Raw genomic sequence first — 55,140 nt, 5'->3', positions numbered from 1 at the left:
CATTCATTTCTTCGCGCGAGAACGGCACGCCTTCCGCGGTCCCCTGAATTTCGACGAAGCCGCCCGCGCCCGTCATCACGACGTTCATGTCGGTGTCGCACTGCGAGTCTTCGTCGTAGTCGAGGTCGAGCACCGGCACGCCGTCGTACACGCCGACCGAAATCGCGGCGACGTAGTCGTTGATCGGCGAGCTTTCGATGCGGCCGGCAGCGAGCAATCTGGCGACCGCGTCATGCGCCGCGACGAACGCGCCGGTGATGCTCGCGGTGCGCGTGCCGCCGTCGGCCTGGATCACGTCGCAGTCGAGATTGAGCGTGCGCGCGCCGAGCTTCTCGAGGTCGAACACCGTGCGCAGCGCGCGGCCGATCAGCCGCTGGATTTCCTGCGTGCGGCCGGTCTGCTTGCCGCGCGCGGCTTCGCGGTCGCTGCGGGTATGCGTGGCGCGCGGAAGCATGCCGTATTCCGCAGTGAGCCAACCTTGGCCGCGGTCGCGCAGAAACGGCGGCACGCTCTCGCTGACGCTGGCGGTGCAGATCACCTTGGTGTCGCCGAATTCGACCAGCACCGAGCCCTCCGCATGTTTCGTGTAGTGACGCGTGATGCGCACGTCGCGCAACTGGTGGGGCTGGCGACCGCTGGGGCGTTGGGTGTCGTTGCTCATGTGGGATTGGGTCGGGATGGGCTGGAAGAGGGGCGGAGAGAATCCATAATTTTACCGCCGATCGGATAGGGCGGTTGCCTATACGGATGGCATGCACGGATGGCATGCAGAATTGCGGGCGACGAATGCCGCGCGAGTGCGTGAAGCATATCGTGCCGGCGAGCGGCAATGGATGGCAACGAGGCAACGAGGCAACCGCGTGCCGAGCCGCATCCGTGCTCGCTCGCGAGCGGATGGCGCCGCCAAAAATGGGATAATGCCGATTCCCCGCCCCGCGTCTCGTACACGCCGGGCGATCCGCTTCTCAGGCCATCGTCGAACGCGTGGCCGTAATCGCGAGAACTACGATGATCTACAGCATGACTGGCTATGCGAGCGCGACGCGCGAACTCGTGGCGGCCTCGGGCACGGGCACGGGCGGCGTCAGCGTGTCGGTCGAATTGCGCACGGTGAACTCGCGCTTTCTCGATCTGAATTTCCGCATGCCGGAAGACGTGCGCGTCGTCGAACCGACGCTGCGCGAGATGCTGATGAACAAGCTGTCGCGCGGCAAGGTCGACATTCGCGTGAATCTGCAACGCAGCGAGCAGTCGGCGAACGCGGGCGCGATTAACCGCGACGCGCTCGCGCAACTCGCGCAGCTGGAACGCACAGTGCTCGACACGTTTCCAGAAGCCGGCCGTCTGCGCACCGGCGAAATTCTGCGCTGGCCGGGCGTGCTCGCCGAAAGCGGCATCGCGCCCGAGACGCTGCGCGACGCGGTGCTCGCCTGCGGCAAGCAGGCGATCGCGGACCTGATCGACGTGCGCGCGCGCGAAGGCGCGCAGCTCGCGACCATGCTGCTCGTCAACGTCACCGAAATGGAGGCGATCGTCGCGAAGATCACGCCGCTCGTGCCCGATCTGATTGCGCGGCATCAGCAGAAGATCGTCGAGCGTCTGCAGGAAGCGCTCGGCATCGCCGCGCCGGATGCGGCCGCGACGATCGTGTCGCGTGAAGAGATCAACGAGCGGATTCGCCAGGAGGTGACGATGTACGGCATTCGCATCGATATCGCCGAAGAGCTGTCGCGCCTCACCGCGCACCTGAACGAAACGCGTCACGTGATCGAGAAGGGCGGCAAGGTCGGCAAGCGGCTCGACTTCATGATGCAGGAGCTGAACCGCGAGGCGAACACGCTCGGTTCGAAGGCGGCGGCGAAGGAACTCGCGGATTCGTCGATGACGCTGAAGCTGTTGATCGAACAGATGCGCGAGCAGGTACAGAATCTCGAATAAGGCTGGAGCACTACACATCATGACCGACCACCATCCACGCGAAACCGGCGCGGCGCGCCATCCGTACGCCGGCGCTTATCCCGGCAATCTGTTCATGGTCGTCGCGCCGTCGGGCGCGGGCAAGTCGACGCTCGTGAACGCTCTGCTCGCGGGCGACGACGCGATCCGTCTGTCGATCTCGTACACGACGCGCCCGCCGCGTCCGCAGGAGCAGGACGGCGAGCACTATCACTTCACGACCGTCGAGGACTTCATGCAGCGTCACGACGCGGGCGAGTTTCTCGAAAGCGCGGAAGTGCATGGCAACTACTACGGCACGTCGCGCGTGTGGATCGAGGAGCAGATGAAAATCGGCCATGACGTGCTGCTCGAAATCGATTGGCAGGGCGCGCTGCAGGTGAAGAAGCAATTCCACAACGCGGTGGAGATTTTTATTCTGCCGCCGTCGCTCGAAGCGCTCGAAGAGCGTCTGAAAAAGCGCGGCCAGGACGAGCCGAACGTGATTACGCGACGCCTGCTCGCGGCGGGCGGTGAGATCGCGCACGCGGCCGAAGCGGAGTACGTCGTGATCAACGAAAACTTCGATCGCGCGCTGGCTGAGTTGCAGTGCCTCGTCGGCGCGACGCGCTCGCGCTTCGCGTCGCAGTACGCCCGTCACACGCAGCTTTTCATGCAGCTCGGCATCCACCTGCCGCACGCGTGAGCGCGGCGTGGTGTCAGGCACATAAGGTAGAATGAGCAACATACTGAGAAGGAACCCAACATGGCCCGCATTACCGTCGAAGACTGCCTCAAACAGATCCCGAACCGTTTCGAACTCGCGCTTGCCGCAACCTATCGCGCGCGTCAGCTCGCTCAAGGCCACACGCCGAAGATCGAAAGCCGCGACAAGCCCACCGTCCTCGCGCTGCGTGAAATCGCATCGGGTCAGGTCGGCGTTGAAATGCTGAAGAAGGTGCCGGTCTAAGGCGCACGGATTTTCGTTTTCGACCTGCCCGGTATTCGCCACACCGGATTGCTCAACGCGCAGAACTGCGTCCAACCCTGACCGCTACCGGAGGCGACCATGAGTGCTACCCCGCCCACCGCCACGGAAGCGGACCACGACGCCGACTCGCCTTCGTCTGCACGCAAGTACATCGACGCGGTCCTCGAGCAATCGTTTCGCCATCTGTTCGGGCCGACCGCCACGCCGGAGCAGCCGCGCCGGCATGACGTCGTTTCCATCGCCAATCTGACGTCCGCGCTGTCCGGCTATCTGCAGCCGGAAGAGATCAAGGACATCAAGGCGGCGTTCCACTTCAGCGACGAAGCCCACCTCGGCCAGTATCGCCAGAGCGGCGAGCCCTACATCACGCATCCAGTCGCCGTCGCGGAAATCTGCGCGGGCTGGAATCTCGACGCCCAGGCGATCATGGCGGCGCTTCTGCACGACGTGATGGAAGACCAGGGCGTGACCAAGGCGGAACTCGCCGAGCGCTTCGGCGCGAAGGTCGCGGAACTGGTCGACGGGTTGTCCAAGCTGGACAAGATGGAGTTCCGCAATCGCGAGGAAGCGCAGGCGGAGAACTTCCGCAAGATGCTGCTCGCGATGGCGCGCGACGTGCGCGTGATCCTCGTAAAGCTCGCCGACCGGCTGCACAACATGCGTACGCTCGGCGCGGTGCCGGCTGAGAAACGTCGCCGCGTCGCGCGCGAAACGCTCGACATTTACGCTCCCATCGCCCATCGGCTCGGCCTGAACAATACCTACCGCGAGTTGCAGGACCTGAGCTTCGCGAACTTCAACCCGCACCGTTACGCGACGCTCGAAAAAGCCGTCAAGGCTGCGCGCGGCAACCGTCGCGAGGTGGTTGGCAAGATTCTCGAATTGGTGCAACGCGCTATCGCGGACGCAAAGATCGACGCCGAAGTCACCGGTCGCGAGAAAACCATCTTCAGTATCTACAAGAAGATGCGCGACAAGCAGTTGTCGTTCTCGCAGGTACTCGACGTGTACGGTTTTCGTGTGGTCGTGGAGAGCGCACTCGAGTGCTATACCTGCATCGGTGCGCTCCATGCGCTCTTTAAACCGGTGCCGGGCAAATTCAAGGATTACATCGCGATCCCGAAGGTGAACGGCTATCAGTCGCTGCACACCACGCTCGTCGGCCCGTTCGGCGCGCCGATCGAGTTTCAGGTGCGAACGCGCAAGATGCACGAGATCGCCGAGGCGGGCGTCGCCGCGCACTGGCTGTACAAGAACGGCAGCGCGGATCTGAACGACGTGCAGAAGCGCGCGCACCAGTGGCTGAAGTCGCTGCTCGACATCCAGAGCGAAGCGGGTGACTCGAGTGAATTCCTCGAGCACGTGAAGATCGACCTGTTCCCGGACGCGGTCTACGTGTTCACGCCGAAGTCGAAGATCATGGCGCTGCCGCGCGGCGCCACCGCGCTCGACTTCGCGTATTCGATCCACAGCGACCTCGGCAACCAGTGCGTCGCGGTGAAGATCAACAACGAGCTGCTGCCGTTGCGTACCGAGCTGAAGAGCGGCGACATCGTCGAGGTCATCACGGCGCCGTATTCCAAACCGAACCCCGCATGGCTTGGCTTCGTGCGCAGCGGTAAGGCGCGCTCGGCGATCCGTCACTATCTGAAGACGATGCGCCTGAACGAGTCGGTGCAGCTCGGCGAGCGTCTCGTCGATCAGGCGTTGAAGGGCTATGGTCTCGCGCTATCGGACGTGACGCCGGAAGCGTGGGAAAAGCTCGTGCAGTGGACGGGCAACAAGAACCGTCAGGAAATTTTCGCGGACATCGGTCTCGGCCGGCGGGTCGCCGCGGTGATGGCCAAGCGCATCGAAGTGCTGATGAGCGGGCGAGACGCCGACGACGACGGCTCGCGCTCCGAGTCCGGTTCGACACCGCATGCGCCGCCGGTCGTCATCACCGGCACCGAGGGCATGTCGGTGCAACTGTCCGCCTGCTGCCGTCCGATTCCGGGCGACGACATCATGGGCTATATCGGCATCGGCCTCGGCATGGCGATCCATACCACCGACTGCCGCGTCGCGCAGCGTATCCACCGGCGCGATCCGGGTCGCTGGATCGACGTTGCGTGGGCGCCGCAGCCGGGGCGTCTATTCGATGTCGCGGTGAAGGTGCTGGTCAAGAACACCAAGGGCGTGTTCGCGCGCGTGGCGGCCGACATCACGTCGGCGGACGCGAACATCGTCCATATCGCGATGGACGAAGATCTATCGCAGGAATCCACGATTCTGCGCTTCGTGATTCAGGTCAGCGATCGCGTGCATCTGGCCAACGTGATGCGGCGCGTGCGCACGAACCCCGACGTGATGCGCATCGCGCGTGAGCGGCCGAGCGAAGAGGGGCATCACCGCCACGAAGGCGGCATGCGCATCGACCGCGAGCGGGCAGATTACTGAGCGGCTTCTGACTGGGCGTTGGCGCGGCCTCGACTGGCGCTTCACGCCAGTCAGGCATCTTTCGTGCGGCTCAGGATACAACTGAAGGCAAGTCTCACCTGAACCCCAGGAAGAACGCAGATGAACGTATCCGACCTCACTGGCGTGGCGCTCGATTACTGGGTCGCGCGCAGCCTGCACGACTTCGTGCGCGAAATCTACTTTACCGACAGTGGCGAGACTGTTGCGATCCGCGGCAATGACCGGGGTCGCCCGTGGGACGGACGGTTCACGCCTTCCGCGTCATGGGAGGCGGCTGCCGTTGTGCTCGAGCGTGCGATCCGGCTCGACGTGCGCGAGCAGGGCGATCAAGGCGCGGTATGCGTTGCTGAGTTCGTGGGCGGACATCGAGCCTCCGAAGGGCGGGGCGACTCGCTGCGGATCGCTTTGCTGCGAGCGTTTATCGCGAGCCATTTCGGCGATACCGTCGAAGATCTACTGCGTGAGCGCCAGGCACTGACCGGCACGCAGGCCGAGACGATCGGCGAGCAAACCGTAGGCGGGGTGGTGGAGGACTTGCCGCACCCGGACGCGCAGATTGGGGATATCCAGTCGGCGCCGCGATGAGTGGCTCGCGCATTGGCGCGAGCGTAGTGCGCCGGAAAGACAAAGGGCCTTCCGGTTGGAAGGCCCTTCATGGGTGGTGCGGCTGGCAGGATTCGAACCCACGACCCCTTGGTTCGTAGCCAAGTACTCTATCCAACTGAGCTACAGCCGCACGCAAAATGGTGATGCTTACTGCAAAAACTGGTGAAACCTGAGAACTCCCGGCGGGAACGCCCTCGAATAAGGTGGTGCGGCTGGCAGGATTCGAACCCACGACCCCTTGGTTCGTAGCCAAGTACTCTATCCAACTGAGCTACAGCCGCACACAGAGACGAGATTATAGCCAACGGATTCCGAAAAAGGAAGTCCATCACGGCGTTTTGTGTCGCGGGCTCGATCGTGTAACCTTTTAAGAGATTGTTGCTAGCTGCTGTTACTGGATCATTATGAACAAGGCCTTTGTCAAAGAGTCGAGCGAAGACAACGATGACGATCTCGATGTCGCCCAGCCCGACGTGCCTGCAGGCACCAAAAACTACATGACTCCCGCCGGTCATCGGCGGATGCGCGATGAACTGCTGCATCTGATCGATGTCGAGCGGCCCGAGGTCGTCAAGCTCGTTTCGTGGGCGGCGTCGAACGGCGACCGCTCGGAGAATGGCGACTACATCTACGGCAAACGCCGTCTGCGCGAAATCGACCGGCGCATTCGTTTTCTGACCAAGCGGCTGGACCTGGCCGAGGTTGTAGATAGCAGCCGGCAGGAAAACGTCGATCAGGTGTTCTTCGGCGCGACGGTCGTCTATGCGACCGAGGATGGCGAAGAGCATAAGGTGACGATCGTCGGTATCGACGAGGTCGACCTGGACATCGGGCACGTGAGCTGGATCTCGCCCATTGCTCGCGCGCTGCTGAAGGCTAAAGTCGGCGATACGGTCACGTTATTCACGCCAGCCGGTCCGCAAACAATCGATATTCTTGACGTCAGGTATCCGCCGCCCGAGAGCGGCCGCTAGGCCACTGGCGAAGACGTGGAATCACGTGCAAGCAAGCTTGCACAAAGCCAGGCAAAAACAGCTTCGGCACGGTCATAAAAAAGGCGCCGCGAACGGCGCCTTTTCTGCTGCCAGTCGTTGCGCAGTGCTTAGAAGCGGTGACGCAGACCAGCCGTCACGGCGACCTGCTTGTTGTTGCTCGAAGCCGCGCCGAGGCCATTGATGTTGGCGTCGACGATCGAATTTTCGTTGGCGGCCTGATAGACGCCCTGCAGGTACACGTCGGTTCGCTTGGACAGCGCGTAGGCGGTTTGCAGGTTGACCTGGTTCCAGTGCACGTGTGAGCTCGACAGGTTCGCGCGGGTGTACGTGTACGCGGCCGCGAGGCTCAGTGCCGGCGTCAGAGCGTAACGGGCATTGGCTTCGAAGTTCTGGAACTGGGCGCTGTTGGTCGGGAAGGCCACGCCGCCCGCAATACCCGATGCGGCCTGGCTGATACCGGAGAGGCCGTGCAGGTTCGTCTGCGAATACACGAGGCCCACCGTTGCCGGGCCGAACGCGTAGTTGGCGCCTGCGCCCCACGTTTGCTGACGTTGTGCGAAGAACGTGTTGTCGCCCGACACTGCGCCGCCCGAATTGAATGCCGCGGCCGCGCTGGTTGCGCCGTTGGCATTCAGTTGCATGTAAGCGGCAGCGACGTTCAGGCCGCCCCAGTTGTACGACGCGCCGGCGCTGTACGCGCGGTTGTTCGCGAAGCCGGCAGCCTGGTTCGAGAAGCCGTACAACGCGCCGAACTTGAAGCCGCCATAGTTCGCGCTCTGGAACTTGACCGAGTTGTCGATACGGAACGAGTTGTTCAGGTTGTCGTTGTCGAACGGGTGCGCGAACTGCGTCCCGCCATATTGCGTGCCGGTCAGCGCCAACGGGGCGACGTAGTCGACCACGCTGTCATATTGACGGCCGAGCGTGACCGCGCCGAACTGGTCGCTCGACAGACCGACGAACGCCTGCCGGCCGAACAGACGGCTGTTTTGCTTGAGCGTGCCATCGTTGATGCCGAAGCCGTTTTCCAACGTGAAGATGGCCTTCAGACCGCCGCCGAGGTCTTCAGCGCCACGCAGGCCGAAGCGGCTGCCGTTCACCGAGCCGCTCGTCATTTGCCAGTTGCTATGGCCGTGCTGGTTGTTCGTATAGGTGATACCGGCGTCGATCAGGCCATAGAGGGTGACGCTACTTTGAGCGTGCGCTGCCGTTACGAAAACGCCCGACAGGGCAGCGACCATGAGTGTCTTCTTCATTGATATAACTCCGAGAGCGAGAGAGGTATAAAACCCTGGCTTAGGAGACCTTCACGCGAGCGCTGCGAGAAGCGGAATCCGCGTGAGAAGCGCGTTGACCAGATCCGCGCCGGTATCCGATTAGGCAGAGTGTAGAGAGACACTTCCAGGAGTTGGCGTTCCGATTCGCGCAATAAAGTATTACGGGAAGAGAAACGATGGGTGATTGCCATTAGAGCCTTATGTATAAAGGCTTTGCGTCCGACTCGGCGGATTCACCGCCTGAATTTTCCTGCGATGCGTTGTTGCTTCGCGACACGGAACGATGCGAAAAAACAACGGAAAGAAATGCGAAAAAACGGATTGTTGTTATCGCGACAATAGAGGATTGTTAATTGTGTGAATAATAGAAATCCCAGACGGCCGCTATACTGTAATTTCTGCTTCCCAAAGCAGACTTTTTCGTTGACGAAAAAGATCTCCAAACCTTGTCGGCGCGACCTACCAGTCGCGCTTTTTTTGGCGGAAGCTCTACGCGCAGAACTCTAATGAGCGGGCGCGGTACCTTCCGCGTCGTCCCAGCTAGGCTGGGCGGACACGCTCCAGTCTTCCATCACATAACGGCGCGCATCCATCGGCGACGAGAGCAGGTTCTGCCAGTGGTCGCCGTGCCACATCGGGTCGAAGTCGAAAGCGCTGGCCGAGTCCTCAGTGGGTGCGCGCTGATCGGGGACCTTTGCGTGCGGATGAGCGAGACAGGCGAAGAGACGGCGAATTTCAGTGAACAGCATGGCGACCTCCTGAAGCGCATCGCTACCACTGTTTGCATCATGCGAGTCGGGCCGCGCTGCAACAACTCGGACAAACACTTACTTAAAGATAGATTTTGTTACATTCGCATCGCATATATCGCAAATTTTCCCGGTAAAAACTTGGGCCAAAGTTCGTCCAGGTAAATTTGACGAGGCCGATATATCCCGGCGACTTAAGAGTTTTATCTTGTTATAGGCTAAATGCATATAGAAAGTTTACTTGACGGCCATTCTCCGTTCCCCGTATAACGACAAAGCCGAATTTCATTGGCTGTTTCTGGTTCCATTTCAATCAGACATAGACAATTGAATCGGGGTGGATCGATTCAAGGGCAATGCCCGCTTTGGATAAATCACAGGGGAAAACAGGAAATGGAAACTGGTATCGTCAAATGGTTCAACGATGCTAAAGGTTTTGGCTTTATCACGTCGGATATGGGCGGAGAGGATCTGTTCGCGCACTTTTCGGAGATCTGCAGCGAGGGCTTCAAGTCGCTGAAGGAAAACCAGCGTGTGTCCTTCGATGTCAAGACCAGCCCGAAGGGCAAGCAGGCGGCCAATATTCAGCCGCTGTGAATGCGCCGCGCCGGCCGCGCCGCGCGCGCAGTCAGCAAACACAAGCCTTCGCCGGCCGCGCGAGGGTTTTTTATTTCAAGCTCGAGTAGTCTCTAAACCCGAATTTAGCGGGAACTGCCTGGTTCAATAATAGGCATTATCGTCCGAACATAATGCGCCGAAACGAAACGTGCGACCTCCGGTTTAATTGCCTGGTTTAAGCGTCTGCGGAATGTCGGCGCCAAATCCGGAGGCCACGTCGTTGCCGTTTCCGCCTGCGCACGCGGCGCAACCTGGATGCGCAACGTCCAACTGGTGCATACTTGCCGCAAATTCATGCGTCCGAATCCCTTGTCCCATGTCTGAACTCTTTTCGCCGGAACCGGCACTCGATGCACCCATCGTTTTCGTCGATCTCGAAACGACCGGCGGCTCCACGAGCGAGCACCGCATTACCGAAGTCGGCGTCGTCGAAGTCGGGCCGGCTGGCGTAGTGCGCTGGAGCAGTCTGATCGACCCACAGCAGCCGATTCCGTCTTTCATCCAGCAACTGACCGGCATCACGAACGAGATGGTGCGCGGCGCACCGACGTTCGAGTCGATTGCGCCCGCGCTGTTCGAGCGTCTGAATGGCAAGCTGTTCGTCGCGCACAACGCGAGTTTCGATCGCGGATTTCTGCGCAGCGAATTTCGTCGCGCGGGAATCGTGTTCGATCCGGACGTTCTGTGCACGGTGCGGTTGTCGCGCGCGCTGTTTCCCGGTGAAAAGCGCCACGGTCTCGATGCGCTCGTCGAACGCCATGCGCTGGTGCCGTCCGACCGCCACCGTGCGCTCGCCGACGCCGATCTGATCTGGCAGTTCTGGCAGCGGCTGCCGACGCTCGTGCCGCTGGAGGCGCTGCGCGCGCAGATCGAGCGCACGACGCGGCGTTACCGGCTGGCCGGCGATATTACCGAGGATCTGCTCGACACCGCGCCGGCGGGCTGTGGTGTGTATGTGTTCTATGGCGAAGGCGATGCGCCGCTGTATGTCGGGCGCAGCGTACGTGTGCGTCAGCGGCTACGCTCGCATCTGACCGGCGAGCGGCGTTCGTCGAAGGATATGCGGCTCGCGCAGCTCGTGCGACGCGTCGAATGGCGCGCGACTGGCGGCGAACTCGGTGCGATGCTCGCCGAAGCGCAGTGGATCGCCACGCTGCGGCCGGGCCACAACCGCTTGCCGCGTGTGACGAAGAGCGATCCGGCGAATGCGCCTTGGCCGTTCGAGGGACCTATCGTGTTCGAGGAGCGTGAGGACGCGCAGCGCATCTTCCACGTGGTCGATGGCTGGCGCTACCTCGGGCACGCGCCGTCGCTGATCCAGGCGGCGCAGCTTCATGCGTCGACGATGGCCGGGCCGTTCGAACTCTCGACGTACCGTATCTTGCAGAGCGGTCTGGCGCGTGGTCTGCGCGTGATGCCGTTGAGCGTATCGCGTGACACGCCTGAGTCGAGCGTCGTCATGTGACGCTTATGCAGCGTCCATGCGCCGTGGCGTTACCGGAATCAGCCGGTCGCGCCAACCCCGCCCGTCTCGCACACGTGACCTAGCGCGCGCGTCAACGCGCTCGAGTAGGCAGAGTCATAGCGCGTCAGCGCTTTCCAGTTAGCCAGTGATTGCGCGACGCGCGACGGACAATCGTCCGCCGCGCGCAGTGGCTGCACGCGCGCGAGACTCGACACCAGCGATTGTGTCAGCTTGTCGAGTTGCGGTCGCGTGCTGGTTGCGAGATCGGGTGCGGGACCTTGCGGTGGCTGGGTGCGCCGCCAGTTGGCGAACAGCGCGTTCTGCAAGTCCTTGCTTGCATCGATCTGATCACGGAAGAACGCGCGGGCGAACGCCGGATCGACGTTTGCCGCCGCGGCGCGCTTTTCCACGTCGGCGAGCAGCGCATTTTCACGCGGCGTATCGGTGATCGGCTGATGGTTCGCCCACTTCCAGTGCGCGACCGGCTCTGCGAGCGCAAGACGCTGCGAGACCAGCGCGATCAGGTTGGTGAGCGCGGTATCGTCGCCATCGGCGACAGCGGGGGCGGGCGATAAGGCGAAGAAGGCGGCGATGGCGAGCGCGCAAGACGCGCCGAAGCGATGCAAACGATTCATGAGGTGACTTGGCCACGCGGCCGCTGAAGAAAACCAGAAGAATAAATGATGCCAGGCAAAAGGCGCGCACCGGGCCAATTCACACAGGTCGTCGGGAGCAGGAAGGTTGGTGCGAGAAGGTCGCGCGCATGAGTACGGCTGGAGCCGGGTGGCCCAGCGCTGCGCTGTTGCTGTGATCAGGCGAACCGACCCGGCGTCATGACGGAAACGTCGGACGCATGATGAGGGCGCGAGCGATCGCCGCGCGTGAATTCAACGAGCGCGAATGTTGCGTCGCGTCAGTGCCCCCCGTTACTTCGGATCGCACGACTTGCGTTGTTCATCGAAGAATGCGCGAACATGCTCGGGCAGCTCGGCTCCCAGGAACTCGACGGCCACAGGTTCCGGATCCGGGTAAAACACTTTGTCCGGGGTCGGAATCTTCGGTGGTTTGGCATCCATGATCTTTCTCCTTTGCGAACCGATTATCGGCCTCGTTCCCCGCGTCGCACCAGCGTCCGATGCGAGTCACTCATACTCTGTTGCTTTAACGGCACAAGCCGACACATCAGCAGAGGGATTGAATAAAATTTATCGTCTGACTATGCGCTGGGATTCGCGAACCGCTTGATCCGCTTAATTGTCAGCGCGAAATCATCTCTGTCCCGCCCTTCGCCATTCCCTTCTGCGCCTTGCCTTGCCTGGTTTTCAGCACGACCGGTCGTATCGACGTTGCGCTGCACCTAATCCTTCGTGTGAATCAAAGGTGGACAATCTTGTGCATTGCCGCATCGGCAGGATTTTTGCTTTTCTGAACTGAACGTTCGTATTGCCGATTGCATATTCTTCCGGCCTAATTCCTAGTAAACGGCACATTCCGCATCGCGTTGACCGCCCAAAACACTATTTAAAGATTTGTCGTTAATTAACTTATGACAGTGGGCTACCAGACTCATTCCCGCATTGCTGTGACAAAAGAACGTCATTTGGTGACAAGTCAGACGCACCGCGCCAGGCCACCTATCGTTGAAGCGACTACTGCTTACCCGACGTGCGTTGGCAGACGGACGCGCGACGTGCGACGCGGATGATGACGGTCTTCAAAGTTCGGGGGAGGTCGCGATGGAAAACGCTGTCTACTGGAACGGACGTCAGGTTGGCATCGAATGCGCCGGCAGGATCTTGTGGTTCGCGTCGGCCCCCGCGCAAGCGATAGCCGCATACGGCGCGCCGCGCCAGCAACTGACCGCGCGAGCCGATACAGTCGTCGCGCGCAACCTCGCGATGCCACGGTCCTACGACCCCTCGACGTTCCCCGCTAGGCTGGCCCCGCGTTGAGTCACGACTCGCGCCGGTTCAGTCGCAACGTCGGCCGCACACGCCTTTTGGAGGCCCTAAGCAACCCGTCCGCCGCACGTGGGCGCCGCGATGCTGATACTGATCGTCCAACTCGGCGTTGTCGTGGTCGGCAGTGCTCGGCTGTTTGCTGATTGACCTGCCGGCGTGCTGCGCGATCATCGCGACGGCAAAACAAAAAGCCCAGTCACGAGGACTGGGCTTTTGGCTTGAAACTTGATGGTGCCGGAAAGAGGAATCGAACCCCCGACCTTCGCATTACGAATGCGTGAAAGTGTGGGTTTATCGGTGTTGACCTAAGTTCATGTAACCCAGTAAATTTCATTGTCAGTAGAGGATTTTCAGCCTCTTGTTCGCATATCCGCATTGACCGAAATTGATTGTTTATCCCATAATCGGGTTACACAGCGGTTACATGGTGTCGTGTAACCCGGGTTTCGACAGGCGGCGAAGGTGGCAAAAGTCAATTTCACGGCAGGGCGTATCAACGGGCATAGCTGCCCCGCTGGTAAGTCTCAATCGTTCATATGGGATTCCGGGGCAAGCGGCCTTGGCTTGCGCGCGACGGCGGCGGGCGCAAGCACGTATATCTGGCAAGGCAAGCTCCACGGCGGCACGGTGCGCGTTTCGATCGGCGATCCAAAGGATTGGGGCATCGACGACGCACGGGACGAAGCGCGCCGCCTGCAACGCCTGGTTGACGCTGGCAAAGACCCGCGCGAGGAAGCCGCCGAGCAACGGGTCGCCCATGAGGCTCGCCGCGTGGAAGCCCGCCGCAAAAGTGCCACGGTCGGCGAGGCGTGGGCCGATTACCTCGAATACCTGAAAACAGCCATCTCCCCGAAGACCAAGCAGTCGCGCTCACCCCGTTATATCGCGGACCATGTGGCGCTGGCCGCGCAAGGTGGTGAATCGCGCAAGCGTGGCAAAGGGAAAACAGTGCGCGGGCCGCTTGCACCGCTGATGCCGTTGAAACTGTTCGACATAACGGCCCGTCGCGTGGCTGAATGGCTGGCCGACGAGGCCGCCGAGCGCCCGACCAACGCCGCGCACGCCTACCGCCTGCTCAAGGCGTTCATCCGCTGGTGTGACGGTCAGGATGACTACGCGGGCGTGATACCCGATGGTGCCTACGACTCCCCGAAGGTGACGGCGGTGCTGCCGCAGAGCAAGGCGAAAAAAGGTGACAGCCTTCAGCGCGAGCAACTGCCCGCATGGTTCAGTGCTGTCCGCCAACTTGGGAACCCGGTTATCTCTGCCTACCTTCAAGCGCTGCTGCTGACCGGCGCGCGCCGCGAGGAAATGACCGGGCTGCGCTGGGACGATGTGGATTTTCGCTGGGCAAGCCTGACCATTGCGGACAAGGTGGACGGGTCGCGTGTGATTCCATTGCCGCCGTACCTCGCGGGGCTGCTGCTGGAATTGAAGCGCTTGAACGACACGCCGCCGAACGTCCGCCAGCTTGCGCGCCTGAAGGCGAGGGGCGAAGCGTGGGAGCCGTCATCGTGGGTCTTTACGAGCGTGACCGCCGCTAGCGGGCATATCGAGGAGCCGCGCTTTCAGCACAAGCAGGCATTGCAGGCGGCGGGCCTGCCTCACGTCACCTTGCACGGCCTGCGCCGTTCGTTTGGCACGCTGTCGGAATGGGTGGAGTGCCCGGTCGGGGTCGTTGCGCAGATCCAGGGCCACAAGCCGAGCGCCATTGCAGAAAAGCATTACCGCCGCCGCCCGCTAGACCTGCTGCGCGTGTGGCATAACCGCATCGAGGCGTGGGTGCTTGAGCAGGCGGGCATTGACTTCAAGCCGGAACAGAGCCAACAGGGATTGCACGCGGTCAGTCAATAATCTGCAAACATAGCAAAAAAGAGATAAACTGATGCCGTGGTATATCGAGTTGATACCCGAGGCCGAAGCCGAATTGCTGGTGCTGCCGCCCGATATGCGAGCCCGCTTTCTCCACATCGCGGAGATGCTGGCGGAGTTTGGGCCGCAGCGCGTCGGGATGCCCCACGTGCGCCCGTTGGAGGGAAAGCTGTGGGAAATCCGCATGACCGGGCGGGACGGCATTGCGCGGGCAATATACGTCGCTCGGACGGGGCAGCGTTTGACCGTGCTGCACGTGTTCGTCAAGAAGACGCAGAAGACCCCGCGCCGTGCCATTGAGACGGCCTATACCCGGATGAAGGAGGATTGAACGATGACTGACCTTACCGCCCTCAAAAAGCGCTTGCTGGCCGACCCGAAGACCAAAGCTGAATACGACGCGCAGTCGCCGGAATTCGCCGTTGCGCGCGAACTTATCGCCGCGCGGGTGAGGGCTGGACTGACGCAGGAGCAGTTGGCCGAGAAGATGCATACCACGCAATCGACCATCGCCCGCATGGAAAGCGGGCGCACCTTGCCGTCGATGCGCACGCTGTCCCGATATGCAGATGCCACGGGAAGCCGTGCTGTGGTGCGTCTTGAGGCCGCATAGAGCATGACCGCCGCCTGTGACGGCTTCAGGCAAAGCGGCGGCGCGAGTGCGCGAACACCACGCGCCGCCTAACCACAAAGCAAGTTTTAAAGGAACTTGAATCATGGCTGATATCAATTCTAGTGCCGCGCAACATGAAAGTACCGACCATTTATCAGACTTTGCGAATTCGCTTGGCCTTCGGGGTGCGTCGAATGAAGCGCTTTTAGGGTGGGTTTGCAGTCGATTCAAGGTTCTCGAACAGCAGATTCACATCGCCGCGTCTGTCGCGCGTGGCGGTTCGGCCCGCGCTAGCGCCGTCGATGGAATGGGCGACCCGTTTGACTCCACCTCGGCGGGGATTTTCGATGCGATTATTCAAACGCTGGAAGACAGCACCGTGCAAAACGAAATGCACGCTGGCTTGGCCGAGCTTCGCCGTGCTGCAACCGAACGTGACATCACAGGCACGGCCTGATAGCCGGTTTGCCGGGCTAGGGTAGCTCCCGAACGTGCGGGAAACCTCGCCGCACTGGCCCAGCCTGACTGTCTTATTCGATGAAGCGCGGGGAGCGCTATGAAACCAATAACGGTAGGTTTAGGCCCGTATGACACCGGCATTTCGGTATGCGACCTGGGCGGAAAACTTGACGCGTCCAGTCGCTCGCCGTCGCGCAAACAACAACCACTTTTTCCTTCTGCGTACTCGCCTGATGCGTACGACCTTATGGTGTGCGCCTATCGAGGCGACGGAGATAAAAAGAAACGCAGCGATGAAGTCATTGATGCCCTTGCCAACGAAATGTCGGACGTTCTTGAGGTCGCGATTGCTCACGATGCTGTCGTGTTGTTCGCAGACCTCGCGCAATGGGTCATCGGGCGGCGTGAATTACCTGAAACCGACCTAGCCCGCTTGTTGCGTGGTGCGGACGTTCGATTTGAACAGGATGCTGATGGTCCAGGCGTTCCGTCCGAATGGCAGGTTGAGTTGCGCGCCGCGCGCGAAAGGCGGCGAAAGACGGCGGGAGAGCGACAGCAAACCGAACAAGGCGAACAAGCCGACTCGGTGTACGCATCCGCGAGCGCGCCGCCTGCGCCCGTAAACGTCACCGAGAAGACGACCAACTCAACGATACGGCACAGGCTTAAGATCCGCTGGAACACCCTCGACACTGCTATCGAAAAGGCAATAGAGAAGGCCGGAAACGATAAGACGCCAGACGTGTTCGTGGTCCTTCGGAGTATGGCACTAAACGAGGTTCTGCCATTCGCAGGCACGGTCAAAGACGGCGCGCTCCTCTACACAAATGAGAAGGGAAAAGTAGTCGGCCTGACGAAGGACGGGCTAGACGCGCGTTTGCGTCGGCGTCGAAAAGCGTCGCTAAACGTCAATAGCCGACGGTAAGCGCCGCACCTATCGGGGAAAGCGAAGCTGCGCTAAAAAATCAGTGTCACCTTAACTCAACGCCGTTAAACGCGGCGAAACGGTGATACTGAAAATGACTACAAACCAACTTGCGGCGGCCGCAAAAAACCGCCTTCATCTCTCGACCGAAGAATTTGCTGCCGAACTCAAGCTTCGTCCGCAAAGCATCCGCAAACGCTACTGCCAGACCGGCGCGTACTTCTGCGTGCGCCCGGTGAAGATGCCGAATGGCCGCTTGATGTGGCCTGCCGATGCACTGGAACAACTCGCGCGGAGCCAATAATGGCCGCGAATTTGAGCACGCAAGCGCAGCGCACCCGCATTCTTGAAGCCCTGCGTGGCGGCCCGCAATCGACCTACGCCTTGCGTGCGCGCGGCATCAGCCATCCTGCGATGCGGGTCAAGGAATTGATCTCCCGTGGGTACGTAATCACGTCCTCGCGCGTGACGGCAGTCGATTCGGACGGCTTCACGCATCACGGCGTCGCCTTGTACGGGCTCGCTTCCGACGACGAAGCCATAGCAGCGGCGCGTTTGTCGAAGGGGGGCACGCCGTGAGCATTCGCGTGATGAACCTTGTCTCCGAGCGCTTTCCTGGCGGCGGTAGTGACCTGATTTGCATGCTGTTTCTTGCGGACTGGTGCGCCGACGACGGGAGCAGCTTGTACCCGTCCATAGCGTTGCTCGCCGCAAAGATGCGGGTGAGCGAGAGCCAAGCGCGCCGCGTTCTTCACGGTCTGATTGACTGTGGTTATGTCGCGGTCGTCGGCAACCTCTTCGGTGGCGCGCCGGGCACGACGCGTCAGTATCGCCTCGACGTCACGAAACTGAGCAAGCTTCCGGTGCTCGCCACGATTGTGCAGCACTTGGAGCGTTCCGCCGCGTATCGATGGCGTCTGTCCGCCGACGAAAGTTCGCTCTTGCCTATCGGCGAGACGGCTTGCATGGATGACACCCCTAGCGCAGATGCGACCCCTAGCATGGATGCGCGGGACGGGTCGCAGGGGTGCGCGGGAGGGGTAGCACCCATGCGCGAGACGGGTCGCATAGGTGACACCCTAACCACCATGAACCATCAGTTAACCATCAAGGAACCGTTAAAGACGCGCAAAGCGAAGTCGCCCAAGGGCGACGATGTTCGTAAAGCGTTCGTTGGTGTCGATGAGCTTGTCGCAGAAGGCGTGGACCGCCAGCACGCGATTGACTGGCTGGCGGTGCGCACGCGGAAGGGCTCCCAGCTCACTCTGACGGCATGGACTGCTACCAAGCGCGAAGCGGCCAAGGCGGGAATGACTGCCGCGCAGGCCGTTCAGACCGTCGCTGAGTCCGGATGGCTTGGCTTCAAGGCAGAGTACGTCGCGAAGAATGCGCGCGCTGCACCTGTACAGACACCGACTCGCAACATGTCATCCCGCGACGCTTCCCGCGCAGCAGCAGCGAACTCTATCGGACTCGGAACCCTGAAATATGACAACGAACCCTTCACAATCGACGCAGACTTCCAGCGCATTGACTAACCCGATGGACTGGCTCTTCGGTCAACTGCACGGCATGTTCGGTAACAAACTGCTCGACGGCTTCCGCAGCGGTCACGTTATCGACGGCAAAGACACCGGTGTCGAGAACATGAAAGCGATTTGGGCGGAAAAGATTCGCGCCAACGGCTTGAAGTTCGTCGATGTGAAACGCGGTTTGGCCGGTGCCGAACGCCTGAAGTGGCCGCCGACGTGGGGCGAGTTCCTCGACCTATGCGCGCCTTCTCTCGACGTGAATGCGGCGCTGCACGAAGCCATCGAGCAGATGCGTGCCCGCCAGCATGGCAAAGACCAGTGGTCGAACGCTGCCGTTTTCTGGGCGGCGGCGCGCATAGGCGAATTCGACATGATCTCGCAGTCATTTGCCGCACTCAAACCGCGCTTCGAAGCTGCGCTGAACGCCCTGCACAAGGGCGGCGACATTCAGCCCGTTCCGCCGCGCGTGCCCATGCTTCCGGCCCCGAGTGCTGCCGAATCGAGGCGCGAGTACGGACGCCAACGCCTTGATGAGTTGAGCGCGTCCGAAGTCATCAAGAACGTATCTAAGGGAGGGAATCTCAACTGGGCACACCGCATCATCGCCGACGAGAGGGCGACGGGCAAGGCTCCGCTGAACAAGCTGAACATCGCTCGTCAGGCGGTCTTTAACGTGACCGGCACGCAGTCCTAGTCTGAGAATCGGCGGAGCCGCACGAAATCGTGCGCTGGCTCGCCTGGAATGGACGGGGCAATCGGGATGTGGCGTCAAGGCCATTGAGGCCCGTAGAAGTCGTTTTAAAGGGGTGCAGGTTAATTCACCGATTTAGTAGAACTAAGCTCACTCGATTAGGAAAAACATGTACATACAACATCAAGAATCGAAGGCGGTCGCATTCAACTTTGTCGCGCGCATGCGCCGCTACTGCTCGAAGGCCTGTGAGGCGCTGGAGTCGCTCTGTCATGCGCGCAACGAAGCACGGCGCGAGGCCGAGTTGCTGAAGCGCACGCCGGGATTTGTCTATAGCCGGAGCCTGTACACACTGGAACAGACCGAACATTCGATTGCGAAGCGTCTCGACCAGTTAAACGCCGCGTTGCTCGCGTACGGCAACGCGCTCAACGACGCCGCGCCGTGTATTGATGCGGCGCTCACCTTTGAAGAGCGTTGCGATGTGCTCAACATCAATCCGGCGCAACGTCGCGAGATTGACGGCGAGCGCGGCTTCGTCGCGCTGGCGTTCACGCATGGCCTAGAGGGCTCTGCCGAGCGCCGCAAAGAGGATTTCAAAGACAGCCCGATCTTCAATGCGCTGCACCGCGTGGTCGCCGAATTTCTCGACACGCCTCATGGAAAGCGCGCTTGCGACGAGGTTTTCAGAGGCTTGTTCGGCGGCGCGGCGGACGATAACGACGATGAAGACCGGGGCGGCGCACCTGTCCCGAGACAGCCTTCGCCGCTTCACGCACGATGCAAGGACGAAGAAATCTCATGAACAAGAAAATCGCAGCATCTGCCGTCGCAACGATGGCCCCGCTCGCCCGTGGCCGCGTGCTGCGCCACGCCGTCGCGGCACGTGACCGCGTGTATCGTCCTGCGCCGGGCGATGTGCAGGCCCGTCTGCAAGCGAATCATGCGGCCCGCGTCGCCGTGCTCAAGGTGACGAAATGAAGACTCGTACGAAGAGCCGCGCAGAAGCCCGCGCGGCCCGCTGGTTGTATTTGGCAAAGCGCGCGGGATCGCCGCTGTCGAGCCCCGAATTCGTGGCCGCAGTCGTCGCCCGTGGTGAGCGTCGCGACGAGGAAATCCGCCAATCTCGCGAGGAAGCGGCCCGCGCCGAGCGCGAGAAGTTCGCCGGTTATCTGTCCGTGACCGCGACCGCGCAAGGTCTCGGTGTGCGTCGCACTCACTTGTTCGCGCTGCTCGAAAGCATGGGCTGGCTCGTTCGGGATGAAGTCGGGGCGAAGTGGTGCGCGGCGGACGACGCCCTTACCGCTGGTTGGATCGTGCAGCGCGGCCCACGTTCAATCGAGTGGCCGCAACTGACGCCCGAGGGTCGGCATGAAATCGCGCTCCGCTTGGGGTTGGACCCAACTGCAGACCGCGACGAGTAGCCAATCGGCAAGGCCGTGAGGCTGGCGCGGGCCCCGGATATGCGAGTTTTTATACCCGTAACGCGTGCGCGCCCGCACTGAGCCTTTGCCCGTGCCGCAATCGTCTGTGAATGCGCCGTGTGCATACGGCGCTCAACAATCGTGCGCTCGCCGAAGAACCGCCGGGGATTGCCGCACATACAGCAATTACACGGCGTCGTCGTGTCGATGACCTTGCCGCCGTGAGCGGCGCTTCAAATAATTTTCGATGCGTGCTGGATGACTGCCACCAACTCAAGGGGCGATATGCTCTTGATTGACATTTTGGATGCGATTGAAGGGCGTGAGAAGCGCATGGCAACTATCCATGAAGCTGCGCATCTCGTGATCCTTCGCCGATTTGGCGGGATTGGTCATGCGTACGTCTGGCGCAATACCTCGGGCAACCGCGAAGAGAAAGCATGGCGCGGTGTATGCAGCATCGTGGCGACACCTGGCCAGATTGATTGGTCGCACCTTCCCGTGCGCGTTCGGCCAAAGAAATCGACCAAATGGCGCGTGTTTGTCGGCCTTGCTGGTGTTGCTGCCGAGTGCATGGCGAACGATGTAAACGGCGATGCCGCCGACGGGCTTTTCAATTTCGTCAACTTTGAAGACGAAGGCGAGATTTCCGGATCAGACCGCGACCTTATAGGGGGCCATGTTTCGTGGCATATGTGCAAGCGGATGATTGCGATGCTGCGAGAGCATTGGTCCGAGATTGAGCAAGAGGCGCAGATGCTGGATGAATGCTCGGACGCGCCAGCGTAGAAAGCAGGGGTGGCAGCGGGCAGCTTCGCGCGCATGACAAGGCGGTACACGTCACGCTCCAACTCCTTAGTGCCGCTCGACGGAGGGGTATAACGTTTCGTTACCCACTTGCAGGGGCAGGGTACGGTGCGCATCCCCACGGCGGGCGGCGCACCGGACGTAACGTCGGATGCTTCGACCGTGTGCTCAAAATTGAGCCGACTGTCTTCAATCGGCTCGACGCCATCGAGTGCACCCTTTGGAGCGTCGCTTTTCGCCACAACGGATTCTATGAGGAAGACGGTCACATCTTCCTCAACGACTGATGTCGGGCTGCGGCATACTTGCAACCTTTCAATTGACAGACGGAGTAGTCCATGAGCCGCATCCTCATCGCTTTAATCACCGCGGCGCTCGCCGGCTGCACAACCAGTCTCGTGCCGCTCAACCAGGCGAAAGCCACACCAGCGGAGCACATCCACACGACGACCCACACAACCCCAGTGGCTGGAAGCCAGTCGATCACGCTGGTGCGCAACGCGGGTGCTTTATTTGCCGCTGGTACGCGGCTGGATGTGTTTGTCGACGGAGAGCTAACGGCCGAGCTGGCCACCAGCGAGGCGTTGAGGCTCTACCTACCGGCTGGGGAACACCTGTTGACGACGAAGATAGCTGGTCAGGTCGCCACGGTGGCTGTGACAGTTCCAAGTAAGTTCACGATCTATCGGATAGACGTGAACGACGAGTACGTGAAGTTACAGCCTTCCGCCGACTAACAAAGAAGCCGCCGCAAGGCGGCTTTTTCAACGGAGCAACTACCAAATGCTCTCACTACACACCGAAGTCACCCGCCGCCCGGCCTAACGGGTGGTGAGTCGTCCACCCTTGCAATGCGCAAGCGACACGTCGGGGTAGCATCGCGGGGAGTCACGGCGTTCATCCCCGTCATTCCAAATTACCAAGGGTGTTAATCGGATTAACCCCATGACTTTAAAGCAAAGCCCAAAAATGGACTTTGCAAACCGAGCTTTGCGCAGAGCGTCACGGCGGACTCGGATGGGCGGCAATTCGGGCGCACTTTTCACCCACGTGAACTGCACGATATTTCGCGCATTTTTATCCACTGCGCAGACCTCCGAAACCCTTGCGGGTAAAGGCACTCGGGCATATGCGTGTGTATCGAAGCAGCGAAATTGACCGGAGTTTTCCGACACGGAGCGCGGGCGCGCGCACGCACACGCGCGTGCCACGTTCAGCCCGTCGAGCGCAACTGTTTCGGTTTGCAGTATGGGTTGCTGAAGTTGGAAAACGCGTCGCAGTGTCACGTGCGATGGGTGCCAGCATTGAGGCCCTCTCAAACCGAATCAAAGGCCTTCAAATGAGCAAGATTTTTCAAATCGTCGCGCCCGATGTCGATCCCGTGGAACAGCGCGCTTTTTTTGACGCAACGAAAAGCAAAGCCTGCACGCATCTGGCGATCAAGCTGGCGACGCAGCGTGCAGCCCTTGTTAAGGCGACCGGCGCGACCGGCATCCTGGCCGAACACGTGGCGCGCGGTATCGACGGTGAAGTCGCGCTGTGCGAGAGCTTGACCGCTGAGGCGGCGGCACTGAGCACGGCCCTGTCCGAGGCTCAGGCGGGGAATGCGGCATACGGCCAGTTCGTTAAGGACGCGAACCACCGGTTCTCCCAGTACGTCTGGCAGGCCTCGCGCATCAACCTTGACGTCGGGTGCGTCGAAATTCCCGAACTTGAAGCAAAAATTCGCGACTATGAGCGTACCCGTGCCGGACACCGCGAACGCCTTCTCGAAGCGGGTCTGGATAACGACCAGATTGACGGCGCGGGCCTGCTGAAGCCCGATGCTGAGGAGCTTGCGGTGTGGCATCGCGATCTCGAAGCAAAGCGAGACCGGGTTGCTCGCGCGAAGGCGTTTATCGCATCCGCCCCGCTGTTTGATTTGAGCTTGCTCGACGGCGACCTGTCGTCCAAATCGTGAGCGAGCCATGGGCGTTCGACTGTCGCCTGACACCTGGTCTCAAATTGAGGCCGACTACCGCGCGGGAAGGCCTGCCAAACGGCTTGCAAAAATCCACGGCGTGTCGGCCAGTGCGATTTTTCACCGCTCGTCGCTTGAACGCTGGCGAGACACTCCTCGCGTCGCCGCCAAGCCGACGCAGGCCGAGCGCATCGAGCAGGCCGCGGACCGGCTTGAAGCCATTCTGAAGCGCATGTCGGAGGACAGATGAATCAGGTCGAGCAGCAGGTCACGCAGCGCGGTCGTCCGAGAAAACCGCGCGTGCTGGTCAGTGAAGCGGCACGCGAAGAGGCCCGTGTCGTCCGCGAAGAGGCCCGTATCGCCCACGAAGATGCGCAGCGCGAAGCTGAGTTGAAGGAGCCGTTGAAACGTTTCGTGCGCAACCGTGCAAGCCCTGCAGAACTCGAAGCCCTACGCTACCGGCTCATTCAGGCCCGCGTCGAGAATGGTTTTTCCGTCGAGGATGCGGCCGCGCGATTCCGCGATGCAGGAGTGGCCGAGCCGGTCGCGTTGTCGGAAATCGAGTCGGGGCGGGCCGAGACGCCGACGGGCTGGCGCTTTTTGAGGCATGCATCCGAAATCTATGCGGTCTCGTCTGACTGGCTTATTGGCCTATCCAGCGACATGACGCTCGACGCCAAAACCACCATGACCTTTGCATTGCTGCGCGGCACGGAAGGCGTCGTTGCTGGCCTTCTGAGCCAATTCGTCGCGGCGATGGAGCAGACCGCGCAGGCCGTGCAGATCGAGCCTGATGAGGTATCGGCCACACTCGCCGCCGTCGAGAACGTAGTGGCGCGCTTTAAGAAGTTCTCCGCACAGGACGCCTTTGAAGACATGCCGGGCGGCGCGCCGGTCGTTGCTTCGATTCAACGCCTTGCCGAAACGGTCGCGCCCCTGCGGCGTGTGCATGCTAAATTTGCCGAGACCGAAAAGTTGTTCGATGCCTTGCGCGCGGGCACGCTGAAGCCGTTCGCGTGGCTGGCGGACGACCACACGGAAACTGAGTAGCCGCATCGCTGAGCCCGTTCTCTACCGCCTTCGGGCGGTTTTTTTTGGTATTTGGAGTCTGAAATTGATGCTCGTGTTGCATGCTGCATCGCAAGAAACAAGCGTCCTGCATATCTGCTACGCGTAGGTCACATACCGACCCTGAGCCGCCGTTCAGTTCTCTCACTTAGCGGTCATTCGTCGAGTGGAAGTACGCCCAGAACTATTGCGCTACCCGAGTTTCTCAGGCCTTCGAGGCATGAAGACTGGAACAACATTCGCGTTCAGTTGTGGTTCTTTCAAAATAAATTTGAGAGTGCTGCTGACGACTCCTTGCCGCTCTTTTCGAATGATGACTGTATGGCGTTTCAGCCCGATTCCTTGGACGGCGAGCCATGCCAAGACCCTATCGCAATGCTCGGTGATCGTGAATTGTTCGCCGAAAATCTTTTTACGTGACATGTAGTGCTCGACAGAACCTGCCACAATATCCGGCGCACTCAGCAAATCCAACCACATCGGCAGTCGCTCCACAAATGGCAGTGCTCCACCAACCATGGAAAATCCATGTTTGCTGTAGTGAGCGAGAAGTCTATTGAATACGGACAACGTCTGCATGTGTCGTTCGCTATTCGGGGCGATGCTGTCATGGTCGGTCATCCAGAAGATTTTCTGGCCATCCCTTGAGAGCAACGCTACGAGATAAGCGGAGAAATGCACAATCCGCATCATCTTCTCTGCAACTGCTGGCTTCAATTCACCAAAGCCATGATCGGACATTGTCTTTACAATGAACTGCTGGGAATTCTTTTTATCGCTACCGTATACCGACCCAACGTCTTTGTCGACCACGACAGTTAGAAGAAGCCCATTTACCAAGTTACTCAGATGGTTTAGATATCCATTTAATGCTCGCTGAACTGGCCCGTAGTGCAGGTCCTTGTAAGCGATCTCCTTCAACGGATTGTCTAGGCCAGTTTGTTTTCTCAGTTGACCCATTGCCTTAAGGAAGGGATCCAACTGATTCCACGCACAGACCAGGAAACTGTACGTATGATATTTCGCGTCTTTGCTTTCCCCGCCGTAATCCGAAAATATGGCGATTGATTCGTTGTCGTTTTGCAAATTCGGAAGAAGAAGCTCACCTCTTGAATCGAGCGCTTTCAATTGCCTCTGCAACTCAACGACGAACCACGGATAGTCATCACTGTCAGGTATAAGCTCCAAATTGGGATTTTTCAGAACCCACCTGTTCGCGAGGTGAGCCAGCGTGTGGGACATTTCCATGTGTTTTTTCAGTGTATTTTAAAAGGCCGTGTTGGCGTTCTACCAATCGAATTTTCCGTCAGCGTTTTCGTATATCCTAATTCTAACCGACCGCGATGCAGTTCACCCTGGTTTCTAGGTAAGCGTCTTCGACGCTAGTCCGCGGGCACTCATTGTCAACGATTTAGGCCGCGTGGCCGAGTGTCCGGTTGTGGCCGAACCCGGTCCGACGTTAAACTGGCAGAGTGAGCCGTCACCGATCGGTCCGCGTCGGGCAGAAGTCGACCCGTTGCCGTCGTTCGGATCTCTGCGACAGCAACGTCCGTCCTCAAGTTCGTGCTGTCGTTCAACAGCTAGCCTGAGCAGTTGAGCCGGTGCCACAACCGGCTCAACCTTCGTTACGATCATCTTGAATTGGGTCAGACAGTCTCCTTAATGGACGCCCTACGGTGTAGTAGTCGTAATACTGATCACTTCCACCTCCAATCGCGAGCAGGATGCGGTTCATCATCAAGTGAAGAACCTTGTTCTCTCTCACGAGCCGACTTCCCTTTTCGGGGTCTACGCCACCGCCATGCGCTGCGCGATTTCGGTTTATCCAAACCTCGTTTTCAAGAGCATCGATCTTCAAACCAAGGGCTTTAAAAAGTTTCTCCATTACGATGCCTTGGGGCGCGTGATTTATGTTCTGAGCCTTACCGGTGAGCAACCGTTTTTCAGCTTCCGTGAGATCGGTTGTGGAGATCAAAGCAGATATCTTCTTGGATAAATCTTTCCAAGATTTATCGTCGGCCACAATTTTGTATTGGCCTTCAGAGCCGGAGGCTTTAAAGAATGCCTTCTGCAATGATTCTATCGCCGCCCCAAAATGCGCTGCGGCCATGTGTACCGGTGCAGCGAGAGCATGCCAATAGCTCCAGAAAACGCTTTGAAGGCGGTAAGCATCGTAAATTCTATACAGGGAAGAAGCCATTCGTTCGAGCAGTTCCGGGGTAATTTCGTGCTCGAATCTAGTGCCGAGAGGTGCAGGCTGCCATGCGTTCAGATTAGCTGCGTCCTCGACTAGGGCATGCCCGCTCCTCGCGGTGAACGATACAGGATTCCACTCAGCATCGAAGGTGGTGTCACCGAGATAGACTAGAAAATTGCCGAGGCAAAACGACAAGCAATCTCTAATCTTCGCCCTTGTGGGCTCATCCGGCGTGCCCCTGTACAAAATAAACCCAGGTTTCAAAATATGCTCGGGCTTTGCTTTCGAGGTTCCAATGAACAGTTCGCAACCTTCGATGAACAAATGAACACATGAGCGACTCGACCCTGGAGAGTAGATGGGAACCGACATAACGATTTCCCCCTTTTGACTTTTAAGCGTCCTGCGTTTCTCGCCGGTTCGCTCTACCTTGTCAAAATCCGGCCAGATGAATGAGCCGGACATGTTCTCGACCCATTCGATAATGTACTGGGCATCGCCAGAATCCTTGCGCACCCAATGCAAGGAGTGCATCGACGAGCGCTCATGCGTCGTACCCGTGCTGGCGTCACGCCCGAACGTCTGAGTATGGGCGCGCGGAATGACGCCACATGCGGTTGCCAGCGTGCCGAAGTGACTTTGAAATTGCACCTCCGCTGTAGCAATGTAGACGGTCCCCGCCTTCGGTGGGGCCTCATTGGATTTGCTACCGGGGGCCGAGGTTGTCTCAAGGATAAGATCAAGTGCCTTATCGCGGATGATGGAAAAATCCGTCACAGGCCCACGCAAGGGGCCGTGGTCGCTGACAACGAAACCGCCGTCTGTCATCGCGCTCTCAAAAAACTCCCAGTCCCAACAGTCCATTGCTACCTCGTGTTTGAATTTTGGCCTGTCCTCTTGTTGGTGCTCGACACGACCGTTGCGCATTGTAGGCTCCGTGCCTACATAACAGGCATCCCTGCTCTGCGTTGATCGACGCAGAGCGACTTTTTCACTGCCTCACGCATCGCCCTACCCCTGATAGACTTTCGCCCTGAGCTGGTCTACACGGGGGCAACATGTGGCAGATGGACGCGAAAGATTGGGTGACGGTTGGAGCCACGGTTGTTGGACCGATCCTCGCGGTGCAGGCGCAGAAATGGGTCGAACGCGCGCGGTCTACGAGCCAACGGCGCGACTGGATCTTCACCACCCTGATGGGGACGCGCCAAGCCCGAGTCTCGTTCGACCACGTCCGCGCACTAAACATGATCGACCTAGGCTACTACGGCACCCGCGTTCCTGTATTCGGTTGGGTGTGGCGCAACAAGCACGAAAAAGAGGTCTTGACGGCATGGCACGACTATCACACCCATCTATCCCTCCCAGCGGACGGGCGCCGCCCCCAAAACGACGCTGAGCAGCGCGACTGGATTGGCCGTGGTGATGAGTTATTCACGAACCTCCTAGACCGGCTTGCGGCGGCGAATAACTTCCGGTTTGAGCGTGCTCAGCTTAGGGGCGGCAGCTATTCTCCGGAAGCGCACGGCATTGTCGAGATGGAACAGCAGTCGGTGCGCCGGTTGGCTATCGAGGTACTGGATGGCAGGAAGCCGCTGCCGATGGAGGTCAAGGCGTGGCCCGTCGACGACGACGCCGCCGAGCAGCAGCGCAACACGCAGGCCGAGCTGGTCCAGGCACAGACAGAGCTGGTTCAGAACCAGAGGGAAATAATGGGCGACTTCAAGCAGATCCTGGAAAGACTAACCGACCGAGCTGTCGGTCCTCCCGCGGCAGCGCCCGATGTACCGGCCGCCCATGACCCGACTCCCGTCGCCCGCTAAAGAGGGTGTTTTTACCGGCCCCAAGCATGGTAGCTAGAGCAGGCAGCGTTTGCTGAATCATCTGCGCAGTGCTTTCTCCGGTAACGCTATGCGTTCGCAAAGCAGCTCTGCGAGCTGGCAGTTCAGCAAGTTTTCGACGCGAGTTGCGCGTCCTTTCAGCAAAGGCCACGCACTATAGGCTGAAACGCCAGTGGTCGGTTATGCTCCTCTCGGCCGGGCTATCCGGAGTAGGCGGAATTTCATTTGCAGAGGGGGCTAGCTAGCTTGAACGTCCGTAATGGAGAGTTCGGCAGTCGTTCCAACGTCTGTGACCCCTTTCGGATGGGTGACCGTTGATGGCCAATACTGTTGAAAAAGTCGGCGCATGGCTTTTGCTATTCGCTCGAAAAAAACGACTTCTCAGATCGGCCTACACACCGCTCGCGCCCGCGGGTCAAGGCAAGAAGACCCTTGCAAACCTCGTAACGAAGACAGTCCACGAATTTTTCAACAGCATCGGCCGAACCGCGTCGTCGACCTGCCGATTGCATCGCAACAAGTAACCGCTGCATCGCACAAACGAAAATCAACCGCAGAATCCGAATACTTTTTTGCCCTGCTGGCGGATGGGCATACCCGGTTCCTTGCTCACGCGCTCTTTCGAGCGGGCAGCGTCGCCACGTTCGAGGCGTCTTCACGCGTCAATAGGTCGAGCCGCTCGCCAAGTAGCCGCCATGCCTCGCGCTGCTCTGCGCTCCGGTCCTGACGCTGATACCTGCGCCGGATTCTGCTCGGTTCGACGTGGTTCAGGCACTCCTCGATCACGTCGCCATGCGCGCCCAATTCTCCCATGAGGGTTGCCGCCGTCCTGCGAAGGTCGTGAGGTGTCCAATTGCCGCCCGGCGTTTCGAAGCGCGTGTTCGCACTCAGACCGATTCGTATGCCGTCCGCGTTCGTGGTGGACAAGCTGACGATCCGCGATCTGTTTCGCCATGTTGCGCGGGCACGCGTGTTTGCCGTTGCGGCCTGTCGGCAAAAGCCATTCATCGCTATCGGACAGGGAGAGCAGGGCCTCGAAATGGCGCGCGGCGAAGCTCGACAAATACACCGTGTGCGGGCGTTTGTTCTTCGAGTTCACGGCGGGAATTTCCCACGTCTAGGCAACTAGGTCGATATCGGCGCGGCATGTCTTGCAAAGCTCGCCGATCCTCGAACCAGTCGCCAGCAGCGCCCACCGCCTTCACAGTGCGGCGGATGCGGCGCAGATATACAAACAGCATCGAGGTCCATCGATAAATGTGCGCACGGAGATTTTGCGAGCCGCCGCATGGAACTTATACACAGGGAGCCCCGTTGACCAAATCCGGTTACATGGCGGTTACACGACATCCAGAAAGCAAAAAGCCCGACCTTGTGAGTCGGGCTAAGTGCTTGAATCTTGATGGTGCCGGAAAGAGGAATCGAACCCCCGACCTTCGCATTACGAATGCGCTGCTCTACCGTCTGAGCTATTCCGGCATCAGGAGAAGCGAGATTATAGGGACTACTTTGGGGCCTTGGCAAGCCCTGACGCATTTTTTATTCGCGATCACTGTTTCGCTTCGAGGTGGTAGCGGGTCACGCGATCGACCTCGTTCTTCGAGCCGAGGAACACCGCGACGCGCTCGTGCAGGCTCTTCGGCTGGACGTCGAGAATGCGCTTCTCGCCGTTGGTTGCGGCGCCGCCCGCCTGCTCGACGATGAACGCCATCGGATTCGCTTCGTACATCAGACGCAGCTTGCCCGGCTTGTCCGGCGTACGCTTGTCGGCCGGGTACATGAAGATGCCGCCGCGATTCAGGATGCGATGCACGTCGGAGACCATCGACGCGATCCAGCGCATGTTGAAGTCGGCCTGGCGCGAGCCGTCCTTACCCGCCTTCAGCTCGCCGATGTATTGCTGAACCGGCGGATACCAGTGGCGCTCGTTCGACGCGTTGATCGCATACTCGCGCGTTTCGACGGGAATGCGCATGTCGCTTTGCGTGAGCACCCACGAGCCGAGTTCGCGGTCGAGCGTGAAGCAGTTCACGCCGTTACCGGTGGTCAGCACGAGCACCGTTTGCGGGCCGTACACTGCATAGCCCGCGGCGACCTGCTGGGTGCCCGGCTGCAGGAACGACTGCTCGGTGGCCTGATGGCCGTCCGGGCAGCGCAGCACCGAGAAGATTGTGCCGATCGACACGTTGACGTCGATGTTCGACGAGCCGTCGAGCGGATCGAACACGAGCAGATATTCGCCCTTCGGATAATTGGCCGGAATCGGGAAGAATTGTTCCATTTCCTCGGAGGCCATGCCCGCGAGGTTGCCGCCCCATTCGTTCGCCTCGAGCAGGATTTCGTTCGACAGAATGTCGAGCTTCTTCTGCACTTCGCCCTGGACGTTTTCGCTGCCCGCCGAGCCGAGCGCATCGCCGAGCGCGCCCTTGCTGACGTGGTAGCTGATCGCCTTGCACGCGCGCGCGACGACTTCGATCAACAGGCGCAGGTCGGCGGGCAGGTTGTTGGTTTCGCGCTGCTGTTCGATCAGGTACTTCGTGAGAGTGGTACGACGTTGCAAGGACATTGCTGTACTCCAGGAAGGCTAGAAGAATGTGGGGATTTTAACCGCTCGTTGTGTCGGCTCCGTGCTTTTGGTCGCACGGACGCCTTCAGGCCTTGCGGCGCGTCCTGGCCGACACGGTGCCGCTGACGCTGGCCGCGAGCGCCGCGGCTCGCGCGTGTCCCGCGGGCACACTGGGCAGTTTCGGGCGATCGCCGCGCGGCATCGGTTCGATTTCCCGTTCGATCTGCTCGCCGGCGGCGGCGGTGGCGACGCGCAGGTCGTAGGCGATTTGCAGGTTGAGCCAGAACTGCGCGCTGGCGCCGAAGTAGCGCTCGAGCCGCAGCGCGGTATCGGCGGAGATTGCGCGGCGGCCGCGCACGACGTCGTTGATTCGCGGCGCCGGCACCCGCAGCGCAAGCGCCAGTGCGTTGACGGACATGCCGAGCGGCTCGAGGAACTCGCTGCGCAGAATCTCGCCCGGATGGATCTCGGCAATGGCCGCGCCCGTATCGATGTCGGAGAAATCGATGCTGTTCAGCGCGGAGCGTTTGATGACCATGTCGGTCTCCCAATAATCAGTGATAGTCGACGATCTCGACATTCAGCGCGTCTTCGCCGACGAAATGAAAACAGATGCGCCACTGCGCATTGACGCGGATACTCCATTGCCCGCTGCGCTCGCCTTGCAGGGCTTCGAGCCGGTTGCCGGGCGGCGCGTGCAAACTCGCGATGGAGCTCGCGGCGTCGATCATCAGCAACTTGCGATGCGCTAGCGATTGGATCGAGTGCGGCAATGTATGCACGAACCTGCCCTGAAAAATTCTTGCGGTGGCCTTGTCTGCGAATGTCGTGATCATGGAATCGTATAACGTACAGCGTTAAATGTAAAGCGTTAAGCGTGTACGTATACTTTCTTCCCGGCGACGCCTGATGAACAGTCGGCCAAATGGCTAACGGCGTGAACTCAGCCCGTCAACGAGAAACAGCGCGAAAAACAGCGCGAAAAAAAGCCGGCAACGCGTGCCGGCTTTCCGATGCGACTCAAGAACTCAGCGAGGCATCACGCCAACGCCTTCTCGACGATCTCGCGCACGTCGCGCGACTTGACCTGTGCGGCCACTTTCTCGAGCGCCGCGCGCATGCTGTCGCGCAGCGCCGGCGTGAAGCGTCGCCACAGTTCGAGCGAGCGCGCGAGGCGCGCGGCCACCTGCGGATTGAGCGCGTCGAGCGCGATCACCTGCTCGGCCCAGAATGCGTAGCCGGAGCCATCTGCCGCGTGGAACTGCGCAGGGTTCGCCGCGCAGAAGCTGAAAATCAGCGAACGCGCCCGATTCGGATTCTTCAGGTTGAAGGCCGGATGCGTCATCAGCTTGCGCACCGTATCGATCACCGGATGTCGTGCGCCGCCGCGCTGGGTGGCCTGCAACGCGAACCATTTGTCGATGACGAGCGGCTCCTTCTCGAAGCGTCGATAGAAGTCGTCGAGCGCGTGCTGCGCCTCGGGGCTGCCGCCTTGCGGCGCGGCCGCGTTGAGCAGTGCCGACAGCGCGGCCGCGCGGTCGGTCATGTTGTTCGCGGTTTCATATTGCGCGGCGGCGAGACGGACGGCGTCCGCGGAGTCGTCGAGTTCGGTCAGATACGACAGCGCCAGATTCTTCAGCGCGCGACGACCGGCGGCCTCGGGCGTCGTTTCATAGGCGCCCGGCGTGCGATGCTGCTCGTAGACCTTCAGCCAGTCGTCACGCAGCGCATTCGCGAGGCGCTTGCGCACGAACTGCCGTGCCGCGTGCACAGCGGCCGGATTCGATTCGGCCATCTGCTCAGCCAGATACGCTTCGGACGGCAGCATCAGCGCGAGCTCGCGGAACGCCGGCGACAGCGTCTCGTCGGTCAAAACGCGCGCGAATGCGGCGACCACCGAGTCGTCGAGCCGCAGCGCCGCGCCCATGGCCGCGCGCGCGGCGAGCGCGAGCAGTTCGCGCGTGGCGAGCCGCTGCCCGGCTTCCCAGCGGTTGAACGGATCGCTGTCGTGCGCGAGCAGGAACGCGAGCTGTTCAGCCGTGTAGTCGTACTCGACGATCACCGGTGCCGAGAAATTGCGCAGCAGCGAGGGCAACGGTTCCTGTCCGACGTTGACGAACGTGAAGGTCTGCTCGGTCTGCGTGAATTCGAGCACGCGCGTGGTCGACTCCGACGCCTTCGCGTCGCCGTCGAGCCGCAGCGGCAGGTCGCGGCCGTCCTTGCCGATCAGACCGATCGCGAACGGAATCAGCAGCGGGCCCTTCTGCGTTTCGCGCGCGGTTGGCGCGGCATCGCCGTAGCCCTGGCGCAGCGTCACGCTGTAGCGCTGCTGCGCGGCGTCGTAGCGCGTACGAACCGACACGCGCGGCGTGCCGGCCTGGCTATACCAGCGCTCGAACTGCGCGAGGTCGCGGCCATTCGCGTCGGCGAGCGCGTGACGGAAGTCGTCGCAGGTCACGGCCTGGCCGTCATGACGCTTGAAGTACAGATCCATGCCCTTGCGAAAGCCGTCGCGGCCGAACAGCGTCTGATACATCCGCACGACTTCCGAGCCTTTTTCGTAGACGGTCATCGTGTAGAAGTTGTTGATTTCGACGTAGCTCTCCGGGCGCACCGGATGCGCCATCGGGCCCGCGTCCTCGGCGAACTGCATCTGGCGCAGCACGCGCACGTCCTCGATGCGCTTCGTCGCGCGTGCGGCTTCGTCGGCGGCGCCTCCGGCCATGTCGGCCGAAAACTCCTGGTCGCGGAACACCGTCAGACCTTCCTTCAGGCTCAGCTGGAACCAGTCGCGGCAGGTCACGCGGTTGCCGGTCCAGTTGTGGAAGTACTCGTGGCCGACCACCGCCTCGATGTTCGAGAAGTCGGTGTCGGTGGCCGTTTCGGGGTTCGCGAGCACGTACTTCGTGTTGAAGATGTTGAGCCCCTTGTTCTCCATTGCGCCCATGTTGAAGTCGCTGACCGCGACGATCATGAAGCGGTCCAGATCGAGCTCGAGCCCGAAGCGTTGTTCGTCCCAGCGGATCGAGTGGGTCAGCGAATCCATCGCGTGACGGGTCTTGTCGAGGTCGTGCGGCTCGACCCATACCTGCAGCAGCTTCTCCTTGCCCGAGCCGGTCTTCACGCGTTCTTCGAGCGCGACGAGCTTGCCCGCGACGAGCGCGAACAGATAGCTCGGCTTCCTGAACGGATCTTCCCAGCGCGCGAAATGGCGGCCGCCGGGCAACTCGCCTTGTTCGAGCAGATTGCCGTTCGACAGCAGCACCGGATAGTCGGCCTTGCTTGCGCGCAGCGTGACCGTGAAGCTCGCCATCACGTCGGGGCGGTCGAGGAAGTACGTGATGCGGCGAAAACCCTCGGCCTCGCACTGCGTGAAGAAGTTGCCGCTCGATACATACAGGCCCGACAGCGTGGTGTTTTCCACGGGATTGCAGATGCTCGTGAGCGTCAGCTCGAAGCAGTCCGGCACATTGTCGAGCAGCAGTCCGTGCTCGTGCGGATGCGCGTTCGGGAACGGCTTGCCGTCGATGCCGGCGCTGACGAACTCAAGCTGCTCGCCCATCAGTTCGAGATGCGCGGCGTGTGACGCATCCGGGTTGCGGCGCACCCGCATCGTATTCCTGACGACCGTGCGTTCGGGGACCAGATCGAATTCCAGCGCGACGGTGTCGATCAGGAAGGCGGGCGGCGCATAATCGGCGCGGCGGATCAGATTGGGCGTTGCGGTATCGGCCATGGCGTTCTTTGGTGGTGTACTCGAGCGGTCGGGCGCGCAAACGGCGCGCGAGCCGGGTTGGGTCGACTCATTGTACAAAGCCTCGGGCAATCGTGCGGCGGGGAAGGCGGGCCGACTTTCCGCGCCGGGCAGGGGACGAACCTTTTACCGGCTGGCGCGGTCAGCGTATTATCTGGCGCCGCGCGTGGTGGGGGCCGGCATCGTCAGTCGGCCAGCGCATCGCGCGACGGAATAATCGCGCCAGAATCAGGGTTTTAACTGAAGCAGAACTGATGTAACCCACAGGCATCACGAGGCAGACCATGAATATCGATCGATGGACCCGCCGCGTCGCGCTGCTGTTCGTCGCGCTGACGGCGCTGCTGTGCGGCTGCACGACCTACGTGACGACGCAGGTCACGGCGTTCTCGGACTGGAGCGGCAGCGACGCGACGCGCACTTATGCGTTCACGCGGCAAAAGGATCAGAAGAACAACCTCGAACTGGGCGCGTACGAGCGGATCGTCGCGAACGAGCTCGCCGTGCACGCGTTTCGCGAAGTCGCTCGCGACGACGCGCGCTATCTGGTCGAACTGGCCTATGGCATCCGCTCGGACATCGTGACGGTCGCGCAGCCGGTCTACTACGACCCGTGGCCCGGTCCGTACTGGGGCCGGCCGTTCGATCCGTGGGGACCGTGGGGGCCTTTTCCGGCGACCTATGTGAACCAGAGCTATCCGGTGTTTACGCACCTGCTCGGCATCCGGATCACCGAGCGCGCGAGCGGCCGGGAGGTCTACAACGTGACGGCGCGCAATTTTGGCGAGGAGTCGTCGCTGGTGCGGGCGATGCCTTATCTGGCACGTAGTGCGCTCGCCGATTTCCCGCTTGCCAACGGCGCCGTGCATACGGTGAAGATTCCGCTCGGCGGGGGCGCTGGTGCGGACGCGAACGAAGTGTCGCTGCCGGCGGCGTCGGCGCCGAAAGCCACGCAGTAGTCAGACCCCGACCCCGAACAACCCCAACGCGCCCAGCACGACGAACATCACCGCGGCGATGCCGTGCACGAGCCTGGTTGGCAGACGATGCGCGAAGCGGTCGCCAAGCAGGATCGCCGGCACGTTCGCGATCATCATGCCCAGCGTCGTGCCCGCCACCACACCGAAGAAGTCGTGAAAGCGCGCGGCGAGGGCGACCGTCGCAATCTGCGTCTTGTCGCCCATCTCCGCGAGGAAGAACGTGACGACCGTCGCGCCGAACACGCCGAAGTGCGTGCGGTTCGTGTTGGCTTCCTCGTCGTCGAGCTTGTCGGGCACGAGAATCCACAGCCCCATGCCAACGAACGACGCCGCCAGCGCCCAGCGCATGGTGGTCGGCGTCAGCATCGAGCCGAGCCACGCGCCGAGCGCGCCGGCGCCCGCGTGATTGATCAGCGTCGCCGCGAGCACGCCGAGAATGATCGGCACGGGCTTGCGATAGCGGGCGGCCAGCACGAGCGACAGCAGTTGCGTCTTGTCGCCGATCTCGGCGAGCGCGACCGCACCGGTCGAAATGAGAAAAGCTTGATTCATGTTGAATGGATTCCTCGGGCCGAAGATGAACGAGCGATGACCCACGACACGCCGGGCCCTGTTGCGGCGCGTGTGGATCATCGGTCTCGCCAGGCCAGAGGCTGCGACTGCCATGGCCGTGATGGCCAAGTCTGTTGACAGGCGCCCCCGCGAGCCACACGTGCGACGCACCGGCGAAGCGGTGCGGACGTGCCGCGGGGCGGCTACTCCCCAATGAGGGGCGGAGTATAACAGGCGCGGCCGCATCGTTGCCACGACTGTTGCGCGGACGACGCGGCGTCGGTTGCACCGTCCTGTAACAGTTGCCAGGAAAGCAGAATGAAAGCTTGTTTCGCCGATATTGCGCGCGCGATGCCGCGTGATTGCTGACGCTGAACCGCTTGACGGTGCGTTGTCGGGCAGGCGCGGATACAGATGGATACGTCTTTTCTGGCCAATCTGATTCAAAATATCCAGTACTATTTCGGCCACCAAAGGAGCCCGAGCCGCCATTCACACACCGATTGTCAGGGGCGCCTGAATAATCGGGCTTGATCGCCGGTCACGCTGCATTTCCGCAAAGGAAGCCTGGTCGATCCCGGCTGGAACCTCGCGATCCGCGCGGCGCCGCTCGCTGTGACGGCTGTGTATTCCGTCAGGCGCCCGAGCCGCTTCCCCCGCTTCCCAGTTTCCACGCGCGAACACCAATATGCCCGATCTGCACTGGACCATTCCGGTCGGACGCTGGTCTAGCTGGCCGGCTACCTCAGCTGCCGCACCCGATATCGGCTTCATCGAGCCGATCGTGCGGCGGCGTCTCAGCACGCTGTCCAAGGTAGCGCTCAAGGTCGCGCACGACTGTGTCGCGCTGGAACCCGCGCGGGTGGTGTTCGCATCGCGGCACGGGGAATTGCGGCGTACCACCGACATCCTGCGCAGCATCAGCGCGGGCGAGCCGGTGTCGCCGACCGCCTTCAGCCTGTCGGTGCTGAACGCGATGACCGGCGTGTTCGGAATTGCGCGCGGCGACCGCTCGGCCGCGAGTGCGGTATCGGCCGGTGCGCAAACGCTCGGCTATGCGCTGCTCGAAGCGTACGCGCAATACGCGACACGACCGGATGCGCCGGTGCTGCTCGTGTATGCCGACGAACCGGCCGATCTCGCGTACGGCACGATCGAAGACGAAGTGCACGGCGGTGCGATCGCAGTGTTGCTCGACAAGGAGGCGTCGTCCGGGCATCTTGTTTGCGCGTTGAGCCGCGTTGACGAGGATGCGCCCGAGCAACGCGGCGAGCCGCGGACCGCGTCGAGCGACGCCACCAGTTTTCCGACCCAGAGCCAGGCGCTGCTGCACTGCCTCGAAACCGGCCAGCCCGCGCGCTGGCAGCGCGCTGGCGCGTTGTGGCACTGGAGGTGGGATGGCGGCGCGACTTGATTACGCGTGGCGTTTTTGCGCGACCGGTCTCGCCTTCGTCGGGTTCGGCGTGTGCGGCGTGCTGTTTTCGCTGCTCGTGTTTCCGCTCGGGTGGCTGTGGCCGCATCGCGCGTCGCGGCAGCGCGCGGTGACCGTGGTGATCCACCGGTTTTTCCGCGCGCTCGTCGCGGTGCTGCGCGCTCTCGGCGTGATGGAGCTCGAAGTGTCCGGTGCCCGGGCGTTGCGCGCGGACGCACCGGCGATCGTCGTCGCGAATCACCCGACGTACCTCGACGTGATGGTCCTGCTGTCGCTGACGCCGCGCGCGTGCTGCGTCGTCAAGCATGCGCACTGGCGCAACCCGTGTTTCTGGGGCATCGTGCGCGCGGCCGAATACGTGAGCAACGCGGATGCGATCGCGCTCGTCGAGGCGGGCGCGAAGCAGCTCGCGGCCGGCTATACGATGATCATTTTTCCGGAAGGCACGCGCAGCCCCGCGCCGAACCGGCTGCACGCGTTTTCGCGCGGTTTCGCGCACATGGCGCTGAAGGCCGGTGCGCCGATCGTGCCGGTGTTGATGGATTGCGATCCGCCCGCGTTCACGCGGCAGATGCGCTGGTACGACGTGCCGGCGCGCGCTTTCCGGATGCGCGTGAACGTGCTCGCGCCGCTCGGCATCGACGAGCTGGCCGCGAACGACACCACCGCGGCCATCGCGGCGCGCAGCGTGACGAATGCCGTAGAAGCCCACATTACCCAGCACCTGTTCGATTATGGATTCTTTAAAACTGGAAATTAAACTGCTTCTGATCGAAGCCCTCGATCTCGAAGACCTGAGCCCCACCGATATCGACGACGACGCCCCGTTGTTCGGTTCCGACGGCATCGGTCTCGATTCGATCGACGCGCTCGAGATCGGCATCGTGCTGCGCAAACAATACCAACTGACCATCGCGGCGAACGACGAACGCACGCGCGAGCACTTTCGTTCGATCAACACGCTCGCGGCGTTGGTCGCGAGTCAGCGCGAAGCGGCGCACGCTGCGAACGAAACCGCAAGGAAGGGGGATTAACCGTGTCCGAGACTGAGATTCTTGAGCGCATCCGCGCGATCTTCCTGGAGAACTTCGCGATCGAGCCGCAGCGCGTGACGCCCGACGCTCACCTGTTCGAAGACCTCGATCTCGACAGCATCGATGCGGTCGATCTCGCGATCAAGCTGCAGGAAATGACCGGCCGCCGCATCAAGCCGGAGGAATTCAAGTCCGTGCGCACGGTCGGCGACGTGATCGGCGCGGTCGAATCGCTGCTCGCGGCGCAAGGCTGATGCCGGCCGCGCACCCGCGCACGCAGATGTCGGAGCCACGTCCGGCCGCAAGCGAATACGGCGCCCGGCCTCACTGGAGCAGGACCGTCTTGCAGGTGCTGCTGAAACTCGCTTACCCCGCGTTGATTTTATGCGCATGGCGCTGGGACGCGCCGCGTCTCGTCGGCGGCATGCTGCTCGTGACGTTGTGGCTGCAGCGCTGGGCCGGCGGCGGTCCGGTCGCGATGTCACTGCGGCAGCTCTCCACGCTCGACTGGGGCGTGGTGGCGATGCTGAGTTGCGCGTCGGCGGCGATCGTCGTCACCGACAGCGAGCTGCTGCTGCGCTTCTATCCATCGCTCGTCAATCTCGGCTTGCTGATCGCTTTCGGCGCGACGCTCGTACGCGGGCAGTCCATGATCGAAAAATTCGCGCGCCTCGGCAGCCCTGAACTGCCGCCGGGCGCGGTGCGCTATACGCGGCGCGTGACGCAGGTCTGGTGCGTGTTCTTCGTGCTGAACGGCATGTTTTCAGCCTTTACCGCGCTCGATTGGAGTCGCGCGAGTTGGTCGCTGTACAACGGCGCGATCGCGTATGGGCTGATCGGCGCGTTGCTGGCCGGCGAATACGTCTGGCGGCGACTTTTGGTGCTGCCGCGTGCCGCGCGGGCGGATTCGGAGGCGCCATGATCGCGTTGCATGACCTGTTGTCGGCCGACGCCGCACTGACCGCGCCCGGCGCGCCGGTGTGCCGCGATGGCGCCGTGCTGCTCGATCGCGCGGCGTTTCGCGCGCGCGTCGCGGCCTTGATCGAGCTCGTGCGAACCCACGACGCGCCGCGCTGCGCGCTCTGTATCGACGATCCGTTCGAGTTCGCCTGCGCATTGTTCGCGCTGTTCGCATGCGGCAAGGAGCCGGTGATTCCGGCCAATGCAACGCCGGGTTATCTCGCCGATCTCGCCGACGCGTACGACTTCCTGCTGACGGATGCGGATCTGCCGGCGTTCGTCCCAGCGACGCGTGCCGCAGCCCACATCGCGCACCCGATCGACCCCCACGCGCCGCTCACGCTCTACACGTCGGGCAGCAGCGGCATGCCGAAGCCGATCCGCAAGACGCTCGCGCAATTCAACGCTGAAGTCCACACGCTGGAACAGCAGTGGGGCGCGTTGCTCGGCGACGCAACGATGCTTGCCAGCGTGCCGCATCATCACATCTACGGTCTGCTGTTTCGCGTGCTGTGGCCGCTCGCGGCCGGCCGTGCGTTCGATCGCGCGATCGGCATAGAGCCGCTACAGCTGCAGGCGCGCATCGCGCAATGCGGCGCGACGGCGATCGTGTCGACGCCCGCGCAACTATCGCGCTGGCCCGCGTCGCCGGGCTTCGCCGCGCTCGCGCCCGCGCCACGCGCGTTCTTTTCGTCGGGTGGTCCGCTCGCGGCCGACGCGGCGCAGGCCTATGCGGCGCTCCACCACGCCGCGCCGCTCGAAATCTACGGCAGCACGGAAACCGGCGGGATCGCGTGGCGGCGTCAGGATCTGGGCGACGCGTGGCAGCCGGTCGCCGGCGCCGAGGTGCAGCGCGACGACGACGGCGCGCTGCGCGTTCGCTCGCCGCATCTCGATCACGACGGCTGGCATCGCACGGGCGACCGCATCGCGTTCGATGCCGACGGGCGCTTCCGTTTGCAAGGACGCCTCGACCGCGTGCTGAAGCTCGGCGGCAAGCGCGTGTCGCTGCCCGAGCTGGAGGCGCGTCTCGCGCTGCATCGGTATGTCGCGCAGGCGGCGCTGGTGCCGCTCGAAGGCGTGTCGCGCGAACGGGTCGGCGCGGTGGTCGCGCTGACCGAAGCGGGCGGCGCTGCGTTGCGCGACGAAGGCCGCGTCGCGCTCGCAAAAACGCTGCGCCGGCATCTGGCCGATTACTTCGATGCGGTCGTGCTGCCGCGTCACTGGCGTTTTCGCGTGAGCCTGCCATTCGACGCGCGCGGCAAGCTGCCCGCGAGCGCGGTTGCGGCCGCGTTCGCGCCGCGCGCGGAAGGCATGGAAGTGCTCGCCGAAACGAGCGTCGACGACACGCTGCACTACGTGCTGCGCGTGCCGCAGTCACTCCAGCATTTCGCCGGCCACTTTCCGGGTCTGCCGATTCTGCCGGGCGTCGTGCAGATCGACTGGGCAGCGCGGCTCGCGGCCGGGCATTGGCCGCGGGTGCGAGAGGTGGCATCGGTCGACCGCCTGAAGTTCATGGCGCCGGTGTCGCCCGGTGCGGTGCTCGAGCTCACGCTCGCCTATGATGCCGCGCGCCGGCGCGTGCAGTTCGCGTACCGGCTCGACGGACGCGAATGCGCGTCGGGCTTGCTCGTGCATCGGGAGGACGCGTGATGACGTTCGCGCCCTGCATCGTCATTCCGATCTACAACCACAAGGACGCGATCGGTGCGAGCGTCGCGCATCTCGCGGTGCACGGCTTGCCGATCTTCGTCGTCGACGACGGCAGCGACGCGCCGACCCAGCGGGTACTCGCCGCGCTCGCGCTGCAATACGCACAGCAGATGACGCTGCTGCGTCTGCGGGCAAACGGCGGCAAGGGCGCGGCAGTGATGGCGGGCCTGCGCGCGGCGCGTGCCGCGGGCTACACGCACGCGCTGCAGATCGACGCCGACGGTCAGCACGACGCGACCGACGTGCCGCGCTTCATCGATGCCGCGCGCGCCGAACCCGGCGCGGTGATTCTCGGCCGTCCGGTCTACGACGACAGCGTGCCGAAGGCGCGTCTGTACGGCCGCTATCTGACCCATGTGTGGGTATGGATCGAGACGCTGTCGCCGACGATCCGCGATTCGATGTGCGGCTTTCGTCTCTATCCGCTCGCGCTCGCGTGCGAGCTGATCGACAGTGTGCGTCTGCCGACGCGCATGGACTTCGACATCGAGATCCTCGTGCGTCTGTACTGGCGCCGCGCCGCGTTCCGCTCGATCCCGACGCGCGTGACCTACGCGGCCGACGGCGTGTCGCATTTCGACGTGCTGTGGGACAACGTGCGCATCAGCCGCAGTCATACGCGGCTCGTGTTCGGCATGCTGTGGCGTCTGCCGATGCTGCTCGCGCACAAGGTGATGCCGCGTCGTGGCGCGGTGGCCGACGACACCGATGCACGTCAGCCCGAAGCCTGGTGGCGCATCGCCGAACGCGGCAGCCGCCTCGGCATGAGCCTGCTCGCGCTGAGCTGCAAGCTGTTCGGCCGCCGCTTCACCGCGCTGTGGCTGCATCCGGTCGTCGCGTATTTTCTGCTGACGGGCCGGGTAGCGCGCGCCGCGTCGGACAACTACTTCATGCGTCTGAACGCGGCCGCACCGGGCGCGAATACGCCGCGGCCGGGCTGGCTGACCGCGTATCGGCATATGCTCGCGTTCGCGCAATCGAGCTTCGACAAGCTCGCCGCGTGGACCGGCCGCGTCGACGACACCGACGTCACATTCGACGATCCTTCGGCGTTCGAAGCATTGATTGCGAGCGGCAAAGGCGCCCTCGTGATCGGCGCGCACCTCGGTAATCTGGAGATGATGCGCGCGCTCGCCGTGCGTGGCGACCGCGCGAAGGTCACGGCGGTCGTCTACACCGGGCACGCGCGCCGCTTCAATCAGGTGCTGGCGTCGTCGCATCGCGACTTCGCGCGGCATCTGCTCGAAGTCGGCGACTTCGGTCCCGAGACCGCGGTGCTGATGCAGCAGCGCATCGATGCGGGCGAACTGCTGGTGATCGTCGGCGACCGGGTGCCGGCGCGCGAAGCGGGACGCACCACCGACGCGCAATTTCTCGGCGCGAGCGCGCCGTTCGCGCAAGGGCCCTACGTGCTCGCGCATGCGCTCGGCTGTCCGGTCTATCTGTTCTTCTGCCTGAAGGAAGGCGGCGGCTATCGCATGTATTTCGAGCCGTTCGCCGAGCGCATCGAGCTGCCGCGCGGCGAACGCGCGCAGCATCTGGCAGCGTGGGCGCAACGCTACGCGCTGCGCCTCGAACACTATTGCCGCAAGGCCCCTTATCAATGGTTCAACTTCTTCGATTTCTGGGCCAGCTCCAAGCGAGGCGCGAATGGCCGCACATGATCTGAGCGATGCGCGGCGCGCGTGCATTGTGGCGAATGTCGATACCGCTAATGAAGTCGGTTATGCACCGGTCGTCGTCGGTGCGCGCCGACTGACGATCGAAGAGGTCGTCGCGATTGCGCGCCAGCGTGCGTTCGTCGCGCTGAACGACGATCCCGCATGGCGCGCGCGCATCGAGCGCGGCGCGGCGTTTCTGCGCCGGCAGTTGGCTGCCGGCGCGAGCGTGTACGGCGTGAACACCGGTTACGGCGACGCCTGCGTGGTCGACGTGCCGATGGCGCTCGTCGAGGCGTTGCCGTTGCAACTGATGCGTTATCACGGGTGCGGCATGGGCGCCTATCTCGACGACGCGCAAACCCTCGCGGTGATCGCCGCGCGTCTCAATTCGCTCGCGTATGGCTTCTCGGGCGTGCGTACGGTGTTGCTCGAACGGCTCGCGGCCTTGATCAATCATCGCGTGTTGCCGCGCATTCCGTCCGAGGGTTCGGTCGGCGCGAGCGGCGATCTGACGCCGTTGTCATACGTGGCCGCTGCGCTCGCGGGCGAGCGCGACGTGCAGTACGCCGGCGCGCTGCGCTCGGCGCGCGACGTGTGGACCGAGCTAGGGGTCGAGCCGCTGACGCTCGCGCCGAAGGAAGGTCTCGCGCTGATGAACGGCACGGCCGTGATGACCGGGCTCGCGTGTCTCGCGGTGGCCCGCGCGGAGCATCTGACGCGGCTTGCCGCGCGTTTGACCGCGCTGTCGACCGTCGCGCTCGACGGCCGCGCCGCGCACTTCGACGCGACGCTGTTCGACGTGAAGCCGCACGCGGGTCAGGCCGAGGCGGCCGCGTGGATCCGCGCCGATCTGGCCGGCCGCGCCGACACGCCGGGGCATCGTTTGCAGGACCGCTATTCGATCCGTTGCGCTCCGCACGTGATCGGCGTCGCGCGCGATGCGCTTGGCTGGGTGCGCCGCGACGTCGAAAACGAGCTGAACAGCGCGAACGACAATCCGCTCGTCGATCCCGACAACGAACGCATTTTGCACGGCGGCAACTTCTATGGCGGCCATATCGCGTTCGCGATGGATGCGCTGAAGGTCGCCGTCGCCAATCTGGCGGATCTGATGGACCGGCAGCTCGCGTTGCTGGTCGATGTCAACTTCAACAACGGCTTGCCGCGCAATCTGTCGGGTGCGGCGCCCGAACGCGCGGCGATCAATCATGGCTTCAAGGCCGTGCAGATTTCGTCGTCCGCATGGACTGCCGAGGCCCTGAAGAACACGATGCCCGCGAGCGTGTTTTCGCGCTCGACCGAGGCGCACAATCAGGACAAGGTCAGCATGGGCACGATCGCCGCGCGCGATTGCCTGCGCGTTCTCGAATTGACGGAGCAGGTCGCCGCCGCGCATACGCTCGCGACGGTGCAGGCCGTGCATCTGCGCCTGCGCATCGACGGTGCGACGCCGGTGCCCGCGCCGCTGCGCGCATTCGTCGATGATGTAGGGGCGCGCTCGCCGTTCGTCGCCGAGGACCGCGCGCTCGAACGCGAACTGCGCGCGTTGAGCGCACGCATCGCCGCGTGCGAACTGCTTGACGACTATCGCGAGGGAGCGAACGCATGAGCGACGCCGCGAAACCGAACCACGTGCTGACTGCCAGCGCGACGCTCGAAGTGCCGTTTCACGACGTCGACGCGATGAACGTGTGCTGGCACGGCAATTATCTGAAGTACTTCGAGATGGGCCGCGCGGCGCTGTTGCGCGCGTTCGACTACGACTATCGCGAGATGCGGGCGTCCGGCTATCTGTGGCCGATCGTCGAGGCGCATCTGAAGTACGTGCGGCCAGCGGTGTACGGACAGTCGCTCGAAGTGCGCGCGCAACTGCTCGAATACGAAAACCGCCTGAAAATAGGCTATGAAATCGTCGATTGCGGGTCGGGCGCGCGGCTCACGAAGGGCTATACGATCCAGGTCGCCGTCGATGCCGCCACCGAGGAATTGCAGTTCGTGTCGCCGCCGGTCGTATTCGAAAAGCTGGAGCGCGTATGGGGACGATGAATCGGCGCGCGCCGACAGCGCTCGTGTCGGGGCTCGCTGCGGCGATCGGCGTGGTGGGGGCGCTTGCATTGCCAGCGGTGTCGGCCGATGCGGCTACCGCAAGCAACCCAGCCTCAACCAGCGCCGCCAACCACAACGCAGACACCGCGCTCGTCTCGCAGATCGCCGCGCATCTCGCGCAGCCTAAGGGCGTGCGCGCGCGATTCACGCAGACGCAGACGCTCGCCGCGATGAAGCAGCCGCTCGTCAGCAACGGCACCTTGCTGTTCTTCCGCGAGCGCGGCGTGATCTGGCAGATCGACACGCCGTACAAGGCCACCTACGTGATCACCGATGCGGGCGTCGCGCAGGTCGACGCCGGTGGCCGGCGCTCGGGCGCGAATGGCACAGGTGGCGCGCAGGGCACGCGCGGCGTCGCGCAGGTGTCGAAGATGATGCGTGCGATGCTCGGCGGCGATCTGTCGGCGCTGTACTCGCAGTTCGACGTGAGCGCCGAAGGCAGCGCCGCGCAATGGCGCATGCGACTCACGCCGAATCAACCGCAGCTCGCCCAATCGATCAAGGGCCTCGACATGAGCGGCGGCGACTATCTGCAAAGCCTGCGCATCACGCTCGCGAACGGCGACGTGACGAAGCTCGAGTTCGCGAACAGCACCGCCGTCGCCGCGCCGACGCCGGGCGAGCGCAGCCTGTTCGGAGCGCCGTGATGGACATGCCGCAGCAGCGAGCCGCGAAGCGCGTATGGGGCGTGCGTGCCGCATGGCTCGTGCTCGCGTTGCTGGCGGCGCTGTATTGCGGCTGGCGCTTCGCGGGAGCGTCGCCGCTCGAAACCAATCTGCTCGCGCTGCTGCCCGCGACCGAAGCGGACCCGGTCGCCGAAAAAGCGGTCGACACGCTCGCGAGCGCGCTCGGCGATCGAACCGTGCTGCTCGTGACGAGCCGCGACGATGCGCACGCGAAAGCGGCCGCGAAGCAACTGGGCGCGTCGTTGCAAAAGAGCGGCGCATTCGCATCGGTAACGGCCGAGCTGCCGCCGTTCGACCTGTCGCAGATCGCGGGGCTGTATCTGCCGTACCGCTTCGGCCTGCTCGCGCCGGCCGATCGCACCGCGCTCGCGAGCGCAAGCGCAACGACGCTGCACGACATGCTCGCGCAGCGCATTTACAGCCCGCTGCAAGGCGGCCTCAGCACCCAGCTCGCCGACGATCCGTTCGGCTGGCTCGAACGCTGGCTCGGCAATCTGCCGCTCGCGACATCGAATCTCGAAGTCGAGGACAACCTGCTGGTGTCGCATCGTCACGATGCGCATGGCGACACGACCAGCGTGCTGATCATCGCGACGCTGCCGGGCTCCGCCTATGAGACGAGCACGCAGCGCGCGGTCCATGCGGCGCTCGCCGACGCGCAAAGCACGTTGCGTCAGGCGTTCCCCGACGTATCGCTGGCGCGCACCGGCGCCGTGTTCTACGCCGAGGCCGCGCGCAGCGCATCCGAACGCGAAGTGCACGTGATCGGCATCGCGTCGCTGTGCGGCATCGCGCTGCTGATGATGTGGGTGTTCCGCTCGCCGCGTCTGTTGCTGCTGGGTTTCGTCTCGACCGCGCTCGGCGTCGTCTGCGCGCTCGCGGCAACGCTGCTGATCTTCGGCAAGCTGCATCTGTTGACGCTGGTGTTCGGCGCGAGCCTGATCGGCGAGGCCGTCGATTATTCGATCCAGTATTTCGTCGTCTATCTCGGCGCGGGTCGCGACTGGGATGCGCCGCGCGGCGCGCGCATGGTGCGGCCCGCGCTGAGCGTGGCGCTGGCAACCAGCCTGCTCGGCTACGCGATCCTGATGTGGGTGCCGTTCCCCGCGTTGAAGCAGATCGCGTGTTTCGCGATGGTGGGCATCACGACCGCGTTCGCGTCGGTGCTGTGGCTGCTGCCCGCGCTGCTCACGCGCGCGCCGAAGCACAGCCCTCGACGCCTGTTCGCGGGCGCGGCGCGGCTGCTCGCGCGCTGGCAGCATGCGCTCAGCGGCAGGCGCGTGTGGTGGGTCGCCGCGCTGCTGCTGATCGCATCGGTGCCCGGCTGGCTGCGTTTGACCAGCGACGACGACATCCATCTGCTGATCCAGCGCGATGCGTCGTTAGCCGCGCAGGAAGACACGGTGCGCAACGCGGTCGGCGTCGATAACAGTGCGCAGTTTTTCGTCGTGCGCGGTGCGACGCAACAAGCGGTGCTGCAACGCGCCGAAGCGCTCGGCGCGAAGCTCGATGCGCTGAACGGCGGCGCCGATAGCGTCGGCGGCTATCAGTCGATCGCGCAGTTCGTGCCGTCCGCGCAACGTCAGCGCGAGGATCGCGCGCTGCTTGCGCAGCACGTGTTCGACGATTCCGCCGCGTTGCGTGCGACGCTGCTGCAAGCGGGCTTCAAGGACGAAGTCGCCGATGCGTGGCTCGCGGCCTTCGCTCAGCCGGCCGCGCCGCTGAGCGTCGAGCGCTGGCTCGCGGCGCCGTGGTCGCAGCCGTACCGGCATCTGTGGCTCGGCGCGGTCGGATCGAATGACGCGCATCAGGCGCACCAACAAAGCTATGCGGCCGTCGTGATCCCGCAACACGTGAGCCCGAGTAACGAGCCCACGCTGATCGCGCTGGCGCGCGGGCTGCCCGGCGTCGTGTTCGTCGACAAGGCCGCGAGCGTGTCGAAGCTATTCGGCGCGTATCGCGTGGATAGCGGCTGGTGGCTCGGCGGCGCGCTGGTGCTCGTGTGCGTGCTGCTGATGCTGCGCCACGGCGCGAAAGGCGGGATCAAGACGACCTTGCCGGTGTTGTTCGCGGTCGGCGTCGCGCTGGCGGTGTTCGGCTACGCGGGCGTGCCGCTCAACCTGTTCAACTGGCTCGCGCTGATGCTGGTACTCGGCGTCGGCGCAAACTATGCGGTGTTTCTGCGCGAAGGCTGCGCGCGCGCGAACGCGGATCTCGGCGCGGTGTGGACCGGCGTGCTGCTGTCGGCCGCCACCACGTTGTTGTCGTTCGGCATGCTCGGCGTCAGCGCGATGCCCGCGCTCAAGAGCTTCGGCACGACGCTCGCGCTCGGCATCGCGGTCGCGGTGCTGCTCGCGCCTATCGGCATGCCATCGGCAACGCGCTCCGGCAGGTCATCGGGCGAGCCATCGGAATTACGGAGGGCGGTATGAAAGCGCCAACGGTTTATCTGCACGCGCTCGGCATGATCAACGCGCTCGGCGGCGACGTCGACGAGATCGTGCCGGCGCTCGCCGCCGCGCGCTCGCCCGGCATGGGCAACGTGCATACGGGCATCGGCGACGCGTTCGTCGGCAGCGTGCTCGCGCCGCTCGATCTCGCGCCGCGCGCCGATCTCGCGCGCTACGACTGCCGCAACAACCGGCTGCTGCTCGCGGCGCTCGCGCAGATCGCAACCGCGCTCGACGCCGCGCGCGAACGCTACGGCCCGCAGCGCATCGGTGTCGTGCTCGGCACCAGCACGTCGGGCATCGAGGCGGCCGAAACCGCGTTCGTCTATCACGCGCGAGCCGGCGAATTGCCGGGCAGCTTCAACTACCGGCAAATGGAAATCGGCACCGCCGCGCCGTTCGCGGCCGCTGCGCTCGGCTTGCAGGGCCCGGCGTTTACGATTTCGACTGCGTGCACGTCGAGCGCGAAGGCGTTCGCGTCCGCGCGTCGGCTGCTGCAATTGCAGCTATGCGATGCGGTTGTCGTCGGTGGCGTCGATTCGCTATGCGAATTGACCGTGCAGGGCTTTGCGTCGCTCGAATCGACCAGCAGCGCGCGCACCAATCCGATGAGCCGCAATCGCCGCGGCATCAACGTCGGGGAGGGCGCGGCCGTGTTCCTGATGAGCCGCGACGAAGCGGCGGTGCGGCTCGCGGGCCTCGGCGAATCGAGCGACGCGCATCATATTTCGGCGCCCGACCCGCAGGGCGTCGGCGGCGAACTCGCGCTTCGCGAGGCGCTCGCGGACGCGGGCATCGCGGCGTCGGCGGTCGGCTATGTGAATCTGCACGCGACCGCCACGCGGAAGAACGACGAAATGGAAGCGCATCTGATGGCACGCGTGTTTCCCGGCGGCGTCGCCGCGAGCGGCACCAAACCGCTGACCGGCCATCAACTCGGCGCGGCTGGTGCGACCGAACTCGGCTTCGCGTGGCTCGCCCTCGCGCGCGAGAACGCGACGCTGCCACCGCATCTGTGGGACGGCGAGGCCGATCCCGCGCTGCCCGCGCTCGACCTCGTCGACGGCGCGCGTCATTTGCCGCGCGGCACGGGCCCGCAGTACGCGATGAGCAATTCGTTCGCGTTCGGCGGCAGCAATGTCAGCCTGATCCTCGCCCGGTGATGCGCATGACGACTCCGCCACTCACGGTCGAGCAACTCGTGCGGCAGCCGATCGAAACGATCATCCCGCACCGCGGCAGCATGCTGCTGCTCGATGCGATCGACACGTTCGCCGACACCACGTTGAGCGCCTTCGCCTGCGTCGACCCGCACGCGTGGTATGCCGACGCCGATGACGCGATGCCTGCTTGGATCGGCATCGAGCTGATGGCGCAGGCGATCGCCGCGCATATTGCGCTCGTCGCGATGCGCGGCGGCGGCCATGCGCGTCCCGGCGTGCTGCTCGGCTCGCGCAGCTATCAGGCGCTGCAGCCGGCGTTTCGACGCGGCGCGCGTTTGCGGGTACACGTGAGCGAGCTGCTGCGCAGCGACGCGGGCCACAGTGCCTACGAATGCAGGATCGACGACGGCGACGCGCGCTGTGCCGAAGCCGTAATCAAGGTGTTTCAACCGCCCGATTTCCAGTCATTCATCGAAGGGAGTATCAGTTCATGAGCCGGCGAGTTCTCGTTACCGGCGCAAGCCGCGGCATCGGCCGCGCGATTGCGTACAAGTTGGCCGGCGACGGGTTCGCCGTGACCGTGCATTGCCGCACCGGACGCAGCGAAGCCGACGCGGTCGCGACGGGCATCGCCGCGCAGGGCGGTGCGGCGCGCGTGCTGCAATTCGACGTGCGCGAGCGCGCGGTGTGCCGCGAGTCGCTCGAAGCCGACGTCGCCGCACACGGTCCGTACTACGGCATCGTGTGCAGCGCGGGCGTCACGCGCGACGCGGCGTTTCCGGCGCTGACCGGAGAAGACTGGGACGTCGTGATCGAAACCGGCCTCGACGCTTTCTATAACGTCGTGCATCCGCTGACGATGCCGATGGTGCGCGCGCGCCAGGGCGGGCGCATCGTCACGATCGCATCGGTGTCGGGCGTGATGGGCAATCGCGGCCAGGTCAACTACAGCGCCGCGAAGGCGGGACTCATCGGCGCGACCAAGGCGCTCGCGGTCGAACTCGCGTCGCGCAACATCACCGTCAATTGCGTTGCGCCGGGGCTGATCGAAACCGGCATGCTCGAACAGTTGACGCTCGATCCCGTGCTGAAGACCGTGCCGATGAACCGCGTCGGTCAGCCGGCCGAGGTCGCGTCGGTCGTGAGTTTTCTGATGTCGGATGGCGCGTCGTACGTGACGCGCCAGGTGATCGGCGTGAACGGCGGGATGGTCTGATGAAGCGCGTCGTCATTACCGGCATGGGCGGCGTGACCGCGTTCGGCGATAGCTGGGACGCGGTTCAAGCGCGCCTGAAACGCGGCGAGAACGCGGTGCGGCGCATGCCCGAGTGGGATTACTTCGAGTCGCTGCATACGCGGCTCGCGTGTCCGCTGCCCGGCTTCACGACTCCCGCGCATTATCCGCGCAAGAAGGTGCGCTCGATGGGCCCGGTGTCGCTGTACTCGGTGCGCGCGAGCGAACTCGCGCTCGCCGACGCGGGCCTGGCCGACGACACGCGCATCGCCGACGGCCGCATGGGCGTCGCGTACGGTTCGTCGTCGGGCTCGGTGCAGCCGATCCGCGCGTTCGGCACGATGCTCGAAACCGGCTCGATGAACAACGTCACGTCGAACAGCTACGTGCAGATGATGCCGCACACGACGGCCGTCAACGTGAGCCTGTTCTGGGACCTCAAAGGCCGCATCATCCCGACCTCGTGCGCATGCGCGTCGGGCAGCCAGGCGATCGGCTATGCGTACGAGACGATCCAGTCCGGCAAGCAGACGCTGATGCTTGCGGGCGGCGCGGAAGAATTGTCGGGTCCGGCGGTCGCCGTGTTCGACACGCTGTACGCAACCAGCACGCGCAACGGCGAGCCGCATCTGACGCCGCGCCCGTTCGATGCCGCGCGCGACGGCCTCGTGGTCGGCGAGGGCGCGGCGACGCTGGTGCTCGAGGAATACGAGCACGCAGTCGCGCGCGGCGCGCGGATTCACGCGGAAGTGGTCGGCTTCGGCTGCAACTCGGACGGCGCGCACATGACGCAACCGACCGCCGACACGATGGCGCTCGCGATGCAACTCGCGCTGCGCGACGCGCAATTGTCGCCCGATGCGATTGCCTACGTGAACGCGCACGGCACGTCGACCGATCGCGGCGACATCGCCGAAAGCCATGCGACCGCGCAGACCTTCGGCGCCCGCATGCCGATCAGCTCGCTAAAAAGCTATGTCGGCCACACGCTCGGCGCGTGTGGCGCGATCGAAGCGTGGTGGACGATCGAGATGATGAAGCGCAACTGGTACGCGCCGACGCTGAATCTGGACCACGTCGATCCCGCCTGCGCGCCGCTCGACTACATCGTCGGCGGCGCGCGCGAGATCGACGCCGAGTACGTGATGAGCAACAATTTCGCGTTCGGCGGCATCAACACGTCGCTGATTTTCCGGCGCGTTCGATGAGCGTCGGCCTGCAACGCGTGGTCGTGACCGGCATGGGCATCGTGTCGTGTCTCGGCAATACGCTCGACGATGTCTCGGCTGCATTGCGCGCGGGGCGTTCGCGCGTCGAGCGTATCGATGCGTGGCGCGAGCGCGGGTTTGCGTCGCAGGTCGCCGGCGTCGCGTCGATTGCGCGCGAGGCGCCGTTCGAGCGCAAGCTCGAACGCTTCATGGGCGATACCGCGCGCTTCGCGTGCCACGCGGCGCAACGCGCGATCGACGATGCCGGGCTCGCGCTCGCTTCGTTGCAGTCGCCACGCGCGGGCGTCGTGATCGGCTCGGGCGTCGGCGCGATGGCGAGCTACGACGCGGCGCTCGCGATTGCGCACACACGCGGCGTCGACAAGGTGCCGCCGTACACGGTGCCGCAAGCGATGAGCAGCACCGCGTCGGCGAACGTCGCGCAAATGTTCGGGCTCGAAGGCGTCAGCTATTCGCCGTCATCGGCCTGCACGACCTCTGCGCTCGCGATCGGTCAGGCGATGCAACTGATCCAGACCGGCCGGCAGCAGATCGTTCTCGCGGGCGGCAGCGAAGCGCTGCACGACAACACGACGCTGATGTTCGACGCGATGGGCGCGCTGTCGCGCCGCTTCAACGACTCGCCTGAGAGCGCATCGCGGCCGTACGACACGCAGCGCGACGGCTTCGTGATCGCGTCGGGCGGCGGCGTGCTCGTGCTCGAAGCGCTCGACCATGCGCTCGCGCGCGGCGCGCGCATCTACGCGGAGCTGAGCGGCTTCGGCGATTGCACCGATCGCGCGGGCATGATCGCGCCGCGTGCGGCCGGCATCGCGCGCGCGATGCGCGGCGCGCTCGAGCAGGCGGGCCGCCGTCCCGACTACGTGAACACGCATGCGCCGTCCACACCGCTTGGCGATCTCGAAGAACTGCACGCGTTGCGCGACCTGTTCGGTGCATCGGCTGAAGGGGTGCCCGCGTTTTCGTCGACCAAGGGCATGACCGGGCATTCGCTCGGCGCGTGCGGCGCGCACGAAGCGATCTATACGCTGCTGATGATGCGCGACGGCTTTATCGCGGGGACCGCGCGGGTCGATACGCCGGAGCCGCAAGTGCGGGGCATGCCGCTCGTGCGCGTGACGCGCGACGCGCGCATCGACACGGCGATGTCGGTTTCTTTCGGGTTCGGCGGTAGTTGCGCGAGCCTGATGTTCGAAGCGTGGCGAGGCCGGCATACGGCGCGGCCACGCATGCAAACCGTAGGAGGAGTGACTTGAATAGCGATTCTTCGAAGCGGACCGTGGTCGACGTCGCGATCATCGGCGCGGGTCCCGCCGGCGCGGTGGCCGCGGCGCTGTTGCGTCAGGCGGGCCGTTCGGTGCTGGTGCTGGAGCGTCAGCACTTTCCGCGCTTCTCGATCGGCGAGAGCCTGTTGCCGCAAAGCATGACGTACCTCGAAGAGGCCGGCATGCTGCAGGCCGTCGTCGAGGCGGGCTTCCAGTACAAGAACGGCGCGTATTTCGTGTATCGCGACCAGCGCTCGTCGTTCGACTTTCGCGACAAGCATTCGCCTGGCTGGGGCACCACGTACCAGGTCGAGCGCGCGGTGTTCGACGATGTGCTGATTCGCTGCGCGGCTGCGCAAGGCGCCGACGTGCGTTTCGGCCACACGGTGAACGCGGTGCACACGGGTGCGGCGCCGATGCTCGACGTCGTCGATGAAAGTGCCTGCGCGTACCGGGTCGAAGCGCGTTTCGTGCTCGATGCTAGCGGCTTCGGGCGCGTGCTGCCGCGCCTGCTGAAGCTGGAGGCGCCGACGCAGATGCCGACGCGCGCCGCGCTCTTCACGCACGTGCGCGACGGCCTCGCGCTCGACGACATCGATCGCAGCAAGATCTGCATCGCGACGCATCCCGAGCGTCGCGACGTGTGGTTCTGGATGATTCCGCTCGCGGGCGGCCGTTCTTCGGTAGGGTGCGTCGCCGAAGCGAGCTTTCTCGACGTGCCGCACGCGCAGCGCGAGGCGGCGCTGCGCGCGCTGATCCGGCAGGAGCCGACGCTGAACCGGCTGATCGGGCAGGCGCCGTTCCTGATGCCGGTGCGGCAGATCGGTGGCTACGCGGCGAATGTCGCGAGTCTGCACGGGCCGGGCTATGCGCTGCTAGGCAATGCGGGCGAGTTTCTCGATCCGGTGTTTTCGTCGGGCGTGACGATCGCGCTGCGCTCCGCGCATCTGGCGGCGCGCGCGCTGAACCGGCAGCTCGACGGCGAGACGCTCGACTGGTCGGCCGATTACGACGTGCCGTTGCGCAAGGGCATCGACACGTTCCGCGCGTTCGTCGAGCGCTGGTACACGGGCGAGCTGCAGGACATCATCTACTACCCGGAGCAGGCGCCGACGATCCGTCGCATGATTTGCGCGGTGCTCGCCGGTTATGCGTGGGACGAGTCGAATCCGTATGTCGCGGATCCGGTGCGGCGGCTCAACGCGTTGCACGAGGTGTGCAAGCCGGGCTGACACGCGGCCCGATTCGAGTCGGCGTCAAGCCACCTTCAAGCCAACCTCAAGCCAACCTCAAGCCGCGATCTTCGCGCGCCCCGGCACGTGCTGGCGCGCGTCGTCGCGGCGATGCACGCGCTTGCCGGCCGCATACGTTTCGTACACCGCTCGATCGTCGCCGAGCAGCGCGAACGCGAACAGCAGCTCCTCGAGCGATTCGCGACGCGCGGTGCGGCGCGCGAGCAGCGGCGTCGCCTGCGGATCGAGCACGACGAAGTCCGCTTCCGAGCCGTCCCTGAGCGTGCCGACCTTGTCGGCGAGGTCGAGCGCTTCGGCCGCGCCGGTGGTCGCGAGATAGAACATTCGCGTCGCCGTCAGATGATGGCCGCCGAGGCGCGCGACCTTGTGCGCTTCGTTCATCGTCTGCAGCATCGAGAACGACGTGCCGCCGCCGACATCGGTCGCGAGCGCGATCGGCATGCCGGCCGAGTCGGCCTTCTCGAAGTCGAACAGGCCGCTGCCGAGGAACAGGTTCGAAGTCGGGCAGTGCGACGCGAGCGCACCGGTTTGCGCCATGCGCTTGCGGTCCTCGTCGTCGAGATGGATGCAATGGCCGTACACCGCGCGACGGCGCAACAGGCCGTAGTGATCGTAGATGTCGAGATAGCTGCGGTGGCCGGGGAACAGCTCGGCGA

Annotated in this window: 58 protein-coding genes, 3 tRNA genes and 1 riboswitch (2 of these 62 only partly in view); of the genes, 44 read left to right on the top strand and 17 right to left on the bottom strand. The window is 63.2% G+C overall.

Translation table 11 applies throughout. The annotated features are described in order from the left end of the window. A protein-coding gene (gene rph / locus F6X42_RS18460) for a ribonuclease PH (RefSeq protein WP_187635605.1) crosses the window boundary here: on the bottom strand, positions 1-661 show its 5' portion. Its footprint begins 77 nt before the window's first position; 661 of the gene's 738 nt are visible here — the first part of the coding sequence; the start codon lies at positions 659-661; its stop codon lies beyond the left edge, outside the window. A 347-nt stretch (positions 662-1,008) separates the two neighbouring features. Between rph and F6X42_RS18455 the strand changes: the two genes are divergently transcribed. The 5 genes from F6X42_RS18455 (at position 1,009) to F6X42_RS18435 (ending at position 5,971) form a co-directional block, all read left to right on the top strand. Next, a complete protein-coding gene (locus F6X42_RS18455; protein ID WP_187635604.1) occupies positions 1,009-1,938 on the top strand; it encodes a YicC/YloC family endoribonuclease in 930 nt (309 codons plus the stop codon). Between the two features lie 19 nt (positions 1,939-1,957). Next, the gene (gmk, locus tag F6X42_RS18450; protein ID WP_187635603.1) at positions 1,958-2,641 is read left to right on the top strand and encodes a guanylate kinase; all 684 of its coding nucleotides are present in this window, start codon (positions 1,958-1,960) and stop codon (positions 2,639-2,641) included. Between the two features lie 60 nt (positions 2,642-2,701). Next, positions 2,702-2,905, top strand: coding sequence for a DNA-directed RNA polymerase subunit omega (rpoZ, locus tag F6X42_RS18445; protein WP_008921215.1), 204 nt, complete (start codon positions 2,702-2,704; stop codon positions 2,903-2,905). A gap of 99 nt (positions 2,906-3,004) precedes the next feature. Continuing rightward, entirely contained in the window at positions 3,005-5,365 is a 2,361-nt protein-coding gene (locus tag F6X42_RS18440) for a RelA/SpoT family protein (RefSeq protein WP_187635602.1), read from the top strand. Between the two features lie 120 nt (positions 5,366-5,485). Beyond that, positions 5,486-5,971: a phage protein NinX family protein gene (locus tag F6X42_RS18435; protein ID WP_187635601.1), complete on the top strand. Its 486-nt coding sequence runs from the start codon at positions 5,486-5,488 to the stop codon at positions 5,969-5,971. Positions 5,972-6,045: 74 nt separating this feature from the next. Here F6X42_RS18435 and F6X42_RS18430 read toward each other — a convergent pair. Next, positions 6,046-6,122: transfer RNA gene (locus F6X42_RS18430), tRNA-Arg, on the bottom strand. Between the two features lie 74 nt (positions 6,123-6,196). Continuing rightward, positions 6,197-6,273 (bottom strand) — tRNA-Arg (locus F6X42_RS18425). A 123-nt stretch (positions 6,274-6,396) separates the two neighbouring features. Between F6X42_RS18425 and greB the strand changes: the two genes are divergently transcribed. After that, a complete protein-coding gene (gene greB / locus F6X42_RS18420; RefSeq protein WP_187635600.1) occupies positions 6,397-6,966 on the top strand; it encodes a transcription elongation factor GreB in 570 nt (189 codons plus the stop codon). A 128-nt stretch (positions 6,967-7,094) separates the two neighbouring features. On the opposite strand, the gene F6X42_RS18415 is transcribed toward greB, so the two are convergent. Together F6X42_RS18415 and F6X42_RS18410 are read right to left on the bottom strand one after the other, a co-directional pair. Next, positions 7,095-8,243 (bottom strand): porin, encoded by a 1,149-nt coding sequence (locus tag F6X42_RS18415; protein ID WP_187635599.1) that lies wholly within the window; start codon positions 8,241-8,243, stop codon positions 7,095-7,097. 524 nt (positions 8,244-8,767) lie between these two features. Beyond that, a complete protein-coding gene (locus tag F6X42_RS18410; RefSeq protein ID WP_187635598.1) occupies positions 8,768-9,013 on the bottom strand; it encodes a hypothetical protein in 246 nt (81 codons plus the stop codon). Positions 9,014-9,406: 393 nt separating this feature from the next. On the opposite strand from F6X42_RS18410, the gene F6X42_RS18405 reads away from it, so the two are divergent. Further along, a complete protein-coding gene (locus tag F6X42_RS18405; protein WP_187635597.1) occupies positions 9,407-9,610 on the top strand; it encodes a cold-shock protein in 204 nt (67 codons plus the stop codon). A 337-nt stretch (positions 9,611-9,947) separates the two neighbouring features. Next, positions 9,948-11,096 carry an exonuclease domain-containing protein gene (locus F6X42_RS18400; RefSeq protein WP_187635596.1) on the top strand — a complete coding sequence of 383 codons (1,149 nt, stop codon included), beginning with the start codon at positions 9,948-9,950 and terminating at the stop codon, positions 11,094-11,096. Positions 11,097-11,134: 38 nt separating this feature from the next. Here the strand turns inward: F6X42_RS18400 and F6X42_RS18395 are convergent, their stop codons facing one another. Together F6X42_RS18395 and F6X42_RS18390 are read right to left on the bottom strand one after the other, a co-directional pair. Further along, positions 11,135-11,731, bottom strand: coding sequence for a chorismate mutase (locus F6X42_RS18395; RefSeq protein ID WP_187635595.1), 597 nt, complete (start codon positions 11,729-11,731; stop codon positions 11,135-11,137). A gap of 291 nt (positions 11,732-12,022) precedes the next feature. Continuing rightward, positions 12,023-12,172, bottom strand: a complete 150-nt coding sequence (locus tag F6X42_RS18390; RefSeq protein ID WP_008921206.1) for a hypothetical protein — start codon at positions 12,170-12,172, stop codon at positions 12,023-12,025. 1,347 nt (positions 12,173-13,519) lie between these two features. On the opposite strand from F6X42_RS18390, the gene F6X42_RS18385 reads away from it, so the two are divergent. The 17 genes from F6X42_RS18385 to F6X42_RS18305 all read left to right on the top strand — a co-directional run bounded on the left by F6X42_RS18385 (position 13,520) and on the right by F6X42_RS18305 (position 24,390). Then, complete coding sequence (locus F6X42_RS18385) at positions 13,520-14,911, top strand: tyrosine-type recombinase/integrase (protein ID WP_187635594.1); 1,392 nt, start codon at positions 13,520-13,522, stop codon at positions 14,909-14,911. 31 nt (positions 14,912-14,942) lie between these two features. Continuing rightward, the gene (locus F6X42_RS18380; protein ID WP_187635593.1) at positions 14,943-15,260 is read left to right on the top strand and encodes a type II toxin-antitoxin system RelE/ParE family toxin; all 318 of its coding nucleotides are present in this window, start codon (positions 14,943-14,945) and stop codon (positions 15,258-15,260) included. 3 nt (positions 15,261-15,263) lie between these two features. After that, on the top strand, positions 15,264-15,542 hold the full coding sequence (locus F6X42_RS18375; protein WP_187635592.1) for a helix-turn-helix domain-containing protein: 279 nt from the start codon (positions 15,264-15,266) through the stop codon (positions 15,540-15,542). A gap of 103 nt (positions 15,543-15,645) precedes the next feature. Continuing rightward, on the top strand, positions 15,646-15,999 hold the full coding sequence (locus tag F6X42_RS18370; RefSeq protein WP_187635591.1) for a hypothetical protein: 354 nt from the start codon (positions 15,646-15,648) through the stop codon (positions 15,997-15,999). A 99-nt stretch (positions 16,000-16,098) separates the two neighbouring features. Continuing rightward, positions 16,099-16,926, top strand: a complete 828-nt coding sequence (locus tag F6X42_RS18365) for a hypothetical protein (RefSeq protein WP_187635590.1) — start codon at positions 16,099-16,101, stop codon at positions 16,924-16,926. An 82-nt stretch (positions 16,927-17,008) separates the two neighbouring features. After that, the gene (locus F6X42_RS18360; protein ID WP_312892787.1) at positions 17,009-17,230 is read left to right on the top strand and encodes a DNA-binding protein; all 222 of its coding nucleotides are present in this window, start codon (positions 17,009-17,011) and stop codon (positions 17,228-17,230) included. Then, on the top strand, positions 17,230-17,505 hold the full coding sequence (locus F6X42_RS18355) for a helix-turn-helix domain-containing protein (protein ID WP_187635589.1): 276 nt from the start codon (positions 17,230-17,232) through the stop codon (positions 17,503-17,505). Before F6X42_RS18360 ends, F6X42_RS18355 begins: the two co-directional genes overlap by 1 nt. Next, entirely contained in the window at positions 17,502-18,464 is a 963-nt protein-coding gene (locus F6X42_RS18350; protein ID WP_187635588.1) for a helix-turn-helix domain-containing protein, read from the top strand. Before F6X42_RS18355 ends, F6X42_RS18350 begins: the two co-directional genes overlap by 4 nt. Positions 18,465-18,468: 4 nt before the next feature. Beyond that, complete coding sequence (locus tag F6X42_RS18345; protein WP_187635587.1) at positions 18,469-19,152, top strand: hypothetical protein; 684 nt, start codon at positions 18,469-18,471, stop codon at positions 19,150-19,152. A gap of 220 nt (positions 19,153-19,372) precedes the next feature. Beyond that, the gene (locus F6X42_RS18340) at positions 19,373-19,954 is read left to right on the top strand and encodes a hypothetical protein (RefSeq protein WP_187635586.1); all 582 of its coding nucleotides are present in this window, start codon (positions 19,373-19,375) and stop codon (positions 19,952-19,954) included. Continuing rightward, positions 19,951-20,130 carry a hypothetical protein gene (locus tag F6X42_RS18335; RefSeq protein WP_187635585.1) on the top strand — a complete coding sequence of 60 codons (180 nt, stop codon included), beginning with the start codon at positions 19,951-19,953 and terminating at the stop codon, positions 20,128-20,130. Before F6X42_RS18340 ends, F6X42_RS18335 begins: the two co-directional genes overlap by 4 nt. Then, positions 20,127-20,573 carry a phage antirepressor KilAC domain-containing protein gene (locus F6X42_RS18330; RefSeq protein ID WP_187635584.1) on the top strand — a complete coding sequence of 149 codons (447 nt, stop codon included), beginning with the start codon at positions 20,127-20,129 and terminating at the stop codon, positions 20,571-20,573. The genes F6X42_RS18335 and F6X42_RS18330 overlap by 4 nt, the downstream gene beginning before the upstream one ends. A 258-nt stretch (positions 20,574-20,831) precedes the next feature. Further along, positions 20,832-21,362 carry a hypothetical protein gene (locus F6X42_RS18325; RefSeq protein WP_187635583.1) on the top strand — a complete coding sequence of 177 codons (531 nt, stop codon included), beginning with the start codon at positions 20,832-20,834 and terminating at the stop codon, positions 21,360-21,362. A gap of 356 nt (positions 21,363-21,718) precedes the next feature. Continuing rightward, positions 21,719-22,117, top strand: coding sequence for a hypothetical protein (locus tag F6X42_RS18320; RefSeq protein ID WP_187635582.1), 399 nt, complete (start codon positions 21,719-21,721; stop codon positions 22,115-22,117). A 602-nt stretch (positions 22,118-22,719) separates the two neighbouring features. Further along, entirely contained in the window at positions 22,720-23,340 is a 621-nt protein-coding gene (locus F6X42_RS18315) for a hypothetical protein (RefSeq protein WP_187635581.1), read from the top strand. A gap of 7 nt (positions 23,341-23,347) precedes the next feature. Next, the gene (locus tag F6X42_RS18310) at positions 23,348-23,590 is read left to right on the top strand and encodes a hypothetical protein (RefSeq protein ID WP_187635580.1); all 243 of its coding nucleotides are present in this window, start codon (positions 23,348-23,350) and stop codon (positions 23,588-23,590) included. Continuing rightward, a complete protein-coding gene (locus F6X42_RS18305; protein WP_187635579.1) occupies positions 23,587-24,390 on the top strand; it encodes a helix-turn-helix domain-containing protein in 804 nt (267 codons plus the stop codon). Before F6X42_RS18310 ends, F6X42_RS18305 begins: the two co-directional genes overlap by 4 nt. 210 nt (positions 24,391-24,600) lie before the next feature. On the opposite strand, the gene F6X42_RS18300 is transcribed toward F6X42_RS18305, so the two are convergent. Together F6X42_RS18300 and F6X42_RS18295 are read right to left on the bottom strand one after the other, a co-directional pair. Beyond that, positions 24,601-25,656 carry a hypothetical protein gene (locus tag F6X42_RS18300; protein ID WP_187635578.1) on the bottom strand — a complete coding sequence of 352 codons (1,056 nt, stop codon included), beginning with the start codon at positions 25,654-25,656 and terminating at the stop codon, positions 24,601-24,603. Between the two features lie 367 nt (positions 25,657-26,023). After that, positions 26,024-27,532, bottom strand: a complete 1,509-nt coding sequence (locus F6X42_RS18295) for a hypothetical protein (RefSeq protein WP_187635577.1) — start codon at positions 27,530-27,532, stop codon at positions 26,024-26,026. 131 nt (positions 27,533-27,663) lie between these two features. Between F6X42_RS18295 and F6X42_RS18290 the strand changes: the two genes are divergently transcribed. Next, entirely contained in the window at positions 27,664-28,428 is a 765-nt protein-coding gene (locus tag F6X42_RS18290) for a DUF6680 family protein (protein WP_246530125.1), read from the top strand. 627 nt (positions 28,429-29,055) lie between these two features. Here F6X42_RS18290 and F6X42_RS18285 read toward each other — a convergent pair. The 6 genes from F6X42_RS18285 to pepN form a co-directional block, all read right to left on the bottom strand. Further along, a complete protein-coding gene (locus F6X42_RS18285; RefSeq protein ID WP_187635576.1) occupies positions 29,056-29,373 on the bottom strand; it encodes a tyrosine-type recombinase/integrase in 318 nt (105 codons plus the stop codon). A 476-nt stretch (positions 29,374-29,849) separates the two neighbouring features. Beyond that, positions 29,850-29,925, bottom strand: a tRNA-Thr gene (locus F6X42_RS18280). Between the two features lie 70 nt (positions 29,926-29,995). After that, the gene (locus F6X42_RS18275) at positions 29,996-31,012 is read right to left on the bottom strand and encodes a class 1 fructose-bisphosphatase (RefSeq protein ID WP_187635575.1); all 1,017 of its coding nucleotides are present in this window, start codon (positions 31,010-31,012) and stop codon (positions 29,996-29,998) included. 85 nt (positions 31,013-31,097) lie between these two features. Next, positions 31,098-31,550 (bottom strand): HigA family addiction module antitoxin, encoded by a 453-nt coding sequence (locus F6X42_RS18270; protein WP_187635574.1) that lies wholly within the window; start codon positions 31,548-31,550, stop codon positions 31,098-31,100. 16 nt (positions 31,551-31,566) lie between these two features. Continuing rightward, the gene (locus F6X42_RS18265; RefSeq protein ID WP_187635573.1) at positions 31,567-31,848 is read right to left on the bottom strand and encodes a type II toxin-antitoxin system RelE/ParE family toxin; all 282 of its coding nucleotides are present in this window, start codon (positions 31,846-31,848) and stop codon (positions 31,567-31,569) included. 203 nt (positions 31,849-32,051) lie between these two features. Then, positions 32,052-34,748 (bottom strand): aminopeptidase N, encoded by a 2,697-nt coding sequence (gene pepN, locus F6X42_RS18260; RefSeq protein ID WP_187635572.1) that lies wholly within the window; start codon positions 34,746-34,748, stop codon positions 32,052-32,054. 302 nt (positions 34,749-35,050) lie between these two features. Here pepN and F6X42_RS18255 point away from each other — a divergent pair, with 302 nt between their 5' ends. Next, complete coding sequence (locus F6X42_RS18255) at positions 35,051-35,725, top strand: DUF4136 domain-containing protein (RefSeq protein ID WP_187635571.1); 675 nt, start codon at positions 35,051-35,053, stop codon at positions 35,723-35,725. Here F6X42_RS18255 and F6X42_RS18250 read toward each other — a convergent pair whose 3' ends face one another. Further along, on the bottom strand, positions 35,726-36,298 hold the full coding sequence (locus F6X42_RS18250) for a TMEM165/GDT1 family protein (protein WP_187635570.1): 573 nt from the start codon (positions 36,296-36,298) through the stop codon (positions 35,726-35,728). Between the two features lie 10 nt (positions 36,299-36,308). Then, positions 36,309-36,522, bottom strand: a riboswitch (yybP-ykoY riboswitch). Between the two features lie 464 nt (positions 36,523-36,986). On the opposite strand from F6X42_RS18250, the gene F6X42_RS18245 reads away from it, so the two are divergent. From F6X42_RS18245 to F6X42_RS18165, 17 genes are read left to right on the top strand one after another with little or no spacing between them, the layout of a single operon-like run. Beyond that, the gene (locus F6X42_RS18245) at positions 36,987-37,712 is read left to right on the top strand and encodes a beta-ketoacyl synthase chain length factor (RefSeq protein ID WP_187635569.1); all 726 of its coding nucleotides are present in this window, start codon (positions 36,987-36,989) and stop codon (positions 37,710-37,712) included. Further along, positions 37,696-38,490, top strand: coding sequence for a lysophospholipid acyltransferase family protein (locus F6X42_RS18240; RefSeq protein WP_187635568.1), 795 nt, complete (start codon positions 37,696-37,698; stop codon positions 38,488-38,490). Before F6X42_RS18245 ends, F6X42_RS18240 begins: the two co-directional genes overlap by 17 nt. Beyond that, the gene (locus F6X42_RS18235; protein WP_187635567.1) at positions 38,465-38,764 is read left to right on the top strand and encodes a phosphopantetheine-binding protein; all 300 of its coding nucleotides are present in this window, start codon (positions 38,465-38,467) and stop codon (positions 38,762-38,764) included. Before F6X42_RS18240 ends, F6X42_RS18235 begins: the two co-directional genes overlap by 26 nt. 2 nt (positions 38,765-38,766) lie before the next feature. Then, positions 38,767-39,018 carry an acyl carrier protein gene (locus F6X42_RS18230; protein ID WP_187635566.1) on the top strand — a complete coding sequence of 84 codons (252 nt, stop codon included), beginning with the start codon at positions 38,767-38,769 and terminating at the stop codon, positions 39,016-39,018. After that, complete coding sequence (locus F6X42_RS18225) at positions 39,018-39,686, top strand: COG4648 family protein (RefSeq protein ID WP_187635565.1); 669 nt, start codon at positions 39,018-39,020, stop codon at positions 39,684-39,686. Before F6X42_RS18230 ends, F6X42_RS18225 begins: the two co-directional genes overlap by 1 nt. After that, positions 39,683-41,377 carry an ApeI family dehydratase gene (locus tag F6X42_RS18220; protein WP_187635564.1) on the top strand — a complete coding sequence of 565 codons (1,695 nt, stop codon included), beginning with the start codon at positions 39,683-39,685 and terminating at the stop codon, positions 41,375-41,377. The genes F6X42_RS18225 and F6X42_RS18220 overlap by 4 nt, the downstream gene beginning before the upstream one ends. Further along, a complete protein-coding gene (locus tag F6X42_RS18215) occupies positions 41,377-43,101 on the top strand; it encodes a glycosyltransferase family 2 protein (RefSeq protein ID WP_187635563.1) in 1,725 nt (574 codons plus the stop codon). Before F6X42_RS18220 ends, F6X42_RS18215 begins: the two co-directional genes overlap by 1 nt. Beyond that, on the top strand, positions 43,088-44,707 hold the full coding sequence (locus F6X42_RS18210; protein ID WP_187635562.1) for an HAL/PAL/TAL family ammonia-lyase: 1,620 nt from the start codon (positions 43,088-43,090) through the stop codon (positions 44,705-44,707). The genes F6X42_RS18215 and F6X42_RS18210 overlap by 14 nt, the downstream gene beginning before the upstream one ends. Then, positions 44,704-45,144 (top strand): acyl-CoA thioesterase, encoded by a 441-nt coding sequence (locus F6X42_RS18205; RefSeq protein ID WP_187635561.1) that lies wholly within the window; start codon positions 44,704-44,706, stop codon positions 45,142-45,144. Before F6X42_RS18210 ends, F6X42_RS18205 begins: the two co-directional genes overlap by 4 nt. After that, the gene (locus tag F6X42_RS18200) at positions 45,132-45,851 is read left to right on the top strand and encodes a LolA family protein (RefSeq protein ID WP_187635560.1); all 720 of its coding nucleotides are present in this window, start codon (positions 45,132-45,134) and stop codon (positions 45,849-45,851) included. Before F6X42_RS18205 ends, F6X42_RS18200 begins: the two co-directional genes overlap by 13 nt. Next, positions 45,851-48,322: an MMPL family transporter gene (locus F6X42_RS18195; RefSeq protein ID WP_187635559.1), complete on the top strand. Its 2,472-nt coding sequence runs from the start codon at positions 45,851-45,853 to the stop codon at positions 48,320-48,322. The genes F6X42_RS18200 and F6X42_RS18195 overlap by 1 nt, the downstream gene beginning before the upstream one ends. Then, positions 48,319-49,503: a beta-ketoacyl-[acyl-carrier-protein] synthase family protein gene (locus F6X42_RS18190; protein WP_187635558.1), complete on the top strand. Its 1,185-nt coding sequence runs from the start codon at positions 48,319-48,321 to the stop codon at positions 49,501-49,503. The genes F6X42_RS18195 and F6X42_RS18190 overlap by 4 nt, the downstream gene beginning before the upstream one ends. Before the next feature lie 5 nt (positions 49,504-49,508). Beyond that, a complete protein-coding gene (locus F6X42_RS18185) occupies positions 49,509-49,997 on the top strand; it encodes a hotdog family protein (protein ID WP_446686577.1) in 489 nt (162 codons plus the stop codon). After that, positions 49,994-50,719, top strand: coding sequence for a 3-ketoacyl-ACP reductase FabG2 (locus F6X42_RS18180; protein WP_187635556.1), 726 nt, complete (start codon positions 49,994-49,996; stop codon positions 50,717-50,719). The genes F6X42_RS18185 and F6X42_RS18180 overlap by 4 nt, the downstream gene beginning before the upstream one ends. Continuing rightward, on the top strand, positions 50,719-51,945 hold the full coding sequence (locus tag F6X42_RS18175) for a beta-ketoacyl-ACP synthase (RefSeq protein WP_187635555.1): 1,227 nt from the start codon (positions 50,719-50,721) through the stop codon (positions 51,943-51,945). Before F6X42_RS18180 ends, F6X42_RS18175 begins: the two co-directional genes overlap by 1 nt. Continuing rightward, a complete protein-coding gene (locus tag F6X42_RS18170) occupies positions 51,942-53,222 on the top strand; it encodes a beta-ketoacyl-[acyl-carrier-protein] synthase family protein (protein WP_187635554.1) in 1,281 nt (426 codons plus the stop codon). Before F6X42_RS18175 ends, F6X42_RS18170 begins: the two co-directional genes overlap by 4 nt. After that, entirely contained in the window at positions 53,219-54,463 is a 1,245-nt protein-coding gene (locus F6X42_RS18165; protein ID WP_187635553.1) for an NAD(P)/FAD-dependent oxidoreductase, read from the top strand. The genes F6X42_RS18170 and F6X42_RS18165 overlap by 4 nt, the downstream gene beginning before the upstream one ends. 57 nt (positions 54,464-54,520) lie before the next feature. Here F6X42_RS18165 and guaD read toward each other — a convergent pair whose 3' ends face one another. Further along, positions 54,521-55,140 carry the end of a guanine deaminase gene (gene guaD, locus F6X42_RS18160; protein WP_187635552.1) on the bottom strand. It continues 754 nt past the right edge of the window, so 620 of the gene's 1,374 nt are visible here — the last part of the coding sequence; its start codon lies off the right edge, out of view; it ends in the stop codon at positions 54,521-54,523.

The organism is Paraburkholderia podalyriae (genome assembly GCF_014397785.1).
GTDB lineage: Bacteria > Pseudomonadota > Gammaproteobacteria > Burkholderiales > Burkholderiaceae > Paraburkholderia > Paraburkholderia podalyriae.
The sequence above is the reverse complement of the archived record's forward strand: the minus strand, read 5'-3'. Positions and strand labels throughout refer to the sequence as shown.

Bases quoted from the DNA above. Each gene is read 5' to 3' on its own strand.
- F6X42_RS18455 (WP_187635604.1), top strand. From the start codon at position 1,009: ATGATCTACAGCATGACTGGCTATGCGAGCGCGACGCGCGAACTCGTG.
- gmk (WP_187635603.1), top strand. From the start codon at position 1,958: ATGACCGACCACCATCCACGCGAAACCGGCGCGGCGCGCCATCCGTAC.
- rpoZ (WP_008921215.1), top strand. From the start codon at position 2,702: ATGGCCCGCATTACCGTCGAAGACTGCCTCAAACAGATCCCGAACCGT.
- F6X42_RS18440 (WP_187635602.1), top strand. From the start codon at position 3,005: ATGAGTGCTACCCCGCCCACCGCCACGGAAGCGGACCACGACGCCGAC.
- F6X42_RS18435 (WP_187635601.1), top strand. From the start codon at position 5,486: ATGAACGTATCCGACCTCACTGGCGTGGCGCTCGATTACTGGGTCGCG.
- greB (WP_187635600.1), top strand. From the start codon at position 6,397: ATGAACAAGGCCTTTGTCAAAGAGTCGAGCGAAGACAACGATGACGAT.
- F6X42_RS18415 (WP_187635599.1), bottom strand. From the start codon at position 8,243: ATGAAGAAGACACTCATGGTCGCTGCCCTGTCGGGCGTTTTCGTAACG.
- F6X42_RS18410 (WP_187635598.1), bottom strand. From the start codon at position 9,013: ATGCTGTTCACTGAAATTCGCCGTCTCTTCGCCTGTCTCGCTCATCCG.
- F6X42_RS18405 (WP_187635597.1), top strand. From the start codon at position 9,407: ATGGAAACTGGTATCGTCAAATGGTTCAACGATGCTAAAGGTTTTGGC.
- F6X42_RS18400 (WP_187635596.1), top strand. From the start codon at position 9,948: ATGTCTGAACTCTTTTCGCCGGAACCGGCACTCGATGCACCCATCGTT.
- F6X42_RS18395 (WP_187635595.1), bottom strand. From the start codon at position 11,731: ATGAATCGTTTGCATCGCTTCGGCGCGTCTTGCGCGCTCGCCATCGCC.
- F6X42_RS18390 (WP_008921206.1), bottom strand. From the start codon at position 12,172: ATGGATGCCAAACCACCGAAGATTCCGACCCCGGACAAAGTGTTTTAC.
- F6X42_RS18380 (WP_187635593.1), top strand. From the start codon at position 14,943: ATGCCGTGGTATATCGAGTTGATACCCGAGGCCGAAGCCGAATTGCTG.
- F6X42_RS18375 (WP_187635592.1), top strand. From the start codon at position 15,264: ATGACTGACCTTACCGCCCTCAAAAAGCGCTTGCTGGCCGACCCGAAG.
- F6X42_RS18370 (WP_187635591.1), top strand. From the start codon at position 15,646: ATGGCTGATATCAATTCTAGTGCCGCGCAACATGAAAGTACCGACCAT.
- F6X42_RS18365 (WP_187635590.1), top strand. From the start codon at position 16,099: ATGAAACCAATAACGGTAGGTTTAGGCCCGTATGACACCGGCATTTCG.
- F6X42_RS18355 (WP_187635589.1), top strand. From the start codon at position 17,230: ATGGCCGCGAATTTGAGCACGCAAGCGCAGCGCACCCGCATTCTTGAA.
- F6X42_RS18345 (WP_187635587.1), top strand. From the start codon at position 18,469: ATGGACTGGCTCTTCGGTCAACTGCACGGCATGTTCGGTAACAAACTG.
- F6X42_RS18340 (WP_187635586.1), top strand. From the start codon at position 19,373: ATGCGCCGCTACTGCTCGAAGGCCTGTGAGGCGCTGGAGTCGCTCTGT.
- F6X42_RS18335 (WP_187635585.1), top strand. From the start codon at position 19,951: ATGAACAAGAAAATCGCAGCATCTGCCGTCGCAACGATGGCCCCGCTC.
- F6X42_RS18330 (WP_187635584.1), top strand. From the start codon at position 20,127: ATGAAGACTCGTACGAAGAGCCGCGCAGAAGCCCGCGCGGCCCGCTGG.
- F6X42_RS18325 (WP_187635583.1), top strand. From the start codon at position 20,832: ATGACTGCCACCAACTCAAGGGGCGATATGCTCTTGATTGACATTTTG.
- F6X42_RS18320 (WP_187635582.1), top strand. From the start codon at position 21,719: ATGAGCCGCATCCTCATCGCTTTAATCACCGCGGCGCTCGCCGGCTGC.
- F6X42_RS18315 (WP_187635581.1), top strand. From the start codon at position 22,720: ATGAGCAAGATTTTTCAAATCGTCGCGCCCGATGTCGATCCCGTGGAA.
- F6X42_RS18310 (WP_187635580.1), top strand. From the start codon at position 23,348: ATGGGCGTTCGACTGTCGCCTGACACCTGGTCTCAAATTGAGGCCGAC.
- F6X42_RS18305 (WP_187635579.1), top strand. From the start codon at position 23,587: ATGAATCAGGTCGAGCAGCAGGTCACGCAGCGCGGTCGTCCGAGAAAA.
- F6X42_RS18300 (WP_187635578.1), bottom strand. From the start codon at position 25,656: ATGGAAATGTCCCACACGCTGGCTCACCTCGCGAACAGGTGGGTTCTG.
- F6X42_RS18295 (WP_187635577.1), bottom strand. From the start codon at position 27,532: ATGCGCAACGGTCGTGTCGAGCACCAACAAGAGGACAGGCCAAAATTC.
- F6X42_RS18290 (WP_246530125.1), top strand. From the start codon at position 27,664: ATGTGGCAGATGGACGCGAAAGATTGGGTGACGGTTGGAGCCACGGTT.
- F6X42_RS18275 (WP_187635575.1), bottom strand. From the start codon at position 31,012: ATGTCCTTGCAACGTCGTACCACTCTCACGAAGTACCTGATCGAACAG.
- F6X42_RS18270 (WP_187635574.1), bottom strand. From the start codon at position 31,550: ATGGTCATCAAACGCTCCGCGCTGAACAGCATCGATTTCTCCGACATC.
- F6X42_RS18265 (WP_187635573.1), bottom strand. From the start codon at position 31,848: ATGATCACGACATTCGCAGACAAGGCCACCGCAAGAATTTTTCAGGGC.
- pepN (WP_187635572.1), bottom strand. From the start codon at position 34,748: ATGGCCGATACCGCAACGCCCAATCTGATCCGCCGCGCCGATTATGCG.
- F6X42_RS18255 (WP_187635571.1), top strand. From the start codon at position 35,051: ATGAATATCGATCGATGGACCCGCCGCGTCGCGCTGCTGTTCGTCGCG.
- F6X42_RS18250 (WP_187635570.1), bottom strand. From the start codon at position 36,298: ATGAATCAAGCTTTTCTCATTTCGACCGGTGCGGTCGCGCTCGCCGAG.
- F6X42_RS18245 (WP_187635569.1), top strand. From the start codon at position 36,987: ATGCCCGATCTGCACTGGACCATTCCGGTCGGACGCTGGTCTAGCTGG.
- F6X42_RS18240 (WP_187635568.1), top strand. From the start codon at position 37,696: ATGGCGGCGCGACTTGATTACGCGTGGCGTTTTTGCGCGACCGGTCTC.
- F6X42_RS18235 (WP_187635567.1), top strand. From the start codon at position 38,465: ATGGATTCTTTAAAACTGGAAATTAAACTGCTTCTGATCGAAGCCCTC.
- F6X42_RS18225 (WP_187635565.1), top strand. From the start codon at position 39,018: ATGCCGGCCGCGCACCCGCGCACGCAGATGTCGGAGCCACGTCCGGCC.
- F6X42_RS18220 (WP_187635564.1), top strand. From the start codon at position 39,683: ATGATCGCGTTGCATGACCTGTTGTCGGCCGACGCCGCACTGACCGCG.
- F6X42_RS18215 (WP_187635563.1), top strand. From the start codon at position 41,377: ATGACGTTCGCGCCCTGCATCGTCATTCCGATCTACAACCACAAGGAC.
- F6X42_RS18210 (WP_187635562.1), top strand. From the start codon at position 43,088: ATGGCCGCACATGATCTGAGCGATGCGCGGCGCGCGTGCATTGTGGCG.
- F6X42_RS18205 (WP_187635561.1), top strand. From the start codon at position 44,704: ATGAGCGACGCCGCGAAACCGAACCACGTGCTGACTGCCAGCGCGACG.
- F6X42_RS18200 (WP_187635560.1), top strand. From the start codon at position 45,132: ATGGGGACGATGAATCGGCGCGCGCCGACAGCGCTCGTGTCGGGGCTC.
- F6X42_RS18195 (WP_187635559.1), top strand. From the start codon at position 45,851: ATGGACATGCCGCAGCAGCGAGCCGCGAAGCGCGTATGGGGCGTGCGT.
- F6X42_RS18190 (WP_187635558.1), top strand. From the start codon at position 48,319: ATGAAAGCGCCAACGGTTTATCTGCACGCGCTCGGCATGATCAACGCG.
- F6X42_RS18185 (WP_446686577.1), top strand. From the start codon at position 49,509: ATGACGACTCCGCCACTCACGGTCGAGCAACTCGTGCGGCAGCCGATC.
- F6X42_RS18180 (WP_187635556.1), top strand. From the start codon at position 49,994: ATGAGCCGGCGAGTTCTCGTTACCGGCGCAAGCCGCGGCATCGGCCGC.
- F6X42_RS18175 (WP_187635555.1), top strand. From the start codon at position 50,719: ATGAAGCGCGTCGTCATTACCGGCATGGGCGGCGTGACCGCGTTCGGC.
- F6X42_RS18170 (WP_187635554.1), top strand. From the start codon at position 51,942: ATGAGCGTCGGCCTGCAACGCGTGGTCGTGACCGGCATGGGCATCGTG.